A 57671-nucleotide genomic window follows, 5' to 3' on the forward strand; every position below is an offset into this window, starting at 1 on the left:
TCCTCCTGAAGTAACGTCATTTTGCCCGACCTGACGTTACAACAGGTTACACCACATACACAAAAGCCCCCCGCACAAGCGGGGGGCTTTTGAATTTGAAGGGTATTTTCAGCTAACGATTGATTTCATAATAGTCGATCAGCAGGGTATCGATATCATAAACATTCACAATCAATCTATTATCCACTCGCGAGAGTTTGCAGAAATGATATTTTTCCAGGAATAGTTCGCCGCAGGGGTGGGTCCGGGCCTGATCGCGAAGAGGGGCTCCTCCCCCGCCCGCAACAATGTAATATATCCCGCCGCAGAAAGAACGCTCGTAATCATGATCATGACCGGTGAAGGCGATATCGACACCATATTGCTCAAATAATGGAACCAGAATTTGCCGCAGACCCATTTCGTCCTCGGCATGAGAGCCGGTGCTGTAGGGCGGGTGATGGAAAACCGCCACCGTAAAGAGAATGGAATCGGCGATGGCGGCCAGATCCGACAGGAGCCATTGGTATTGATCGGAGCCTGCGGAAATACCGACGCAGGTATTTAGAATAATAAAATGAATGCGGTTTCTGTCAACCGAGTACCATTCTTCATTATTGGGCAGATCAAAATTCGCAAAATACAGCGGTGACTGGTATTCATGGTTTCCGAGGGCAGGGAAAAATTCCGCCGTGGCGAGCATCTCGGCGACTATATTATTGAAAATGTCCCAGTCACTTTGGAGATTGCCGTTACCGACCAGATCACCGACATGAAAAACGGCGGCCGGTCGGACGTCAATAATAAGATTTACGATGGCCTGGTGGGCCTCGTGACCGGTTCGGGTATCGCCGTAAACGACAAGACTGGGGATCATATCGACGGAAACAAGCTGAGTGTCGGTCTTTAAGCCATCGGAGAAAATTAGCGTAAAAGAAGTGTCCGCGAGACCATCATCGGGGGTTCCATAAATACTATCGCCGGAGGATGTCAGCCATTGGGGATAGTTCAGATACGTTATAAGCGTATCGGGGCCGTCGGTATCAGCAAAATCAGCTCGATAGCTGAAATAAATGCCGCCGGAAGCTTCGGTTTGAATGGCCGACAGAATTTCGGGAGGATCATTCTGCGGTGATTCGACTGATTTCTCCTTGCCGCAAGTGCAAATCAATAATAGAATGGCCCCAAATAATATTGCGGATGACTTCACGAATAGAGATTTTGATGAGAACATCGGCTTTTCCCCTATTAAGTTTGGCGTGACATTATAATTTATTAATCGGCCGGGACAACAGCAACCATAAAGCATGCAAAAGACTGAGTAAATGAAAAAAACCTGAATTGCTTCAGGTTTTAATTTATGGAGGGGGGAGGATTCGAACCTCCGAAGGCTTCGCCGACAGATTTACAGTCTGTTCCCTTTGGCCGCTCGGGAACCCCTCCAAATATATTTTTCTTATCGGCCGCCTCTCTAATCCCTTCAGCTTAATAAAGCCGGCGAAGGGACTCGAACCCCCGACAGGCTGATTACAAATCAGCTACTCTACCAACTGAGTTACGCCGGCGCCGATAAATAGAAAGCTATTATATATATTTTTACGAATATGTCAAGCCAAATAATCAGCCCTATTTTAATCGGCGGAATGATAGTGCATCGGCCCGGCTATATTTTTCTTTTCCACTTGGTTCCGGCCGGAGTATCCTCGAGGATGATGCCTTGCTGCAGGAGATCATCCCTGATTTTATCGGCGGCGGCAAAATCGCGCCGTTTTTTGGCCTCTACCCTCTTCTGGATGAGAGCTTCTATCTCGTCGTCGATGCCTTCTTCGGCGCGAGGCAGGAAATCGAGAACGGTATCAATCTTTTTCAGGACCTTGAGCGCCCTATCGCGTTCGTCGGCCGAGAGTTTATTTTCGGCCTTAAGACGGTTGATATCCCGGATGAAATCGAAGACTTCAGCCAGTGCCGCCGAGATATTGAGGTCATCATCGAGCGATGATTCGAAACCGGACAGCAGTTTGTCAATGTACGTGTCGGCTTCACCGGAGGATTTTCCGCCGGGGTAATCGGCCAGATTATTGTGGAAGTCGGTATATCGCTCGAGGGCATTGGCGGCCGCTTCGATGCGTTCGAAAGTAAAATTAAGCTGCTGGCGGTAATGAGTGGACAGCAGCGCATACCTGACGGCGATAGCCGAATAGCCGCGTTCCATGACCTGGCGAAGGGTATAGAAATTATTCAGCGATTTGGCCATTTTGCGGCCATCAACAACCAGGTGCTCACTGTGAAGCCACAGGATTGCGAACGGTTTTCCGGTGGCGCCTTCGGATTGGGCGATTTCGTTTTCATGGTGCGGGAAGATATTATCGACCCCGCCGGTATGTATATCGAAGGTTTCGCCGAGGTATTTCATCGACATGACGGAGCATTCCAGATGCCATCCGGGACGGCCCTTTCCCAATTCGGTCTCCCAATAGACATCGCCATCGTTTTCATCCCAGGCTTTCCAGAGGGCGAAATCGGAAACCGATTCTTTTTCATATTCGTCCGAGGCGACCCGCGCGCCGGGTTTCAATCCTTCAAGGTCAATATGAGATAATTTTCCGTAGCCGTTGAATTTAGCGATGGAAAAATAGAAATTACCCTCAACTTCGTAGGCGAGGCCCTTTTGCATCAGGGTCCCGACCATCGCAACCATCTCGGGAACATGAGTGGTGGCTTCGGGATAATGCTCGGCGCGTTCGATGCGAAGGGTATCGATATCTTCGAAGAAGGCCTTTTTGTATTTGGACGTGTATTCATCAAGGGAAATACCCAGTTCGCGCGATTTCCTTATGGTTTTATCATCGATATCGGTCAGGTTCATCACCTGAGTGACTTTGTATCCTTTGTACTTGAGATATCGGCGCAGGAGATCTTCGAACATGTAAGTCCTGAAGTTGCCGATATGGGCGTAGTCGTGGACGGTCGGGCCGCAGGTGTACATCCGGACATGATTATCTTCGAGGGGTGAGAATTCTTCCTGTTTGCGAGTCATTGTATTTGTCAGTCGGAGCGACATATCGATTTCCTCATGCAGCGGTCAATGAGTCCACTGTCTTTTTATTCAATTTTTTAATAACGGCCACGGCCAGTTTCACAATGTTGTCATAATCTTTACGATAGATGATGCTGTTGTGCGAGTGGATGTATCTGGTTTCGATTCCGACAAAGACGGTCGGGACGCCGGAACGACTGACATGGATGGCGGCACCGTCGGTGGTTCCCCTTAACAAAGATGTCAGGTGGTAGGGAATTTTGTTTTCCTCGGCGGTTTTCATGAATAACTCGCGGAGTCTCTGATTGGGGATCATGCCGCCGTCATAGACCAGAATGGCGGCCCCTGCCCCCAATTTTTCCGATACTTTGCTGCCATCGGGAGGAATATCGCGGGCGACGGTAACGTCGAGAATGACGGCCACATCAGGATCGACCGTGTGGGCGACAGTCTTGGCGCCGCGAAGGCCGACCTCTTCCTGAACCGTTCCGGCGCCATAGATAGTATTGGGATGGGCGGTTTTCTGGAAATGGCGAAGAATATCGATGACCATGGCGCAGGCGACGCGGTTATCCAGGGCCTTGCCGAGATACATCTGGTTATGATTCATGACGGTAAATTTGGAATCGGGGATAATCGGATCACCAACTTTGACGCCCAGTTTTTTCTTGATGTCATATTTTTCCATGGTTCCGACATCGATGAACATCTCATCGATGTCGAGGACCTTTTCGCGGTCCTTCGCCTTCAGCAGATGGGGCGGTGTCGAGCCGACGACGCCGAGGACGGGACCCTTGGAAGTCATGATCCAGACGCGCTGGGCGAGGGCGACATGTCCCCACCAGCCGCCCAAAGGGAGAAACTTGATGAAGCCGTCGCTGGTGATTTCCCTGACCATAAAACCGATTTCATCGAGGTGTCCGGCCACGACCACCCGGGGTGAATCGGAGGTACCCTTTTTGCGGCCGATAATGGAACCCAGCTTGTCAAAGCTGATGTCGGCCAGGCCCTTCATATAGCGGGCCATCACTTCTCTGGCGGCTCCTTCATGACCGGAGATGCCAAAGGCATTGGTTATATCCTGCAATAGAATTTCGGTCTGATCCATGATCACTCCTTTTTATTCGAAAATTTGCCAAAAATGGAATATACGATTATCTAATGAAATCGTCAAACTAATCCGCGATATAATCAAGAAGTTTTGTCAATGATTCTACGACAATCTGCCCCGGTTTCATCGGGTCGGGGTATTCTCTTCCGGCACGATATTTTATGATCGTGTGCATCCCGGCGCCGGCGGGCCCTTCGCAATCCTCCAGATATCGGTCACCAACGAAAAGCGTCCTGGCAGGCTCGGTTTCCAGAAGATCGAGCGCCTTTTTGTAAATTGCCGAATGCGGTTTGCGATATCCAAAGGAGACCGAAAAAATGGTAAAGTCAAAAAATGACAGCAGGCCGAAACGCTGCAGTTCGCCGATATGATATTCCTCCGGGAAATAAGTGTTGGAGACGAGGCCGATTCGCTTGCCCCTTGATTTAAGAGATTTCAGCACAGACGGGGCATCGGCGAAAATGGACAATTGCCGGGAGACCGGAGTATAATAAGCTTCAAAAAACCGGTCGGGCAATGGGCCATTATTTTTAATTTCGAATGACCCCAGAAGATCCTTGACGGCGTCGATAATGCGCCATTCTTCAAGCGACTCAGCGGAGCGTTCGCGATATCGGCCCCATATCTCAACATACCTGGCCCAGAAGTGGTCGATGGGAGGCAGTTTATACCCATCTTTTTTCAGGAATTCATATCCGGCATTGACGCAATTTACATCGAGAACACTCCAGGGAATGGTCTCATATTCGAGAAGTGTCGAGCCAAGATCAAAAAGGATTCCATCGATACTGTATTTGGTCATAATTCTCTATCTATTCAGCGCAGTTTTGCAAATCAAATCGACAAGTTTCTCAAAATCCATTCCGGCTTCTCTCGCGGCCATCGGCGCGAGCGATAATTCGGTCATGCCCGGTAATGTATTAACTTCCAGAAAATATGCTTTGTTCCCCTTATCGAGGATAAAATCAACACGAGCCAGGCCGGAGCAGCCGACTATTTCATAAACTCGGGCAGCCGTTTCCTGAATTTGATCCCGGATATTATCGGGAATTGGCGCCGGGCAGACATATTGCGATTTCCCTTTGGTATATTTGCACTGATAGTCATACAATTCGTTGGTCGGAATGATTTCCACCAGAGGAAACGGCCGGCCGTTCAGGACGGAGGCGGTGATTTCGCGGCCTGAAATATATTGTTCGGCAAGAACCTGCCCGGTGACTTTCCGGGCCGTCTCAACGGCGGCCGCCAATTGGTCGAAACTTCTAACCAGTGTCAAGCCGACGGTCGATCCTGAGTTATTCGGTTTTACGATCAGGGGAAATGCGAAATGAGCTTGAATCCGATTAAGGAGGCTCTCAACGTCGCCAAAGTCATTGCCCTTGAAGAGCAGCCAATCGGGTGTCAGGATGCCTTCATGGCTCACCAGGCGCTTGGTAAAGGCCTTGTGCATGGCCACAGCCGAGGCCAGGACACCGGAACCGGTATATTTCATGCCGGCCAGTTCCAGAAGGGCCTGAATGGTGCCGTCTTCACCACGTCCGCCATGCAGGGCGAGAAAGACGATATCGGAATTTTTATAGTCGGGCGATTGTATCGACTCGGACAGGGCCAGATTATCTTTTTGTTTCAGGGCAATTTTGGACAGGGAAGCGGTATCTTCGGCCAAAAGATATTTTCCTTCAGCATCGAGCAATGATATACCCGAGGCCGAATCGATGACAGCAACATTATGGCCGAGCTTTTTGATTGCCTCGGTAACGGCCCGAGCCGAAGCAAGTGAGACATCACGTTCCTCGGAGAGCCCCCCGGCGAGCACCAGAATTTTAAGTCTTTTTTCCATTGTTTCTTATTTTCTTAATTTTCAGGATAATAAATACTAATATCGCGGTAATTATTATCGGCCAGGCGATTTTTTCATAGAGGTGATAATAATGCGCGATGGTGTCGAAGTTGACAACAAATATATAACTGCTGAACAGCAGTAAGCCATTGAATATCCAGAATGAGATTGAGGAAAAGGCGAAGGTCTTTGTCGGGCTGTATTGTCCGATGCCGCAGACAAGAGCAATAGCGGCCCGGGCGCCGACAATAAAACGGCTGAAAATCAGCAGAATGGCTCCCTTTCGGGCGAACCAGATTTCCAGACGATTGATATCTTCGACAGAGAAATATTTATAATTTTTCCTGATGAAATAATTCCGGCCCAGCGACGTTCCCAGTGAGTAGACAACCATGGTGGAGCCGATTCCGCCCAGATAAACGACTCCGAAGACGAGAAAAATATTCAGCCATCCGGCCGCGGCCAGGGCGCCTCCGGCAATGGTAAAAAAATCGCCGGGAAAGGGCGGGAAAATATTCTCGATAAAAGATGCTCCCACCAGGGCCAGATAAATCCAGAACGGCCCGTAAGCGAACAGCTTCTGGAGAAAATCATTTATCAGGTTGAACGACTGTTCCATGATCCTTATACAATAAAGATGTGGCGATAACCGCAATCCCCTCTTCCCGTCCGACAAAACCCATCTGTTCGTTGGTCGTGGCCTTGACGGCGATATCATCGATCGTAACTACCAGGATGCGGCTGATTTTCGATTTCATGGCGTCAAGATGAGGCGCGAGTTTCGGTTTCTCGGCGATTATGACGGCATCGACATTCCCCACCTGAAAACCCTTTTGCACAATCATCTTGAAGACTTCCGACAATAATTTGGTCGATTGCATATCTTTGAACTGCATGTCGGTATCGGGGAAATGCCCTCCGATATCGCCCAAGCCGGCCGCTCCCAGAATCGAGTCGGCGATGGCGTGAAGAAGAACGTCGGCATCGCTGTGGCCGTCGAGGCCGTATTCATGGGCAATGATGACGCCGCCCAGGACCAGAGGGCGCCCTGTCACAAAACGGTGTGAATCATAACCGATCCCAATTCGAATATCAGGCTTCACGGTTATTCTCCTCTATTATCATTTTGGCCAATTGCATATCTTCTTCGGTGGTCACTTTAAGATTTCTTTTTTCGGGAATAACGGTCCTGACTTTGAAACCAAGCGCTTCCACCAGGGCGGAATCATCGGTCACTTCCCTGCCCGATATATATTTTTCATGGGCCGATTTAATAAGATCATATTGGAAGACCTGAGGCGTCTCGGCGCGGTATAATTTGCTTCGGTCAAGCGACGAAATAACATAGTCGGCTTCGACTCTTTTGACCGTGTCGGCAATGGGGCGGGCCAGGATCGCCGCCCGCTCTTTGTGGGCGACGGCGATAACACGGTCAATATCGGCGGCATCAACAAGCGGCCGCGCGCCGTCATGGATGGCCACAAAGCCGGTCGAAATCGGCAGCGCCTTGAGGCCGTTAAGAACCGATTCCCGGCGCGTTTCTCCCCCCTTGATAATACGTTTCAATTTGGCGAAGGAAGATTGCTTCACGACTTTATCGCCGGCATACAGCATAAAATCCTCGGCGATGACAAGGACAATTTCATCAACCAGCCGGGCCTTTTCAAATTGCATGGCGGTCCAGGCAAGAAGCGGCCGGTCGAGAATAATTCGGAATTGTTTCGGTATGTCGCCGCCGAAACGGACACCCCGTCCGGCCGCAACGATTAATGCCACCGTATTCATATCGGTTTAATATATCGGGTGTATTTTGGAATTGAAAGATTAAATTTTTTATAAATCAGCGGTCACAAAATCAGCATACAATCGCCGTAGCTGTAAAAACGATATTCCTCTTTGACGGCGATATTGTAGGCTTCGAGGATTTTCTCCCTGGTGGCAAAGGCCGAGACAAGTATCATCAGCGATGATTTGGGGAGGTGGAAATTGGTTATGAGGTGGTCCACCAGCTTGAAATCGTGGCCGGGTTTGATGTACAAATCGACGTATCCGGCATAAGGCTGGACCTTTCCTTTGACAAGAGCGGCCGATTCCAGGGTTCTGACCGAGGTGGTGCCGACGGCGAATATTTTGCCGCCGTTTTCCCTTATCTTATTTATGCGATCGGCGGCATCGCGGGAGATTTCGGCAAATTCAGCATCGACCGAATGTTCATTGATATCATTCACTTTGACGGTTCTAAAAGTTCCGTAGCCGACATGCAGGGTTATCGGGATGATTTCGACGCCCTTATTTTTTATTCGAGTGATGGTTCGGTTGGTAAAATGCAGCCCGGCGGTCGGGGCGGCCACCGCTTTGGTTTTCCCGGGATCGGCAAATAAGGTCTGATAGCGGCTTTCATCTTTCTTTTCATCGGGACGATGAATATAGATCGGGAGCGGAATATGACCGAATTTATCTATCAGCCGGTCGGCTTCGGACTTACTCTTAAATTTGATTATTGATTTTCCGGTCGGCAGTTTACTGACTACTTCAAAGGAGGATTCATCGTCGAGAAACAGGGACTCGCCTTCTTTGACACGTTTTGTGGGGTGGGTCAGCACCTGCCAGCAATCCTGGCCCTCATGCTGAATTTCTTCAAGCAGGAAGATTTCTATTTTTCCGCCGGAAGCGCGTCGGGAGAAAAGTCTGGCTTTGAGGACCTTCGTATCATTGACAATAAGCCCGTCGCCCTTCTTCATGAAATTGGCGATATCAGGGAATTTGCCATGGCTGATTTGGCCGTCGGCGCGGTCCAGTATCATCAGGCGCGAGAGGTCGCGTTGTCTGGCCGGGTGGTAGGCAATTCGGCCCTCAGGCAGGTAGTAGTCAAATAGCGATAGGTCCATTACGTCTCATTTTTGTCCATCAAGTCGGAGTAAAATGCTGGTTTATTCCGATTTGTCAAGGTAATTTATTGTATGGTAGTAAAATATGAACCAAATACCGTGTCGGGTCCGTTCGGCAGCGGCCATTGGGGCGTGAAAATTAAGAGGCAAAGCCAAACGGCCGCTATCAGGCGGGAGTATTTCAACTCAATCCGGCAATCTTCATGAAGGTCTCCGCCTTCATATACTCATCTATCAGACGGGTTTTCAGCCGTTCGATATAATCGTCATCGACCCTAAAGAATTTGATCGTTTCAGGATCAAGCCTGGTGTTGGAGAGCCCTCCGGCATCGACTGGTAATCCGTTGTGGGCGACATAATTAGCCAAATTTATCAGGTGAGCAAGGTCGTCGCTCTGATTCTCCATGGCCGGGCTGTGATGATAACCGATGGCGTCGGCAAGCCGGTCGGGCAGTTTCCAGGTTACGGCCAACTGACGCCCAAGCTGGGCATGGTTGAATCCCATGGTAATAATCTCGGCCTCCATCTGGGAAACGTTTTCATGCGTCTGCAGATATTCCATGACCTGTTCATGCTCACTCGGCATAAAGCAGCAAATTATCATTTTACCGATATCATGAATCAACCCGGTGGAAAAAGCCGGGTCGGGATTAAACATTTTTCCGCTATGGAAATCTTTGGCGATGACACGGGCGGAGAGGGCGGTCGAGAGAGAATGCCGCCAGAATTTTTCATGATATTCTTTGTTTTCCTTGTTGGCCTTGAACATGCTCAGCACCGAGGCGGACAGGACAAGATTTTTGACCGCTTCAAGTCCGATAATCATGACGGCATGATTTACCGAATCGATTTCGCGCGACAGGCCATAGAATGCGGAATTGGTCAATTTAAGGACTTTTACCGACATGGCCGGGTCTTCGGAAAGAATCGCGGCGACATCAGCCACTGAGGTTTCAGGATTGTTCAGGACTTTCTGAATCCGCTCGAAGACTATGGGCGGAGTGGGAAGATTTCTGATATTGCTGATGACCTGTTTTAGTCTATTTTCGAGCGACGATGTAGCTGATGTTGTCGTCATATTTCACCTCATGCCTTAAATTGAGTCACATCTGTTTATATATCACATCCCCGAAGGACGGGCGAAATGCCTAATTTTTGCCGTCGACAAATTGGGGGGCCGGTTCACTGTCCCGCAGGTATTTCAGGATTTGCTGACTATTTTTGAGTTCCTTCAGTTCCGTTTTGAGACGAGAATGCCGTCCCCGAAGATATTCTTCGTTTTCCTTGACCAGGCCGATACTTTTCTTGACCATGGTAATAATGCTGTTGACCAGTTTCTTGACCTCGGGTGCGGCCGATGCAATATGGAACATTTTCGGATTTTTTTCTTTCAGGGCGGCGATTTTCTTTTCGGATTGCTGAATGCGCTGATGACACCGTTCGATTTCGGTATAGAGGTCCAGCAGTTTTTCGTCCCGTTCGAATTTGACCATATCTTTTTGTTTATCAATAAGGATATAGAGGGACTGATAGAAAGAATATTCCTCCTTCAGGACAAAAATGAGCTCTCGCTCCAATTGCGTGATTTGATTAAATTCCATATTTGTCGCCTCATCAAATCGAAAATGATACACCGCGGACGGGCTTTTCCTGATGCGGTTCATTCTCAGTTTTAGCCGTTGTGTGTTTAATTTGCCCGGCCAGTTGATCCCACCCCTCGCGGACATTGCTCAGGACGGTGATGGAATCGTCAATCAATGAAAGATCCTTGGTGGCCTGGACGATATTAAGTTTTTCGATGACATATGCGTAAAGTTGAGAAAGTCTTCTTGCAATGTCCTGTCCCTTGTCTTCATCGAGAGTCGTGTACAGATGCACGACAAATTTCTTCGCTTTCTCGATCGAATCATAACCCTCTTTTGTCTGCCCCTTTTGATAGGCTCCGGCGGCCTGTTTGAGGCTGGCGATGGCGCCGTCATAGACCTTAACGACCAGCTCCACCGATGTGCGGCCGAGGGTGTCAACGGCCTCGTACTTTTTTACATTATTATTCATCATGACTTTTTCAGTATTTGACTCCAATTTTGATTTATGCTGGTCAATTGCGATTCCAGGTAGGAACCTTCCGATTGATACTGCGACAGGAGGGATTCCATCTGCAGGAACTGGTTGTATAAATCCTCCCGCCGGGTTGCCAGGCGTTCTTCATAGTCGGCGATTTGATTACTGATACCTTCAATCTGCTTATTGAGTGATGAGGTGCGCCGGGCGATGGACCCATCAATGGTTTTGGTTATATTGTCCAGCGTACTGGTCAACCGGCTGCCGAGTCCGCGTGAAATCGAGATGGTTTCCGTGAGGGCTCCATTAAGGAGCTGATTTTCGGAGATCATGATTTTCAGCTTGATACCATCGGTGGTGGCGTTGTCTTCATCACCGGTCAGGAATTGTCCTTTTCCGGTGGCGCTTTCACCGTTGATGGTACCTTCGACATCACTGCCGGCGTGCACCACGCCTCCCGCAAGGCCGAGGACATTGTAGGCATTAGTGGATGATGTGGTTTCCATGCGCACCTGTGATTTCGAGCCATAGGTCGCGCCGGTTATTTTAAGGTATCCGGAGCCGGAGAGTGGAACCCACTCCACGACGACATCCTGGTTATTCAATTTCGGATCGTTATCGATTTTGGATTGTATTTCGCGCGCCAGAGCGCCGCCGGAGGTGTAGGTGCCCTCGGTGAGCACCAGATCCTCGGATACAAGTCCATCCACTTTTAGCTTCAGGGTATTATTACTGCTGTCAATCGTTATCGGCGATACGGCGGGGTCATTTATCAGAGTTCCCTGGAAATATCCTTTGGAGGCGGCTTTGGTGATCCTGACCTCATAATCTTTTCCGGGGATGGAGTTGTCGGAGGCCGAGACAAATTCCACATACTGCGAGGATGATGATGCGGAATTGACAAAAAGATTGGCAAAGCTATCGAAGTCATTCCGGATGGCATCGACCAGTTTGGCGGAGTTGACCATTTTTAGCTGGCCGTCCGCCCCCGTTCGAATACCGATGGCCGACAGGGAGTTGATTCCATTACCGAGTTCCGTTATAACGCGTGTCGCCGATGATCTCAGGGTTGACTGCATGACTTGAAGAGAATAATCGGCAAAAAGGACGCCGGATTCTTTGGTGTCGGTATTATATGAAAACTGATCGTCGACAAAGCTCATGACGGCATTGTATTTCGTCACGAAATCGTTGACCATGGTCCTGATGGCTTCGGTATCGATACTGGTATTGATAATAATCGACTCACCCGGTTCGGTCGTTTTTTTGACATCGAGGGAAACGCCGGGGATGATTTCTTCAAAGTGATTGGTCGCGGAATTGACGATAATCGGCGATCCGCCGTTGGTGCCGTCTCCCCCGACCGCCAGCCGGGCATCGGAGGCATTCTGCAGAAGGGGCGCAAAGCCGGCCACCTGGAAGGAGTCACCGGCGGTCAACTGGCCGGATGAAAATGACAGCTTAAGGCCGTCGGCTCCGGCGCCGGTCAGTTCCACCTCGCTGTCGGCCTGGGTCACCAGAATCGTTCCCGAATTGGTGCCATCGGACCAATTAAGGGCAATTATATCCGAGCCGATGGTCTGCGTTCCGTTGCCCCCAACCGTAAAGGTATATAATTTATTTTGACTGCCGCTATATGAGGCGGTCGAGCCGAGCGATATGCCGGTGGTTGTTCCGGATGACAGTTTTATCATTTCGGGATTATCGAAGGAGCTGTTTTCAAAATCGAGCATTTCGCCGCCGGTGAGATCAATGTCCAGCTTGATAGTATTGGCGGCACCGGTTTTGGAGGCGGTTATGAGCAGCCGATATGGATTCGAGGAAGTGCCGTCATTAATGATCGACGCGGAAACGCCGGCGCGGGCACCATTGATCGCATTCTTGATGCTGATGAGGCTGTTGTTTTCGGAATCGACATTGATGGTGGTGGTGCCGCCCTGACCGACGGAAATTTTAATTGTCCCGGCACCGAAAATCCCGGTGGTGGAATCGCTCACGCCGCGCGAAGCGACCTGATGATTGCGAGCCAGCGAAAGAACGCTGACATTGTATGATCCCGAGGAGACGCGACCGCTGGCGGTGGCCGAAAGGACGGACTCATCGGAAATATTTATGTCGGCCTTATTATAGGATGACTCTTTTTTCATCAGACTGACCTGGCTCTGGAGGGCGATAAATTTGGCCAGGACGGCCTGGTAGGCGGCAACCTGCTGCGTCTTATATTTCTTATCCTGCTCCAGCAAAGTAACAGGATACCTCTCGTATGACATGATGGTGTCGACAATAGAGGAAATATCGAGATTTGATGCCAGCCCTTCGATTGATTGTGTGCCCGGCATATCTTCTCCTATAAGTTTGTTGCATCCATTTATAATGCAGTAACGGTATCCTTAGGGGTTGAAAAGTCGTATTTCACCCCATATCCATAACGAACTCTATCCTGTATATTTTATCGGATTTTTGGCAGATTTATTCAGTTGGAATCGGGACAACTTTTTGAGTCACATTGAGGAACAGGCAAAAAAAAGCCGGCGGGTGGCCCCGCCGGCTCGTAAGAAAGAAATTACTGGAAGAGAGACAGAACCACCTGCGGGACCTGATTGGCCTGAGCCAGCATTGCGGTGCCGGCCTGGAGCAGGATCTGGTTCTTGACAAAGTTAGACATCTCAGCAGCCATATCGGTGTCACGAATGGTCGATTCGGACGACTGCAGGTTCTGCGAGGCGATACGAAGGTTTCTCAGGCTGGATTCCAGAGTGTTTTTCTGGAAGCTACCGAGCGTGCCGCGAATCGTGGAAACCTGGTCAATCGAAGAGTCGATAACGGACTGGGCATCCTGGGCGCCCTGGACCGTTGTAACATCGATGCCGGCCAGCGAGGTGAACATATTACCGGCAATATTCCGGCCCATGGAAGAAGCAGCCATACCTGGCAGACTGATTTTGGCAATCTGTCCGACATTGGCACCGATCTGGAAGACCAGCGACTGGTCGGTATTGCTGATGGTTTCACTTCCGCCGTTGGAGGTCAGATCGATGTTGACCTTCAGCGATTCGGTCCGGTCAGCGTTATAAACGATGGTGTCGATTCCGGCGGTAACCGTGGTGGCGGGACCGGCGTTAAGTCTGGCGTCAAACCTGGCCGCGGTCGCATCAAGCAGCATGGAACCGAGGTTGATTCCCTGGTTGGCGGTGGCAACGGTAATACCGATAGTGCCGCGACCGGAAACACCTTCAGCCTTGTTGGCAAGGACGAAAGTCTGGGTCGAATTGTAATTGACGGCACTGATGGTATTGGTATAGTTGTCAAAGCTGACCAGAGCGTCGGTACCCTGAACAGCCACGGCGTCGGTTGACATACCGAGAGCAGCGCGGGCGGCGCCGACATCATCGGTGGAGGTGGCCAGCAACTGGATGGAGTAATCGGAGCCTTCATCCATCAGGGTGAACTTAATCTGATTGTCATTGACCTTGGCGACTGAAATATTATTGACGCCGGTGGCGGCAGTGCCGAAATCGGCGGCAAGGTCGGTCTCCAACTGGGCAATCAGGGTATCGATGGAGGTGTAGGTTCCTGCCGTGATGGTGGTCGTCGCGGAAATCGCGGAAGCCGCTTTGGCGACATCAATATCAAAACGAAGTTCGTTGGCGGAAGCGCCACGGGCACTGGCGTCGGCAAATGAGAACCACCCGGTGGTGGCGTCGGTGCTGAAACCTTCAATCGCGGCCGAATAGTTCGCGCCGGAGTTGACGGAGCGGAAGACGAGTTCATTGCCGGCTGAAATAACGGCCTCAGCGCGTCCAGCCAGGGCGGCATTGTTATTGATGGCATTATTCCAGGCAGAAGCCACCTGAGCGGTGGTCATAGTGTCGGTTACATCCACACTCATGGTCTGCCAGCCGGCGACCGACTGACCGTTTTCCTGATAGTTCAGCTTGACGGTATAGGTACCGGCATTGCTGGCGGTCGCGGGGGCGCCGATGGCGGCGGCCGAGGTCAACTGGGCCGAAGTGGCGGCCGCGGCAAATTCGAGACCATTGCCCCAGGCATCAAGAATATGGACATTGTTCGAGGTTTTCGCCGCGCCGGCGGAAGCCTGAATGACGTCGATATTATGAATGCCTTCGGTCAGGCTGTACGGGGTAACCGTACTGTCGAGAGAGACACCAAACGATGTGATGTTCAGGGACGCGGTCGCATCAGCCGTCTTGGTGGCGGTGATGGAATGCGTTCCGGTGGATAATCCGCTTTCGATCAGCATGATTCCAGCGCTGTTGGAACTGGTGATGGTGGCAACATTGGCCTTGGTGCCATCAAGCAGTTTCTTGGTTCCAAACTGGGTATTGGCAGCAATTCTATCAATTGTCTGAATGGCGTTGTTGATTTCTGCCTGGTCGGCTTCGAGCTGAGCGGTATCGTTGAAGCCTTCATTAGCGGCGTGAATGGCCAATTCTCTCATCGAAACCAGCAGACTGTTGATTTCATTGAGAGCGCCTTCAGCCGTCTGAATCATATTGACCGAACCTTCGGAGTTCTCAATAGCCTGATTCAGACCGGCGATCTGAGCCCGAAACTGTTCGGATATGACCAAACCAGCCGGGTCATCAGCAGCACGGTTAATCCGATAACCCGACGAGAGCTTTTCCATCGATTTGGTCAGATTCATCGTCGTGTTAGTCAGATTCCGGTGCGAGTCAATCGCAGCAATGTTGTTGTTAATACGAAGTGACATCCGTCATTTCCTCCTTGAATATTGTTTGGGATTTCCTTACCCCTAACAAAGCTCTCAGCCCATTAACGGGCGTACATCCGATGTCACTTTATTCCTATTAAAAAACTGAGGTAATTGGAATTCTTGTTCTTATACACCTCCCCTTTAGTTAAATATTTAATTTAACGGTTAAGTATTTCATCTTCTTTATTGATAATATAAATCGGCAAAAAGCTTTAAAACTTTATAACTTAATGGCTCCGGCCGGAGATTAATTATCCTTGGATTTCAACAACTTAGGCAGTGGTTTTAGGGGCTTCTATCTCCGCTAAACGGCTTTTGGCGGGCTGAAAATCGGGATTAATTTTCAGAATCTGCAGATAACCGATGGCCGCCGAATCAGCATATCCCAGATTATAGTAACATTCCGAGATATTAAACAGCGCCTCAACGTGGCTTGGATTTGAGGTCAGGAATCGCTCAAAATGCGGCAGGGCTTCAACATAACGTTCGAGCCGGCGATAAACAGTGCCGACCGCAAGGCTGATGACGATGTCATCAGGGGCTATCGCTATATATTTTTCAAGAAGCGGCAGAGCTTCGTTCAGCTTATTCAATCGAAGCCGGGTCAGGCCAAGATTTCGCCAGGCCGCGGCCAGTCCCTCGTTCAATCCCAGGGCGCGGGCATATAATTCCTCGGCTTTTTCATAGTCACCAAGTTTAAAATAGCATCCGGCCAGATCATTGTAAGCTTCTGAATCATGAGGAGATAACTCAACACATTTGTCAAAGGCGTCGATGGCGCCGGAGAAATCACCCTGTTCATAGCAGGCTTTTGCCAGAATATTGTAGCCGGTCGCATAATCGGGTTTGGCCTGGACCAGGGCAGCCAGAAGCCGAACCGCCTTGTCATATTTTTTTCGTGCCAGCCAGAATAATCCGCCGGCTTCATATATTTCGGGCCGACCATCGGTTAATTCGACGGCTCTATCGAGGAAACTACCGGCCTTTGCTTCATTGCCGAGCAGAGCATAATATCTGGCCTTATGTAAGTTGGCCAAATCCGAGGATGGATTCAGGGCCAGTTCTTTCTCGATATATTCCCACGCCTTGTCGGCTTCTTCACGATCAAGATATATATCGGCCAGCTTGAGATTTATATCCTGGCAGGGTTCCTGTTCCCTGAGAGCTTTTTTGTAATAATTTTCGGCCCGGGTCGTATTGCCCTGTATTTGGTGTATCAAACCCAGCGAATAGTAGGCACGATGGCGCATGAATCCGAAGAGGAGAATTATGCTTAATTCTTCCCTGCCGGCATCATATTTTTTCTGCTCATCAAGATATCGAAGGAAATATTGCTCCGCCTTATCATAGTCATGCATTCTCCCGCAGGCCTCCCCGATAGTGTACAGGGCGTCAAGATAGTCCGGTTTGGTATCGAGCGCCTGCCGGCACTTTGCGGCAGCCTCTTCGAACCGGCCGCAGGCGATTAAGGTTGTCGCCTGTTGATGCAGCCCCTGCAGATAGAGCGGCAGGGTGGCGCGGTTTCGGGGGTCACTGAGTTCGACCACGCGGGCGGCATGTTTCAGGATAAGGCCGGCCAGTTCTTTGTCGGGCTTTTTGGTGACGCCTCGAAGCAACTGGGCATAATTGAAATGGACAAAGGGGTCATCGGGCTTGAGCATGAGCTGTTTTTCCAGCAATTCACGGGAGCGGGCGACCTTTTTCATTTTTTGATCATGGGGCAGGTTGTATCCATAGTGTTTGATTTTCACGCCAACCCTCAAAATGGGTTCATTGTCGGGAAATTGCAGTTGATTGTGCACTATCCCCTCATAACGGAACCGGGCTTCCCGGCGGAAAAGACGCGGGGACGGCAAAAATGAAGTGCACTCCCCTGTTTTCTTATCGGTATTCAAAACGGATATCGAAATAATTCGAAAATCATCGCGATTGATTGCCTGACGCAACACAGGCAGATCATCTTCAATAAATTCTTCATCGGCATCAATAATAAATATCCAATCGCATGTCGCTTTTGAAATAGAGTAATTGCGATGCCTGGAGAAATCCTTGCTCCACTTCTGCGGGAAGACTTTGGCTCCATAAGAACGGGCAATTTCGACGGTCCGGTCGGTCGATCCGGTATCGACGATAATTATTTCATCCACCCAGTTTCGGATCGATTCCAGGCAGGCGGGCAGGAATTCCTCTTCGTTTTTGACCATCATACAGGCCGATACGGTTGCTTTATATTTCATGGTTTTTTTGAGGATACGCAGTTCCTGGACTTGAGTACATTTTTCGAGACCGTTATCGACGACGGATTCGGCCTTTTCATACTCCTTGAGGCGCTGGCAGAGGGCGGCCAGATTTATATATGGATGATGATAGGTTTCATTGTGTTCGATTGCTTTTTGGAACGATTCGGCGGCCCGGTCGGTCTCCCCGGCCGCCTGCCATGCCAGGCCGAGATAATTGAACAGCAGGTGCAGGTATCCTTCACTCAGGAGCCCGGTATCACCAGGGCGCTTTGATCTGGCGGTAAACAATTCCAGGAATTTTTCGCCATGTTTCAGGCATTTATCATAGTCTTTATAGTTAGCATAAATATAGGAAAGTGCAAAATGAAAGTCACAATCATTGGCATCGATTTCAAGCCCCTTACAGGCGGCATCTTCAGCTTCGGGTAATCGGCCGCTGTTGGCCCGGGCGAAGGCCGTCAAACGCAGAAATTTCAGGCGTTCGGTTTCATTTTTTATGCCCGGAGACAGGTTTTCCAGCAGATCGATGCATTGTTTGAATTTTTTGTCATGATACAGCTTTTCGGCTTTGATCAATGACGCTCCAATGGTATTATCGGAGCTTTCGCTCGTGCTGTTTTTGGGATTCTTGCCGAACTTTGATACAGCGGTTCGCGTGCGGGAGGTTTTCCCCCGGCTTTTTTTATTCTTCTTGCCCGGCATTTTAATCAAACGGTTGCGGGTGCCTGATACTGTTTTTCTTCAACGACTTTGTCAGTGTCCTGCATGACAAAGTATTTTACTTCATAGCCGGAATTGACCAGCACCAATTGCTTGGCCAGCCGCGTTTCGGTGTTAATCAGAATCGGGCCCTGCAGGTTGATTGACATATCCCGGGGATCGGTCGGAATGGTGACAATGGTGTAAGTCTCGACGGACTTCACATCCTTGATGTGCAATTCCTCGATTTCCTTGGGATTCACCTCTATCCTGTATCCCGGGCAGAAGAGCAGCGGATTCACAACCGGAAAGGCCGCGCCGGGGTCATCGACGGACTGGTACCACAGGAAGGGTTCGCAGTCCTCGCGCTCGATCAGGCAATATCGTTTCAGGTTTTCAAAGCCGAGAATCGGTTTTGACATGGTAATGATTTTGTCATTCGGAATTTCCAGTTCTCCGAATCTTAGTGTCATGACTTTCATTTATACTTCCCCTGTAAAAAGACTATCCTCTATTTCAAGAAGTTAAGCAATGACGGTTGTATGATTTTGGAGGCTGCAATCAACGCCGCCTGATAGCTGTTTTCCTGCATTGCCAGATCAGTAACCAATTTTGTCAAATCGGCATCTTCGACATCACTGAGCATTTTGGTAAAATTGTATTGTAAATCACTCAGCCGCGAGTCGGTCGTTTCCATGCGAATCACTTTTGAGCCGACCGCGCCACGGTGGTTGAGGACATTTTGCAAACCTTTATCGAGATTTCCGATAATCTGTCCGATGACTTCGCGATCATCATTCTTGAGGGCATCGACCAGGATCATCAACGATCCGATCATATCGGTTGAACCGAAAATGCCCAAATTATGAGCGGTACGGCCGTCATCGACTTCCTCGATTTTCATTGATGCAGTCGTGGACGTCGACACGATTTGAAGGCCGGTTTGTGAACTGTTTATCGTGGCATTAATATCAAGGCCGCTGTTATTGAAGGCATCCATCAGATCGCCGACGGTCGAGTAGGCGGTATTGCCCAAGTCAAGAAAGACCAAGCGATTTCCCTGGGAAATTTTGACCTGCCCCAGTTCGAGACCGAGTCCGTTTTTCAGAAGCGTCAGAGGGGTAGTCTCGGTTATGATCGGTGTCAGGCCGTCACCTACTTTGGTCAGGGAAAAATCGCCCAGGAGGCCGAGATCGGCCGCAGTGGTAAGACCGGCGGCGGCTTCGCTGACGGTAAAATCCATGCGCGGATTAAGATCACCGCCTGGAAGAGTCGGATCTATTTCGCCAAGTATGCGGAGGTCGGCAGCAGTCGAGCCGGTCGCGGAAGCCTCATCAATGATGAGTCCGAGCGGAACGCCGTTGGTGTCGGTGATATCTATGCCATTGCCGGCGGCATTGATAGCGGCCGTCACATTGTTAATCCCGGCAGCGGCAAGGGTTGTGTTGATAGCATTTATAACATCGCCGATATCATTAGCGGCGGTCAAATCGACATCGACATTAATGGAATCATCGGCGTTATGAATCGTTATTTTGCCGTCAGTCAGATCGACGCCCCGGCCGTCATTGAGATTCGAGAGCAGGGTGGCTCCGGTAATCAAGCCGGTATCGACAGCATTCCAGCGAAGATTGTTGCCTTCCTGACCGAAATCGACCGTCAGGTTGGTTATGCCGGCGGCGGCCAACTGATTGTTGATCAAAGTCAGGGCATCATCCACCGTGACGGCACCGGTTATGTCAATCGTGACATTGAGGCCGGTGTTATTGTCGGTTACTTGAAATGTGCCGGCCGAAAGATCGACTCCGGCGCCGAGGTTGAGATCGGCAAGCAGCGTGTTGCCGTCGATGCCTGCCTTAAAGTCGGCATTTTGGCCGAGCGGGGCAAGTTGACCGAGGAGGATGTCGGAACCGATGAGGTTAATACCGACCTTGCTCCCGGCTTCGATTTCGACGGCAATATTGCCTTTGTCTCCCTGAAATATGACACCGGCGGCCGCGGCGCGAAACGCCTTGACGCCGGTCCGATATCCCGAGAAAATATAACGGCTGTCAACCTGGCTGTTGGCCAGCTCGATAATCTGTTCAAAGAGCGACTGGGCCTCATTAGAGGCCGAATCCCGGGCATTGGCATCGAAGGTGTCATTTGACAGCGAAACCGCCAGTTCCCGGGCCGACGACAAGATATCGCTCATATTTCCGAGGATATTATCATAGGAAGCCAGGAGATTGGAGGCACTGCTAATATTCTTCTTGTACTGTCCGATTTCGGAAAGAACATTTCGGTACCGCAGATCCTTCTGGGTTCCGATCGGGTCATCGGACGGCTTGTTGATGCGCCGGCCGGATGACATATTCTCTTCCAGGTTCATGAACCTTGCCAGTGACCGGTTAAGGTTGGAAAGGACCTGGTCCGAGATCATGTTATTGGTTACTCTCATAACATCCTAATCTTCGTAATAGACAAACTCCCTGTCGCTGCCATGCGGCGGATTTTTTATTTTGGCTCCGTTTTGCGGTGATGCTTTGATCTTGTCAGAATTGTTTTTCCTCATTAATTCGCCATACCGGGCGACAGGATCCTTAATATTCTTATCGGATTTCTTCTTGCTCCAGAACATCGAGGTTACTCCGAGTTGTCATGTTTAGCAGCATCACCGCTGCGGTTGGGTTTGCTGTTTGTTTTTTTGTAACTTATGTCGGCCGATTTTTTCTTCTTGGAGTCATCTCCGACAATTTTTCCTTTAAGCATTTTCATAACGCTGGCGAGGTCCTGTTTTACCGATTTGGCGGCTTTTCGATTTTCCTGTTGAATCTTCACATATATTTCCTCGCGATGGACGACTACTTTTGACGGTGCTTCGATACCGATTCTGACCTGGCGCCCGAAGACGCCCAGAACCGTAATTTTTATATCATCGCCGATAGTAATCGACTCACCCAACTTCCTTGTCAGTATTAACACGATACCCTCCGTGGCCTAAGGCTGTCAGTTTATCAGGCTTCTGTTATCTACCAACAATTCCCATTTCCTTAATAACCGTACTCAGCGCCTCATCCATGACGGTAATAACCCGTGCGGCGGCATCATACGCCTGTTGGTATTTGATCATCTGCGTCATTTCCTCATCGAGCGATACGCCCTGAACCGCCTGGCGAGAATTATCCAGTTGACTCACCAGCAGTTGATAATTTTCCATGGTATTTCTGGCCGTCCCGGCTTCTATTCCAATTTGCCCCATCAAACCGCTGTAGAACTCACTCATGGTGGCGGTTCCACGAGACATCAGAGCGGAAGTCCGCAGGTCCGCAATGGCCAGAGCATTTCTATTATCACCTACCTCTCCCGACAACGAGGCCGCAATACGATTGACGTTGTTCTCTATTTCATCGGACAGCTTGAAATTGCCGGCCGAAGTGTAATTCACATTGAAGAAATTTATGCCGGTGGAGCCATCGAGCCCGTAACCGGTCTGATGCAGGGAGTTGACGTTATTAATCAGCTCCGCCGCTATATCATCGAGAGCCTCAAGATATTTCGGAATGGCTTTATCGCGCGTATCGAGCAAGCCCTTAAGTTGGCCGCCGAGAACTTTGACGTCCTTTTCGCTGCCCTGCCAGACAACATTGTTGACCGAAATGGCCCCGGCTCCCGATTTATAGGTGCCGATCTTAAATGACGAGGTCCCCTCGACAATAGCCAGCGACCCGATATATACCGTAGCCGTTCCATTTTTCTGCTCGGCGACATTGACATTGACTAATTCCGACAATTGATCGATCAGGTAATCGCGTTTATCGCGCAGATCATTGGCATTTTCGCCGCCCAGTTCCGTGCGGGCTATTTGCATATTCAGGGAAGCCAATTCACCGGTGTACTGATTCACCTGCTGGGTGACCAAAGCAATGTCTTCGTCGACCGATTTGCGCAAATCGGTCATTTGATTATAGAGCCGATGAAAGCTGCCGGTCATCAGATTGGTTTGTTCCTTGAGGGCCGACCTGGCGGCGAGAGATTCGGGGTTGTTGGCCATATCCGACCAGGCGTTCCAGAACTGATCCATCTGATCGCTTAATGATGCGGCGTTCGGTTCGGCGAACAGGGCCTCGATCTGGGTCAGAGATTTTTCCATGGAGGTCCACTGGCCCAGGGCAACGTTTTCCTGCCGATACTGCTGGCCGAGAAAGAGATCACGGACATGATAAATATCGGTGGCGGTGACGCCGGTTCCGACCGGCCCGACCGAATGCTCGTAAGGCATGGTGGTGGTCGTATGGACCCTTTGCCGGGTATATCCGGGGGTGTTGGCATTGGCAACATTGTGACCGATGGTATTCAGCCACAATTGATGAGTGGAGAGGGCGCGTTTGCCGAGTTCCAATCCGTCAAACAATCCAGACATCAGGCCCTCCTGTCCAGGGCGATATTGGTCCGGACATTATCGATCCTGCCTTCGCCGCTATAATTATTACCGGGCACTTTAATCCGCCCCAACAGTTCCATTGTTTTAACAATATTCTCCCGCGAACGATTGATGAGCATCTCATTTTGAGATCTCGTCTTCAGAATCTTATCGTTCAGGTCAAGTATTGTCTCCCTTATTAATTCCAGCATATTGGCCTGCCCGGGTGAAACCGAATCAATCAGTTTCGATATGGTCAAATCATCGACCATGTTTTCTTCCGATGTCAGGCGACTGATAATGGCTTCTCTCTTCCGGGCACAGGTTCCTGTTTCCATCAGCTTTTCCCTCTGGCGCTCGGTTATGCGATTAAGCATGGCGATGTCGTTTTTCACCAGCGCCTGCTGCTGCATTTCGAGCAATTCCAGGAACGTTTCAAAAAGAGATGCCTCCTTTTCCAAGGTCTCTATCAGTTCCCTGACCAGTTCAGAATTTGAACTATTTTCATTATTTTCTTTCGGCATAATTATTTTTCTCTTTAATCCCCCGGTTTACTCGTAAAAAATTTGCTTACTCCCGAGCGTATCAATGACTGACTTGACATATTCCCGGGTTTCATGATAAGGCGGGATGCCGCCGTACTTTTCAACCCTTGAAGGTCCGGCATTATAGGCCGCCAGGGCTTTCTCGATATCTCCAAAACGGTCGATTAGTTTTCTAAGATATTTCGTGCCGCCCTCGATATTCTCCTTCGGATCAAAAACATCATTAACACCCATATCGGCGGCGGTGGTATCGGTCAATTGCATCAGGCCCTTGGCTCCGGCCGGTGAAACGGCTGTGGCGTCGCCGCCCGATTCGACCATGACGACCGACTTTACCAGATCCGGATTGAGTTTGTATTTACGCGAGACTCTATCGATTATCGAATCATAGCCGGTTTTGACCGGGCTCTTGCTGGTATGATCCGATGGTGTCACTTTGACCGGCTTGGCCGTATTCGTCTCTTCCTGTTTCACCTTTATATATCGGGGCGGCGTTATCATCGGAGAATCGGCCGCTTTTACCTCGCCGTTGCCATCGAATTGTTTTTCAAGAATTTTTTCCATGGAGCGGTAAATGGCCCCGGCGATGCCCCGATTGGAACTACCGGCCATTTTATTGGCCAATTCCTGATCGAACATCTGGGTGTACATATCCTTTCCAAGTCCCCCGCCGAAGCCCATCCCGTCTTCCTCATCCGTTTTTGGGATGGCATCGCGCATGGCCTTGAGAACCTGATAGAAAAAGAGCGACTCCATATCTTTGGCCGCCTTGAACAACCGTTTCTTTTCGGTCTCAAGAGTCGGCTTTGATTCCAAGGGCTGAGCTTTGGGAGCGGGTCTTTCGACGCCGAATGTTGTCGCTTTAATATCCATAATCTTAAATTATTACCAGCTCGGCTCTCAATGCGCCGGCTTGTTTCAGGGCCTCGAAAATGGCAATAATATCCCGGGGGGCGGCCCCGATCGAATTCAGCGCCGCGGCCACATCGGAAAGCGAAACTGTTTCCTGGAAATGAATGACCCGGGCCTTTTCATTATCGACGTTTAACTGGTATTCGGAGGTCACGACCGTTTCGCCCTGGGAAAAGGGCTGCGGCTGCGAAATAACCGGATACGACTTGATATTCACATTAATATTGCCGTGGGCGATGGCAACCGGCGCAATGGAGACATTGCTTCCGGCCACAATGGTCCCGGTCCGTTCATTTATGACCACTCTCGCCGCCTGATCGGGCGTGACCTGCATCTGACCGATATCGGCGATGAACTCTCCCCGTTCGTTGGGATACGACAGCGAATCGGGAACGACCACGCGAACGGTCGAGGCATCCTCGGTAAAAGCGGTCAATCCATACTTGATATTTATCTTCTTAGTAATGGAGGCGGCGGTGGTATAATCGGGGGAGCGCAGCATGATCAGGATATCCTTGCTGTCGCCGGTCGGCGGCAGCTCCCGCGCCACCTTGGCCCCGTTGGGAACCCGGCCCACGAGGGTATAGTTATTGACGATTTTGTTGCCCTCATCGACCTGGACGTTGAATCCTCCGATAGATACCGGGCCCTGGGCAAGGGCGTACATGTCGCCGATAACGGTGGACAGGGGCGTCATAAGCAGGGTTCCTCCCTGCAGCGATGAGGCATCGCCGATGGAAGAAACGGTCACATCAATGCGGTCATCAAGTCGGTTATTCGATGATATCCTGGCGGTGACCACCACCGCCGCGGCATTTTTAGTCTTCAGTTGTTCGGCATCGATAGTCATGCCCATTCGCTCCATCATATTAGCGAGAGATTGTCGTGTAAACGGCACCCCCTTGCTGTCGCCGGTTCCATCAAGACCGATAACCAGGCCATAACCGATCAAATCGGTTTCGCTTTCGGTGTTCATGCGGGCGATATCTTTGATGCGCGCCGAGGCTTCGGCCGGCGGCGCATAGAACTGCAGGAGCAATGTCAGCAGCCAGACCAGCAGGGTCGGAAATGATAACCAGTTACTGAATAATGTTTTCATCATTCCTCCCCTAAAACAGCCAGTTGACAAAACGGGTGATGATGCCCGGACGGCTGGCCGTATTGGCGGCCCCTTTGCCGGTGTATGTAATTTCGGCATCGGAAATCTTATAGGACTCGACGGTATTATCCGCCGCTATATCGCGCTGCCGGACGACACCGGTCAGTGTCATGGTTTCTTTGTCTTTCGAAATATTAATGGCGCGGCTGCCTTTGATAATCAGGTCGCCGTTGGCCCTGACATCCACGACCGTGACCGACATCCGGGCGCGGAGATTCTGATTGCGAAGATTTTCGCCGCGGCCGTTAAAGCTGCTTTTGTTCTGGGTATCGGCGCCGAAGAGCGGTATGAAGTCAAGCGAGCCGATGCCCGGACCGCCGCTGACCGAATTCTCCCCGGCTTTTTCCGTTTTGGTCTCGGACTTGGTCGAGGCCATCGAGTTCTCAAAAATCAGGACCGTTAAAATGTCACCGACCTTGTTGGCTTTGATATCGGTGAACAATGACTGCGACTGCCCGAAGTCACCCGACATGACACGGAGTGTAAACGGCAACAGCAGCAGAATCAATGTCAGGAATAAGATTCTTTTTAAGCTCATGGTATGCACCTCAATGTGTACTGACCTGCACCGTTTTACGATCAATGATGGTGCAGGGAATTACCTTCCTGGATTGGCTGTTCCTGACCCTGATCAGATCCCCGACATAGCCTGTTTCCATGGCGATGCCGGCCGCGGAGATTTCCATAGACTCGGTTTTGTACAAGATGGAAATCTGTTTGCCGGACATTATGGTGGGAATCCGTTCAATGAGGCCGGATGTGATAATTTGATCTTTTCCAATATTTTTTCTCGCCCAGCTTCCGGAAAGTTCTTCCGGAGAGGTCAGGGCTTTTTCGGTCAAATAGGTCGTTTCCACCCGTTTGAGAGTGTACTTCTCGGGCGTAAGGATATCCTGCCTTCTGATGCGGTCGGTCGTTACCAGGGCGTATTCAAACCGGCTGATCCGGGTACTGATCTGCTTCCGGCTGACAAGCTCCCCGCCCTTGAACAAGGCGACCTGAAACGGCACAAGGCCGCGCGGTTCGGCGTCGGTCATCGGCCTGACATAAAGGCTGTCATATGAATCGAAAGCGGCCTCGATGTTATTTTTGCGGAACTCAATTTCCACCCCGGTCGTGTCGAGATCGTAACAGGCCAATATCTTCGCAGTGATCGCCCGGTTCAGGCCGTCATCGGCCATAAGCGAGCCGCACATAAGAAATACCGCGATGAATATTGCCAGTATGTTCAGCCGGATGTTTATCATTCGCTGCCCTATCGTTTCAGATTATTGGAAATCTGAAGCATGTCCTCGCTTGTCTGGATGACTTTCGAATTCAATTCGTAGGCGCGCTGAGCGACGATCATATTGACCATCTCGTCAACGACCCTGACATTTGAAATTTCGAGATATCCCTGGTCGAGTTTGCCGAGGCCTTCCTGCGTCGGTGTTCCCAGAATCGGGGCGCCCGAGGCGGAGGTTTGATTATACAGGTTGTGTCCGACGGCGGAAAGTCCGGCCGGATTGATGAACCTTGCCAGTTCGAACTGGCCGATTGACTGCGGCTCCTCGCCACCCACCAGAAGAACCGAAACATCGCCGTCAATCGAAACCGAGAGCGACGAAGCATCTTCCGGTATGGTCACATTGGGATAGAGATAGAATCCATCGGAATTGACAATCTGGCCGTCGGCGGAGATTTTGAAAGCGCCGTCACGGGTGTATGAGACGGTGCCGTCCGGCATCTGAATTTGAAAGAAGCCCTGTCCTGAAATGGCAAGATCGAGGGCGTTGCCGGTGTTTTGAAAATCGCCGACCGAGAATTCCCTGACGGTGGCCACCGGCCTGGTGCCGTAGCCGACGTCAAGATTAACCGGGACACTGGTACCGACAGCGGTAGCGGTGCCGGCTTCACGAAAGTTTTGATACAGCACATCCTGGAACTCGACCCGGCTCCGCTTGAAACCGGTGGTGTTAACGTTGGACAAATTGTTGGCGATATTGTCCACATTAAGCTGCTGGGCCGACATTCCCGAGACTGCGGATCGCATTGCTTTTAACATGGCTTATACTCCATTACCTGGTTTTCTATCTGACCCGTCCGACATTATTGAGCAGTTTCTCCAATGAATCATCCTGGGCCTGAATGGCTTTGGCATCGGCCTCGAAGTTGCGATAGGAAATGATCATATCGACCATTTCTTTAACAACATTGACATTGGAGGCTTCGAGATAGCCCTGTCGGACGGCATATTTTACCGCTTGTATTATTTCCTGATTATCCGGAACGCGAAAATCGCCGTCTCCGGTTTTCTGAAGTTTAGTCTTATCCGGCACATCGACGACCTGGATATTGGCGACATCGGAGCCATTGACCTGCACCTGACCCGATTCGGAAACCGACACTTCCCCGCCGGAGACATTGATCGGCCCGCCGTCGCTCAAAAGCCGTTTGCCTTCGGAATCGACCAGAAAGCCCTCGGTACTGACCGTGAGATTTCCGGCGCGCGACAGCACATTTTCGCCGTCGGCGTTCTGGAAAACGAAAAAGCCGGTGCCTTCCAGCGCCAGATCGAGCGGATTTCCGGTCCGGTCAAGACTGCCCTGCTCGAACCGGGTATAGACCTGGTCGATCATCGGGGTCTGCCAGTCTGTCTGGCGCGGAATGGTTTTAATCTGCGCCCGCGACAGTTCCTTGGTGAAAACCATGTCGCGCTTGAAGCCGGGTGATGAGGCGTTGGCCAGGTTATTGGCGATGGTATCCTGCTGCTTGATGCGCGGGATCATCGCCGATGCTGAACGATATAATCCTTTAATCATAGTTATAGCACTCCGATGTTTTTCTAAGCAAGGGTTGTGCCTAAATTGTACAGAAGGGAAATTGTGCTGCTATGTCCTTATATGACAACAATATATAACTGCGGTCAAAATTTCTGACCAGGCGGCGATGGGGGTATTTGCGGAAAATATTTCCGGATATCCCGGGTAGCGGGTTCCGTGCTCATTAATATGACATGACTTGTTTCGGCCACCCCTGCTTCAAAAGCGAAAAATGCTGTGTGATTTCGCACCCTGACCTGCAAGTGGTTTCACAATAACCCGCCGGGTCTATTTTTCGCTTGCGGAAAAAAGGCGAAAGGAGTATATTATTAATAAGTTAGTCGTTGTTACTTATTGGGTTACTGCACGCTGGGTGAATTTTTGAATCAGGCAGGAAAAAAATAAAGCTTTCGCATCGCTTTTGCTGTTTATGACGATGCACCAAAGGAAGTTTATTATGAAAGTTGCGAAAATCGCTTTATTAATGTTGTTTGTACCGGTTATTGCACTTGGTATGACTGATCCCGGTGTTCCCGATACTTTGCGTATCGGTTCGGCCTCATGCTTGCCCGGCCGCAGTTGCACCGTGCCGATATATCTCACCAATGATGAATATTTGTTTGGCCTGGAAATTGTCCTTGGCTATCAGCCGGAGAACCTTATCATAGATTCCTTCTCTCTTCAGGGCGGGCTGCTTGAAAGTTTCGAATCACCTTTTGTATCCGAGTTTGTCGACTCCGCCAACCTGATGAATTTTGCTTTCATACCTGATGTTGTTTCGGACTCCATTCCTCCCGGCGAAAATCTTCTCGGTAACCTGCATTTTACAGCCATGCCGGCTGCGGGCGGTTTGACCGTACCAATAGAAAATGCGGTGTGGCCAAAGGTGATCGGGGGAGATAAAATAACCATGCTATTATTATCCCCATCGGAATTTATTACTCCTAATTTTATTCCGGGTGAAGTGACTATTCCGGTTGCGCCGCCGAGCCCGGACTCGATCTGGGTGGATAAAGTAGTTGGCATTCCGGGACAAAGTGTGGCAGTAAATGTCAATGCTTATAATGTAGAAAATATTTCTTCGATCAATCTGGCGCTCCAAGTATCATCGACCGATCTGATCTACAGCTCAACCTCCTTCACGGGCACGCGCGGTGATATCGCATACACCAAGCAGGCGGCCATTAACGGACAACAATTACTGATCAGTCTGATTTTTGATGAATCCACGCCATTGCCCCCGGGAAGCGGTTCTCTGGCAAGAATTCTCTTCAATATCGACCCGAGTGCGGATGAAGGTATCGTAACGATTGATTCCGCCACCTACCTGGATGTTCAATCGACAGAGTTTATTTTAACCGAAAACGATGGCAATGCATCCTTTACCCCGTACTTTACTGCCGGCCAGGTGGAGATAAAATGGCCGACCGACCTGGAGGATATACAAACCGAGGTCCTGCCGACCAGTTTCGCCCTGGGACAGAATGTCCCCAATCCCTTTAACCCGGCCACGCGTATATCTTTTGACCTGCCCCGGGCATCTGAAGTGCAATTGGATGTGTTTAATATATTAGGACAAAAAGTGAGGACGCTGGTGGATGATTATCTGCCGGCCGGAACGCACGAGGTAATCTTTGACGGAAGAGGTGACCAATATCAAATTCTGGCGTCGGGTGTTTATTTTTACCGGTTGGAAGCCGGTGAATTTCGCCAGAGCCTAAAGATGACCTTAATGAAATAAGGTCAAGTACGATGTTACATCGTATCATCCGGAGGCTCCCGATAATTTTCGGGAGCTTCTTTTTTTATGTAATAAAGTCTGGGAAGCAATCTCGTCCTGCTCCTTTTGCGTGGCCAATCCCACTTCCCTGCGATATATATCGAATTTGCGTTCTTTCAATTTTTCGTAGATCTTTTTTTCTTTGGTGGCTTCGACCAGTTCGAGACGTCTTTTTTCCTGATCTTTAAGATATGCCTTCAGCAGTTCCTTCCCCCCCATTTCTTTTTTCTTCAAGAGGACATAATAGCGCGAGTAAACGGAAAGATTTGCGATATTCACGGCGCCGTTTAATTTATGACGCTGCGAACTTTGAATATCGCGACGGGTATTATCCAGTCCGCGGAGTTCGGATTCTTTCTCGATAACTTTTTGAGCGGCGCGTCCAAGCGTCTTCTGCTTTTCTTTTTCGATATGCGCCTTAAGCTGAAGCAGCCGCTCCAGTCGAAACCGAAACTTTTTCATGGGAACCTGTTTCGCTGCCGTCGGAATCCATTATGGCCGACAGTTCGGCCAGCGCATCTTCGAAGCGGCATCGGGCATGAATTTCCTGACGGAAGCATTGATTAATGGCATCAATTTTGGAGATAGCATAGTCAATTTTGGCCGATTTGCCTTTGGCATAAGCGCCGATATTGATCAGGTCCTCGGCTTCGCGGTAGGTGGCTATTGCCTGGCGGACCTTTCCCGCCAGTTCAAGATGTTTTTTGTCGCAGACATCGACCATCAGGCGGCTGATGGAATCGAGAATATCGATGGCCGGATATTGGTTCAATGAAGCCAGTTTTCTTGAAAGAGAGATATGCCCGTCGAGAATAGACCGGACGGCATCCGATATCGGCTCATTGAAATCATCACCATCGACGAGAACGGTATATAAACCGGTGATGGATCCCTTTTCATTGGTCCCCGCCCGCTCCAGCAGGCGCGGCATAATGGCGAAAACCGACGGGGTGTAACCCTTGGTAGCGGGGGGTTCGCCGACGGCCAGGCCGATTTCGCGCTGGGCAATGGCGATACGCGTCAGGGAGTCCATCAACAACATGACATTCTTCCCCTGGTCGCGAAAATGTTCGGCAATAGCCGTAGCGACGAAGGCGCCCTTGATTCTTATCAGTGACGGCTGGTCCGAAGTAACGGCCACCACAATGGAATTTTTTAATCCTTCCGGACCAAGATCTTTTTCGATAAATTCGCGCACCTCTCTCCCCCGTTCGCCGACCAGTGCAATAACATTGACATCGGCGGTTGATCCGCGACTGATCATGCCCAGCAGGACCGATTTGCCGACGCCCGATCCGGCGAAAATACCCATACGCTGACCCTGTCCGCAGGTAGCCATGAGATCGATTCCTTTTATGCCGGTAAGCATCGGCTGTGAGATTCGACGGCGTTTGAGAGCATGAATGGGGGCGGTATCGATGGCCCGATATTTGGTGCACAACAACGGCCCTTTGCCGTCGATAGGCTGACCCAGGCCGTTCAGGATGCGCCCTATCAGATGCTCGCCGACGGGAACCCTGAGCCGCTCGCCGGTGGATATGACGATCGAACCGGGAGTTATTCCCGAGACCGATCCAAAAGGCATCAGGAGGATACGATTATCACGAAAGCCGACGACTTCGGCCTTGATTTTTTCTCCGCTCTCGGGATTCTCGATGTAGCAGAGATCGCCGATCGAAAGCGCCGGCCCGATTGATTCGATTATAAGACCGATTATCTGGGCCACGCGACCGGAATGTTTGATGGTGCCGGCCTGATCGATACGGTCGGCATAGAGATCATACGGTATCTTTTTCACGAATGAACCCCTAAAGTTCCGATCTCTTCGGTGATGATGTCAAGCTGCGATTCGACACGGGCATCGATATCGCCGGTAGGAGTTTCGATAAAGCAGCCGCCATACCTGACACGCGAATCGGGTTCGATGGTAATTTCCTTGATGGCGGTGGACTCACCCATAAAACGCTCTATTTGCTGTTCTATCATGGGCAAATGCTCGGGCCGGACCTTGATTTTAATTTTTGATTTGTCGACCAGTTTTTCAATGGTGCCCGATATAATTCCGGCAGTGACATCGGGATCGATACGGGCGGCATCAAAAGTGACTTTGCGGGCGATTTTCAGGACCAGCTCAAGAATTTTCCGGTGGGCCTCTTCATAAAGCACTTCCCGCTGAGAGACGGCATCCTTTATCAGTCCGGCAAAATTATCGATGACTTTTTTGGCTTCCTGGTGGCCGATAGCCAGACCCTTTTCATGCCCGTCGTTGAAACCCTGGTTATATGCCTGTTGCCTTTCCGTGACCAGTTGTTTGTCTATCTTAAGCAGTTCCTGAATAGGAATCATTTTCTTGCCTTCGACCGTGGTGACGACATTGATGCCCAGATAGACGGTGGCCAGTTTTTTTTCGGCGGCCCGGTCGGCCTCGATATCGGCGCGATACTCGCCGATGACCACTTTTTCATCGCCGACAGAGGCATGGTACAGCCTAGACAATAACATCCTCCTTGCCGCCGCGGCCGGAGATGATCACCTGTCCCTCTTCCTCGAGATGGCGGATCGCCTCGACAATGCGCTGCTGCGCCGCCTCGACGTCCGAAAGCCTCATCGGCCCCATGAACTCCATCTCTTCCTTGATCATGACAGCGACACGTTCTGAGACGTTGGAATATATCTTGGAGCGAACCTCTTCCGAAGCGGCCTTGAGAGCAATCGAGAGATCCTTGGTTTCGACCTCCTTCAGCAGCCGCTGAATCGAGCGGTCGTCGAGAAGCACCAGGTCATCGAAAACAAACATCATATTTTTTATTTCACTGGCCAGATCGGAGTCATCGGCTTCAATGGACTGAAGAATATTTTTCTCAGCCGAGCTTTCGATCAGGTTAAGGATCTCGGCCATGGTTTTGGCGCCGCCGGAGACGGACAGGTCGCCGGAGTGGGAGGTATCGAAGTGTCCTTCTAGGGTCGATTCAATTTCCTTGAGAACTTCCGGTGATATTTTTTCCATCGTGGCAATCCGCAGGGCAACTTCGGACTGGAGCTCGGGCGGAAGTTCTGATAGAACGCCGGCCGCCTGATGGGATGTCAACTGGGACAATATCAGGGCAATGGTCTGCGGATGTTCGTTCTGAAGGAAGCTGACCAATTGACGGGCATCGATGTTTTTCAACAAATTGAATCCGGAAGTCCGGAAGGATGATTCGAGCCGGGCCAGAATTTCCTGGGCCTTTTTGGCGCCGACCGCTTTCTCGAGAATTTCCTTGGCAAAATCAATGCCGCCCTGTGAAATGTACTGGCGGGCCATGAAAATCTGGTAACATTCATCAATGACCTTCTCCTCGATATCGGAGGGAACATCACCGAGATTGGCGATTTCGATCGTGACTTTTTCGACTTCCGAGTCCGAGAGTCCGCGCAATACCAGGGCCGCGACTTCGGTCCCGAAAGCGACCAGGGCGATGGCGGCTTTTTGCAATGAATTTAGTTCTTCGTATTTCACGGTTACACCTCGTCAATCATCATGGTCTTAATGACTTTGGCCAGTTCCTCGGGGCGATCCTTGACGACAGTATGCATCTGGTCTATAAGCTTGGGTTTTCGCTTTTCAGGCTCTACGATAGGAACCACGCGCTCCGAGGTTTCGCCGGCGCTGCTCCCGGAGACGGTCCGGGCGCCGGAGGCGATCGGGACAATTTGGCCCAATGATGTAAAAAACTTTTTGGCTTTTTTTCGTAAGTACAGAAAAGCCAGTATCACCAGGACGACAATCCCGAGTTTCCGGGCGATATCGTAATAAAATTCCTGCTGATAGATCTGATCGAGCTTATCCTGCTCGAATTGCATCGAGGTATTATCGAAGGCGATATTCATGACTTCGATCTGGTCATTGCGTTCGGAATCAAATCCGACGGCATTCTTGACGATCGAAGCGATGCGGTCGATGTCTTCCTGGGGGCGGGGCTGATAAACCAGCTCAGTGGTTCCGGTTCCGCCGGCGCCTTCAGCGGGCGTATAAACGCCGTCGATCAGCAGCGCCACCGATAATCTTGTGATATTACCGACCGAGTTGATAATATGCTCGACCGTCTTGTTTATTTCGTAATTCGTAATCGAAGTTTCGATACGACTGTCATCGGTGCTTTCATTGACTTCTTCGGTTTTGTCGGCAACCGTTTTGGTTTCTTCGGTTTTTTCCTCGCTGCGGACGACGGTTGAATTGGGGTCGTACAGTTCCGAGGTTGTTTCAACCTGTTTGAAATCGAGTTCGGCGGTCACGCGGACGATTGATTTTCCGTTGCCGATGACGCCGTCGAGCATCGACTGCGCCTTTTTTTCGAGATAGTTTTCGACATTCTTGCGGACTTCCAGTTGCGAAGTGGACAATCCTGCAAGCGGCTCGGAATCGTTCATATTGGTCAGCAGGTTGCCGTTGTAATCGACGATGGAGATGTTTTCCGATTTCAATCCTTCGACCGAGGCGGCCACCAGATGGGTGATACCGGCCAGTTGCGATTTGCTCAGGCCGGCGGGGGTTTTCAGTTTCAGGACAATCGAGGCGGTGGCTTCCTTCTGATCCCGGGCAAAAAGGCGATCCTTGGGCATTACGATATGCACCCGGGCGGCCTGGACATCGGATAACTGCATGATCGTCCGCATTAATTCGCCCTCGAGGGCACGGCGGAAGTTGAGATTCTGCAGAAATTCGGTCATGCCGAGATTGGATTGATCGAAGATCGAATAACCGATATTGCCGGATCGCGGCAGTCCCTGTGAAGCCAGGGAGATTCTTACTTTGTACACATCACCCGATGGGACCGAAACGGTCTTGCCGCCGTCCGCGAGCTGGTATGGAATATTCTGTTCGGTCAGATATTCGGTGATTTCACCTGCTTCGGACGGTTCCAGGCCGGAGTATAGAGTGGCATAGCTGATGCTGCTGACCCATCCGGTCATAACAACAGCGCCAACAATTATTCCGGCGGTGATACCAATAAGCATAATCGCCTGACTGGGCGACATAGCTCGTACAAAATTGGAGATATTCGTAAACAGATGTTTGAAATATTCCATTGCAAATCCTATTTAGTTGTTTTGCCAAATCCTATGGCATCGCCGACAATCCTACATCGGCATTTGCATTATCGTTTTATATGCATCAACCAGTTTATTGCGAATCTCGAGCAGCAGATCCATGGCAATTCCGGCTTCTTCGGCCGCAATCATCACCTGATGCAAGTCGGCGGCATCGCCGCTGGCCAGTAGCTCCTGGGCCTTGGCGGAGTCGAATTGCAGATCATTGACCGAGTTCAGAAAATTATTGAACAGGTCGGTAAAATTGGCCTTATCGGCCCCGTCAAGCTGCTGGCTTTTCTGCAGTTGATTGGCGAGACCGGGAACGACCCGATTGATCTGTCCAACGTTGGCGCTCATAATTTTACATCCACCAGACTTCCTGCCCGGACGGTTTCATTGGCGCCGTTTTTGGCGTAGGTACGCCCGGCTCCGGCATATTTTTCGAAGGCCAGTTCGACCGCTTTCTTTTCCTCGGTCGAGAGCATGTCAACAAAGGTGCCGGGTTTAAGGCGGACGGCCAGTTTCGAGCCGACGCGGTCGGTCCGGTCGGTGATATTGACGCGCTCGCTTTGGTTGACCTGCGGTTTGTTATCGGCATCCGGGCGTTTTTCGACCTGGGGCCGTTCCATCGCCTGGCGATAACTGTCGATTCCAATGGGATTGATTTTCATGTTTTATTTCTCCATATCCTATATATCAAGAGCGTTTTTAGCCATTTCCTTGGCGGCCGAGATGGCCATCGTGTTGGCCTCATAGGCCCGCGTGGCGGCCATCATATCGACCATTTCATTGACTATTTCGATGTCCGGCATCCGGACGAAACCTTCCTCGTTGGCGTCGGGATGGCTGGGATCATATATGAGGCGATAATCTGAAGCCGGATCCTGGATCACTTCGCCGTCAACCCGGGAGACTTCGGTCTCCTTTATCGATGGTTTCAATCTTCCGCCGATATGATTGGCATGGGTCCGGGCCAGTTTGGCCCCGGCATGAACCATATGAGTCTTAAACGGGACATTTTCCGGATTTTCCGATACGACCACTCTCTGACGGCGGTAGGGGCCGCCACTTTTAGTTTCGGTCGTTTCGGCATTGGCGATGTTTTTCGCGACCACATCCATCTTCCGGCGCTGAAGAGTCAGGCCGGTGGCCGAGGTTTCGATGGCTGTAAAGATTCCGGACATAATATTATACCTTTATGCTATTTGCTTTTTATGGCGTTACTCAATCCCGCAAATTTCTTGGCCATAAGTTTGGCTCCGACCGTGAAAGTGATCTGGTTCATGGCCAGATTGGCCACTTCCTTATCGACATCAACGTTATTGACGCCATTGGATTCGGCGCTTTTGTCGACGATTATTTCAGGCTCGGAATCGCGGGTTCTTCCGACCGGTATATGGGCCGGATGGGTTAATTTGGCCTGGATATGATTATCACCACCGATGGCCTTTTTTAATTCGGCGTGAAAATCAATATCCTTGCTCTGGTATTTGGGTGTCGAGACATTGGAAAGATTTCCGGCGATAAGTTTTTGTCTTAAAGAGGATAGATTAAGAAACTGCTTATACAGCGGAATCCCGCTTTTGTCAATCACCGCTTTTTGTATAATATTCGACATAGCATTACCCGCTTTGACGTTAAGCAAGGCCAATGCCAAAAAAGAAATATCACTCTATCTGATTTATTTATAATGACTTACAGTTCGGCCGGGATTCCTGACAGAAGCCCGGCCGGGAAAAAATGTCCCTTGTCTTAGAGAAGACTTTTCCAGAAGTGCATTTATGGATTGTAAAACTCGGAGTTAGGTTCGGCATGTGTCATTTCCATGGTCAGGATGACAATATCGACACGCCGGTTTTGGGCTCTGTTTTCAATTGAGTTATTGGGGCGCATCGGGCGGTATTCGCCGTAACCAAGAGCCGAAATCTCGCTGGGACCGACGACATTATTTTCAATGAAATATCTGACCACCTCGGTGGCGCGGGCCGACGATAATTCCCAGTTCGAGGGATATTTTACGGTATTGATGGGAATATTGTCGGTATGGCCCTCGACCCGGATATGATTATCTATGCCATGCAAATATTGGGATACGGTTTCAAGCACCGATTTTGCCTTTGGTTCGAGTTCGGATAAGCCCTGCTTGAACAGCGCCGATTCGACGATATGTATGACCAGACCGCGCTCGCTCATTTCGGTACTGACCGGCTTGTCCTCGCCCGGTTTGTTGAGATTCTCCTCGATCATCTTGCCGATCGACATCAGATGTCCCACTTCCATCACGCCCTTGCCGTCGGTGAGACCGATATCGGTGCCGCGCTTGATGGCCATGCTGCCACCCTTCAAGGCGCCGGAGAGGGCGCGCGACATTTTGCCGAATTTTTTGGCATCCACCTGGGACATCGAATACATGACAATAAAGAAGGCCAGAAGCAGCGTTATCAGGTCGGCATAGGTCAGAAGCCAGCGCTCCAGGTTTTCATGGTCATCGTTTCTTTTACGTCGAGCCATCATTGCTTACTCGAAATCACGCATGTGTGGAGATATGAACGAAAGTAATTTTGTCTTAACAACCCGGGGATTATCACCCGACTGAATGGATATGACTCCCTCGGTGATTAGATCGAGATTGGCCAGTTCCTCCTCGTGCCGCAGCTTTAGTTTGTCGCTGAGCGGAAGATAACAAAGATTGGCCAGGGCGACTCCCCATAGAGTGGCAATAAAGGCTCCGGCAATGGCGGTGGCCATTCGTTCGGCATCGCTGGTGCTGCCCAGTGTATGAATAAGGCCGAGCACCGTACCGATAATACCCAGCGTCGGCGAGAAACCACCCATTTTTTGAAAAAAGAGTATTCCCTTTTTGTGGCGGTCCTCGATATAGGCGATTTCAGTTTCCAATATGCCCTTCAAAACGGAACCCTCGGTACCGTCTATCAGGAGCTGAACCGCTTTTTTGAAAAAGGGATCACGGATTCTATGCATATCATTTTCGAGCCCAAGGATTCCCTCTTTACGGGCCTTCTCCGACAGCCTGACGATGGTGTCAATCGTCAGCAGTGGGTTAGGGCTCTGGCCGGTAAAGGCCAGGCGAAGATAGGTGGGGACGCTGGTCAGCGTTTTCAGCGAGGTAGTTACGACCGAAGCGCCGAGAGTACCGCCGATAACGATCAGCATTGCCGGCGGCTGGACAATAGCGCTGAGATGCCCGCCTTCCATAATGAATGAAACGAGGATCGCACCGACGCCCAGAATCAATCCGCCAATTGTAGTTATATCCATAAAATACCTATTTTTCAGCCAATACGGGCAGAACCCGGCTGCCCCAAAATATTGACAATCAATAGGAATATCGGCATTTACGCCGGTTTTTGAAGTGATGAAAGCAGGAATTGGTGAAATTTAGCTAAATCGACGGCGAATCAGTCCTCGGTTTCGATATTATATTCAGTCAATTTATTCCTGATGGTTCGAGTGGTTATATTCAAGGTTTCTGCAGCCTTGGTCTTATTGCCGCTGAATTTCTCAAGAGTCTTGAGAATCAGGAATTTCTCGCCTTCGGCCAGTGTCATTCCGACCCCCACGCCGGGGACCTCATCGGCCAGTTTGCCGAGGGCCAGATCGTGCGGGAAGTCATTAGCCGTCAAAATCTTCGAAGATGCCGTCACGACCGCCCGTTCAATATAGTTTTCCAGTTCGCGGACGTTTCCGGGCCAATGGTATTTCATCAGCAGCCGCATGACCGATTCATCGACCCCTTCGACATTTTTCCTATTTTCGACATTGTATTTATCGATAAAATGATTCATCAGGAGTGGAATATCCTCCAGCCTTTCGCGCAACGGCACGATATGAATCGGGATGACATTCAGGCGATAGAACAGGTCATCACGGAATTTCCCTTCTTTGATAAACTCCTTCAGATTGCGGTTGGAAGTGGCAATAATGCGGACATCGACAGAAAAGGGTATTCCGGAACCGATTCTCTCGATCACCTTTTCCTGCAGGACCCGCAACAACTTAGCCTGAAGACCAAGCGGCATTTCGGAGATTTCATCAAGCAGTAAAGTGCCGCCATCGGCCATCTCGAAGCGCCCCTTATGCTGGCGGACGGCCCCGGTAAAGGCGCCCTTTTCGTAACCGAAAAGTTCGGCTTCAACCAGATTCTCCGGCAGGGCGGCGCAGTTGAGCGAGACGAAGGGCTTTTCGCAGCGGTCGGAAGCATAGTGCATGGCGCGGGCGACCAGTTCCTTACCGGTTCCGGATTCACCGGTAATCAGGGCGGTCGAACGGGCGCTGGCGGTGGATTCAATCAGGTCATAAACCAGCTTCATTTTGGCCGATTTGCCGACGATGTTCTGGTAGCGGGCGGCCAGATCCAAGCGCAACTGGGAATTCTCTTTTTTGAGCGTAATTAACTCGACCGCTTTGGCCACGACTAATTCAAGGGCATCCGGGGAGGCCGGTTTAAGCAAATAATCATAGGCCCCCAGTCTCATGGCTTTTACGGCATTTTCGATGGTACCATAGGCGGTAATCATGATGACAATCATTTCGGGATGGAGTTGTCTGGCTTTTTGCAGTAACTGGATGCCATCCATATTTTTCATGCGAATATCGGAAAGCATGAGGTCATACGATTTATTGTTCAAGCGCACCAGCGCATCCTCGGCCGAAAAAACCGATTCGACTTCATAACCGGCCCGTGTCAGGACCTCGACAAAAAAATCATTGGCCAGTTTTTCATCGTCGACTACCAGAATATTAATCTTCATAATTTGTCTCCACGGCTAACCCTTTCGTGCGGGCAGCACAATTGAGAATTTGGTCCCTTTGCCCAACTGTGTTTCGGCGGCGACATCACCGCCGTGAGCCTTGATAATTTTCCAGGCTATGGATAAGCCCAGCCCGATGCCGTTTTCTTTATTGGAATAGAAAGGTGAAAATAATTTTCTGAGATCGCTTTCTTTGATACCGGAGCCGTTGTCTTCGATGATAATTTTGGCCAGGGTTTCAGTTCCCGACAACTGCAGCTTGTCCCCATATTCTCTCTGGGCCTCGGCCAAAGGCAGCGGGTGGGCCGTTACTTTGACGAGACCGTCATCCCCGCAGGCCTCGAGTCCGTTTTTCACAAAATTAAATATGACCTGCCGGAACAACTGGCTGTCCAGATCTACGGAGACCGAGTCCTCCGGCTGCAGGCAGCGGTCAATCCTGTCGGCGGCATCCTGCAAACCATTCATCTCCACGAATTCATCAAGCAAATCGTTCAGATAGCCGTTAAGATCGACATTGCTTTTCTCCAGCTTTTCGCGCCGGGCAAAATCGAGCAGGGTTTGAATGGTATTGTTGATACTGCTGACACCTTCGACAATCTTGTCGGCCATTCTTTTTTTATCGGGATCGCCTTCCAGGTCGCGCGATAGCAGCGAGGCAAAGCCGCCGATTCCGGAGAGAGGGTTGCGGACCTCATGGGCGATCGACGCGGCCATCTCCCCCAGCGACGCCAGGACCTTCATTTGTGATATCTGTTCTTCCATTCTTTTGAGTTTGGATACGTCCTGGAATAATTCGACGGCGCCGATAATCTCGCCGCCACGGTTTTTCAGGAGCGAGGTCGATACCGAAAGGGTCAGGTATGTCTCATGTCTGGTCCTGATTTTTATCTCTTCATTATCCACATTGACGCCGCGCCGCATGGCCTCGAGAGCGGAACAATGCGAATCCTCGACGGTCCGAATGACATCGCCATAATCCAGATCTCCGGAATGAAAGGACGCCTCGCTGACGCCCAGTATTTTACGGGCGGCGGGGTTCATGTGCGATATTTTTCCGGAGGTGTCAAGGGCGATGACTCCCGATGACAGTGAGTTAAGGATGCTGTTGAGAAATTCGGTGACGGCCCGGTTTTCCTTCATCAGGGATTGCAGTGTTTTGTTGACCGCCTGGAGCTCTTCGCTCTGGCGCGTATAGGTTTCCCTGAGCGACAGGTACTGCCGCTGAATTTTATTTATGATTTTGCTGAATGAAGAGTATGAATCGGCGAACCGGCCGATATCATCCTGAATATCAACATCGATTGTTTCTTTTTCATCCATTTCCATAAATCCTGTATATGCCCATGTATATTAAACAGACCGGGGCGCCATTTCAACAAAAAACTGATTACTTTTGCCCCCTTCGGCAGGCTGATTTTGCCTCTTACCCATGCGTTATTTTACCTGTAATATATCAGGAACGACAGCAGGGGGCAAGGTGAAGATATCTGTTATTATAATTAAAGAACGGTCTGAGAATCGTCGATATTTGTCGTTTTCCCATCCGCGATGGGATCATGGGAAATACCGATTTATAAAAGAACCGGGTATGCTTATATTTCCAGATGCCCTGTCCGAATTTCCTCGGTTTGTCTGGACTCGATTATTAATTCATCCAATATTTTGAACAGCTTGTTAATATTGAATGGTTTAATGATGTAATCATTGACCTTCAGGCGGAGGGCCTCGATGGCGGTCTCGGTGCTCGGGAAGGCCGTCATGATGACGACCGGCAGCGACGGCTTGAAATTCCGAATCCTTTTGACAAAGTCGATGCCGTCGATTTCAGGCATCTTCAAATCAACCAGGGCGATGTCGAAATTCCGATTTCTCAGAGTTTCGAGGGCACGTTCCGGGGATTCATGAACGGAAACGAGCCACCCTTTTTCTGAAAAGAAATCATACAAAAGATCTCTTATGAGCAATTCGTCATCGACGACGAGAATGCTGTTTTTGCTCAATTTTTCGTCTCCTTACATTGGCTTTGATAGGAAATCCTCAACTGGCTTCCACCGGCTGATATGATTTAAGCGCTTCTTCTTCGGAGGTGAAAATCTCAAAAATATGGGACAATTGGGTAATATCGAAGATTTCCTGTACATAATCTTCAAGATTGGACAGGGTCAATCGTCCGCGATAAATTCTGATTTCCTTCATGATCGAAACCAAAGCGCCCAATCCGGAGCTGTTGACAAACTCGACTTCGGAAAGGTTGAGATGCACCGATGTTTTGCCGGACTCCAGGATCTTTTTGACCTCTTCCTTAAGTCTTCCGCCGGTGCCAAGATCGAGACGACCGGACAATGAAATTATTGCCACATTGCCTTCGTCTTTTCTGCTGAACTCCATTACTGCCTCCAGGTTGCGTTTATTATCTTTGACGTTTTTATACTTATTTCTCTCGAAAGTCATTGAAATCCGCAGACCTCCGGTCCCGTTATCTCTGGTCATTTTAAAGTCGTCGGCGATTGATTCCATCAAATCCACTCCCCGGCCGCCTTCCTGCATTAAATCCGAGGGTTTTCTTTTATTTATGGATTTCACATTACCGTCGCCTTCATCAGTAATATCGGCAGATACAACGGCATCATTAATACCAATGGTTATTTCAATGGATTTGCTTTTATCGAAATTGTTGCCATGCGTGAGGGCATTGGTAAACCCCTCGGACACAGTAAGAAGAACGTTGCCGCGGAGCTTGCCGGAAATATTGTTTTCCATCAGCAGCGTTTTGATGTCTTCATACATGCGGCCTTCCGATTCAATAACCGAAGCATACTTAAATGATTTGATTATCATAGATCCCCCTTTAGGAACTTGATATTCAGTAAAGTAAAATCATCAAAAGGTTCATCACCGGTGCCCTCGGCAAAGCGATCGACCCAGTCGCGGACCATTTTACAGAAGTCCGCCGCCGGCAGATCGCCTTCCTTGATAAATGCGTTTTTAAGGCGCTCGACACCGAATTGACCTTTATGAATATTTTCCGCTTCGGTTACTCCATCGGTAAAGGCAAGAAGTCTGTCACCGCGCGAAATGTTAATTCCGCCTTCCTTGAATTTTGCTTCCGCGAATTGCCCGACAAATGTTCCACCCGGATGCAGCAGCCTGATTTCCTGCTTTTGCGAATCCCAGTAAAAAGGCGGAAGGTGTCCGGCATTGCAATATGAGGCCTTACTTCCCTTCATGTCCACGCGGGCGATAAATAGAGTCACGAACATATGGTGGCTCTTGATGACGCCGTTACACAGGACATTGTTAAGATTGGTCATCAGCTTTGACGGGCTTATATCCGGCGAATTCATTAACTCCGAGCGAATGACCGCGGCCGAAGCCGCCATGAGCATAGCTGCCGGAACCCCTTTGCTGGAAACGTCTCCGATGACAACGACAAAATCCTGCTCGCCGACACGGATGATATCATAGAAATCGCCGCCGACAGATCGGGCCGGACGATACATGGTGCCGATGTCGACGCCCTTCATATCCGAGCGCAGGTCGGGCAGAATGGTTTCCTGGATCTGTCGGGCAATGGTCAGTTCCTGATCGATTTTTTGTTTCAAAAGCGATTCTTTGAGAAGAAGCGCGTTGTCGATAGCCACCGCCGCGAAATTGATGAGCATGGCCAGATGCCGTTTGTCTTCATCCAGAAACCCTTCGTCGGTCGTCTTATTGATGATTATAATTATGCCATGGCACTTGGCCCGCGATTTTATGGGGAGTGCCAAAACACTTTTGACATGGGGGCCGAATTCCAGTTTACGATTATACTCCCGGATGAGAACCGGCTGCTGTTTGCTGTAGCAAAAGGTGGCGATATCGGTGCCATCATCGCAGAAAATATTTCTGGCGACAATGTCATCGACCCCCCAGATCACTTTGGAGACAAGTTCGCCGCCCTCATTTAATTGCAGCAGCCCGACTTCACCATCGACCATTCTTATCGACATTTCCATAACCACGGAAAGAATGGTCTCCAATTCCAGTAAAGATGTAATCAGAGCCCCCATAGTTGCCAGGTCGTGAAGATTCAGCCTGGTTTTTTCAAGTCTATCTTCCAGTTCGAAGATTCTTGACTCGGTTGAAATGTCTTGTGCCATAGGGGATTAATCGGCATAATGATCGCTTAATTAACCATTATTTTGGGCAAATGGAAAAGTCAAGGCCCGCCATAGAAATATGCAAGTATTTGCATCATTTATTGCAGCATATTGCAAATCATTACGATTATGATTACAAATAATCTACTTAAAGACCTGCTTTCACTGCTTTCTCGGCATCGACAAAATATTTTTTTAGGGGTTGGCAGGAATCATTTTAAATCATTGTATCCAATGGCGAAAATAATTGCCTTTTCCGTATGCCGTAAGTGGTTGGTTAGATGATGATTACAAGCGCAAATCGAGATTGCGACGGACATTATTATTGGCTTCTGATTTCGGAATCTTTATTCAGGGGTAAGTGGCTATTATTAAATATATTGCGGCATAATATTCGGCATAGAACATGCATACTTATTTGATGAATAACAATACCTAAGAAAGGAAATGCCTATGAAAAAAATCTGGATTCTTATTTTCTCCATCCTTCTGCTGGCCTTTGGCTCATCGCAGGCGGTCCCGAATCTCCAGCTTTTCATAGCCGGGGGCACTTATGACGCGGCTACCGAAAGCTGGGTGTCAACCGACGGCACTTTCGACATTTACGTGATCGGGGCCAATGAAGCCCTTTCCAACGTAAAGGTGAGCATGGCGCTGGATTTTGCCCAGAATGATGATCCTAATAGTATGGCCTCGGTAAACGTTAACGGTACCACATACGATGAATGGATTTACGGTTATGCTCCGATCATGACGGCCCCGGCTTTTGATCCGGGCGATGATCTGGCGAAGCATGGTATTTTTCCAGCCTGGTTTACAGAATTCGATGCCGGCAATTTTGGCATGGTCGGCGGTGTCGGCGATGTTCAGCCGAAGCCTGCTTACTGGGATCCGTCAACCCAAGGTTACCTGGCCAATTCCAAGGCGATGGGAGAATATAAGGTCTTCACAATTACTGCCACCGGTACGGCATTTCTGCATTTCGATGCCTATACTCTTAATCCTGACGGCAGCATCCAGTATTTCGCACCTTTCTCGCATGATGCTACTGGAACGCCTCCTCCCGGAATTCCCGAGCCTGCCAGCCTGGTTCTTTTCACTCTTGGAAGCATGGGCCTGGGCATTTACAGAAGGTATCGAAAATAGTCGGATAATTCGATTTCGCAAGGCATTTAATAAAACGGGGGGCACCAGCCTCCCGTTTTTACTTTGAACTGTATAATAATTGCACAGAGTGGCACTATTCTCATATCATGGATTGATTTAATCCACTCATAGGAACTAAACCCCAAACCTCTTGTTCAAGAGTACACACTTTTGAGAGGATTACATGATATGAAGATAACACTTTCAGTGTTGCTGGTTATTCTTATACTGGCACCGATTTCATTCGCCCAGATGTCGGCCGTCGATCACAAGGCGTCTCCGCCATCGACACCGAACACCGCCAAGAACAACGCCAATCAACCTTCGAACCTGATCGGGGATTACACCGCGAACAGTGAGAATGTCGGTTGCACGATTACTGATCCGGCGAAAAATAATGGCACAGGGAACGGAACCCCGGCGATTCCAGAGCCGGCCACATTGATTCTGCTGGGCGCCGGAATAGCGGCGATCGGTATAAGACGAAGATTCAAAAAGTAAAATTATGTCTCTTTGGAAAGACGCGGCTTTGACAGGGTCGCGTTTTTTTATTTTCTTTTCTTGAAGACAAAGCGGACCGGGATGCCCTCAAAATCATAGCGCGCCCGGAACTGATTCTCGATAAAACGAAGGTAGCTTTTCTGCAGAAGATCGGGATAATTGCAGAAAAACATGAAAGTCGGAGGGCGGACACCGCTCTGGGTCACATAAAAGAGCTTTATATATTTTCCCTGCACGGCCGCCGGAGGTTGTTTTTGAGTAAGTTCCTCCAGAAAATTATTGAGTTCAGGGGTGGCAATTTCGATGTGCCAGTTTTCGTAGACATGATCGACCAGCGAGATAGTCTTAAGGACCCGCTGGCCGGTCAGGGCCGAGATATATATAATAGGCAGATATGAAATGGTTTTGGCGAATTCACGGATTTGCGTGGTAAAAATATCGGCGGTGCGTTCATCCTTTTCGATCAGATCCCACTTGTTGACCACCATGACAATGGCCCTCCGGGCCTCGACAGCATCCTCGATAACTTTGAGGTCCTGAACGGTCAGCCCCTGTGAGGCATCGACCAGGACCATTGCCACATGGCAGCTCTCGATGGCTTTCAGGGTGCGCAGGGTGGTGAAATACTCGATATCTTCCTTGACCTTGGCTTTCTTCCTCAGACCGGCGGTGTCGATCAGGACATACTTCTTCCCGTCCAGCTCGAACGGGGTATCGACGGCATCGCGGGTGGTCCCGGGAATGGGCGAGACAATAACCCGCTCCTCGCCGATCAGGCGATTAATAAGCATCGACTTGCCGACATTGGGCTTGCCGATAACCGCAATTCGAACCGCCTCGGACTCATCCTTTTCGTTTTCGACCGATGGGAGCATTTCGACAATAAGATCAAGTGTCTCGCCGATATTCCGCCCGACCGTGGCCGAGATGGCCATCGGTTCGCCCAAACCCAGTCTCAGGAATTGGAAACGCTCGTACTCCTGGATGTCGTTATCGGCCTTATTGGCCACCAGAAGGACTTTCTTGCCCGATTTTTGAAGTTTGGCGGCGATACGCTCATCGACTTCATCGGGGCCGGTTCGGCTGTCAACGATAAAGACAATCAGATCGGCCTGATCGATGGCGGTTTCGGACTGCTCGAGAACCAGCCGGCTGATGCCGGTTTTGGTGTTGGGAATCATGCCGCCGGTGTCGATCAGGTAAAATTCGCGCCCGGCCCAGTCGCACAGGGAGTAGTTCCGGTCGCGGGTGACGCCGGGGGTATCATCGACAATGGCCAGCCGTTTGCGCAGAAAGCGATTGAACAGCGACGATTTCCCGACATTGGGCCGTCCGATTAATGCCACCAATGGAATACTCACGCCAGCACCTCTTTTAATGTGTCGATCATACTGTAATCCCCAACCTCAATCCTGATGCCCGCTTCCTTCCGGAACTGTTCGAGCGAGATATTATCCAGAAAAAGCATGTCGTTATTTAAGCAGTTCGGGGGCAATAAAGCAATATCATATTTGCCCGCTGTCCTTTTAACCTGTGCCAGGATATCTTTCCCGGTCAACAGCCCGCTGACTGTAACACTCTTTCCCCAGAAATGGTTCTCGACCGGGAATAAATCTATGATAAAACCTTCTTTTTTCAAAGGGGTTATTATGCTGTTATTAAAAGCCGAATAGGCCGAGACGCCGGTCATGACAGCGACTTTCTTTTTTCGGGTTAGATTCTTTATATTTCTTTTTCGCCGGTTGAAATCGGTGATAAAAAGGCGCATCATCCCGATCCCGTTTTCGAATTGCTCCATGGTTTCGTAATCAGCCAGCCGCGGCAAGGCGTGCCCGGCCAAAATATAGAATTCGTCGGCGGCGAAGACAAACCGTGTTCCTTCCCGTTTCAGAAATTCTTTCTGTTTGGAATGAATGGAATCGATCATGTCATCGGCTTTGATTTTGTCGAAAGGCGTTAATTGCGGAAGTTTTTCGCGGTAGCGGGTCAGGCCGACCGGCACGACACCGAGAGTCTGCACCGAAGGGTAAAGCGAAAAAAGATCGCTGATGGTTTTATCGAGATGGGCGCCATCATTGATGCCGGGGCAGACGACAACCTGCGTATGAAACATAATGCCATGCTCGGCCAGATGACGCAGTTGGGGCATGATCGGAGGAAGGTTCTTGTTGTTGAAGAGATGCCGCCTTAATTCGTCTTCGGTGGCATGCACCGAGACATAGAGCGGCGACAGCCGTTGCTCGACGATGCGCCGGATGTCGTTATCATCGATATTGGAAAATGAGACAAAGTTGCCGTGCGTGAACGAGAGCCGGAAATCATCATCTTTGACATAGAGCGAGCGGCGCATCCCCTTGGGCTGCTGGTGCACGAAACAGAAGATGCATTTGTTCTTACAGCGGCAGATTTTGTCATTCTCGAAAGTCAGACCCGGGTCGGGCGGACATTCGAGTTCAAAACGGTGGATCAGGCCGCCGGTATCCTCGATTTCAAGCAACAAGGATTCCTCGGCCGACTTGAACATGAAGTCGAGATTATCCTTTACCTCTTCCCCGTTGACTTTAAGCAGGTTATATCCGGGCCGGACATAGCGGAACAGCGGGGAGTTTTTATCAACCACAGCGATTTTCATGGGAAGTAATATATTGATTCGGGCGGCAAATCCAAGGGAAAAGGTGTGGGTACATGTGTATGGCACGCATCGGATTAATTAGGCGATTTCAGCGCTATATTGAAGATACGGAAAATCGCCTTAATGTGTTATTATTCAATGAATTTCGAGTTTGTGCCAGGCCTGGTATTAAATTACCCAGTCAAATATTCTTGACTTATTCTTAGAACATTTGATATATTTTCTGGATTAATAAAGTAAAACTGTTGGCGTAATCCAATCGGATAAGTCAAATAATATCAGGAGATTGAGTAATGAATATTCCATCATTCAATTTTTCTCTTCAGGACTTTCTGGCATATTTTGTTCCCGGAACATTGGCGCTATTGGCAATAGTCATAATCTTGCTGCCGACTCCATTGTTTGATATAATTTCTAATTTAAATCCAGGCATTGGGACTCTTTTGATCGCCGCAATTTTAGCATATCTTCTTGGAGTTGTTTTGTCCAGTTGCACATTTAATTATGAGAGGAATATTTATGAAAAGAAGGGGGAACAGGATCCGAGGGAATGCTTTATTTTTGAGAAGGAAAACTACGAAACTAATGAAAATTTCAAAGCCGCGGTATTATCAGCCTTCTATAAATTAATGCCTTTGCCAGACCAAGCCTCAGTCAATATTGGCAAAAATTCAAATCGTGAATGGTCTACTTTGCATTTTTATATGTCTCGATCAATTGTAATGAGAATGGCTCCGGAATGTGCCGCGGCCGCGGAGCGCCAGAATTCGCTAAGGCAACTTCGAAGGAATTGTCTATGGCCTTTTCGAATATTGGGATTTGCAGGAACATATTGGGGAATTCTATTGATCTTATTCTCATGGGACTATTCTCGCTGGATTTATTATATTTTTCCTGTAGACAGGGACCTTTCAGGATTTCCCATACATGGAGCATTATTGGCAATTTCAGCAGTAATACTAATCAGGTTATTAATAAAACTACATATTAGAAAAGGGATGATTCGTAATCGTCGAAGAGAAGCAAGAGAAATATATACCGGTCTTATTCTGCTGGCACAATCTTATAATAGAGACAACGATAAGTCAGCAACGGCCGGCGATAGAAATATTTCTATCAATAAAGAGGCCAACGATACTGGTTTAACGTCAGACAATGATAATGTTTGATACCAGAAGGCCTAAACAAAATTGTTACAAAGATATATTCTTATTTATATAATATAATTACTATGGTCTATATATGCATAAGCGACTACAAATTGTCGTAAATGATTTAAGGCGTTTATTTAGGAACCAGATTAATATACCGCAAATCCGGGAAAGACCCTGCAAAGCTAAACTAATTGCAATGGATGAGCATATACATTATGAGGTTGTATCATTTTTTCATAGTATTAATATGCTGCAATTAATAAACGATAGATTTGCAGCCGATAGTGTTGAAACAAGGGAAACAGTGCAAAATGTTTTAATAGAGGCAATAGGAACTCATATCAGAAATCTATTTCATTTTTTCTACGGCAAGCCTAAATACAATGAAGATATTATTGCAGAAGACTTTTTTCAAGATGTGAAAATTTGGCGTAAATCCACTGTCCGGCATCGAAACATGTCTGAAATCAAACGAATCAATAAGCGCATAAGCAAAGAAATTGTGCATTTATCTTTAGGCGGATTAGATGTAAAGAATAAAAATTGGAATAAGGATTGGGAAGTTGCCTATAATTGTTTTAAGTATACTTTTATTGAATTTCTCCGGCTTGCTCCGCAAGAACTGCTTGGTGCGAGATTAACGGGCGAAAAAAATAATTTTAAAAACAGCGGATTGATATAGTCCGATTTAAGATCACACCATTACTTGCGGCCCGGGTGCCCCACAGCTTGCTGTGGGATCGCATGTCCTGGCAATCAATCTTGTTTTCATTGCTTTAATTACAAAAATAATATTCCTCGAATCCGATTTATAACCCGTTTTAAATCCAACCCAAAGTCCGCCAAGGCGGATGGGGCACCCAATCTTTATTGCCCATTTGTTATCTTGGGCTGATATGAAGATTATTCGGGGATATTCGAGGCCAATAAAAAAAGCGGGCGATGGGGGTCGAACCCACGACGTCAAGCTTGGGAAGCTTGCATTCTACCGCTGAATTACGCCCGCTTATATGCTTGTGTTGTCTTCTAAACTTATCTCGAAAGTCCCGTCAAGTCAAGTCTTTTGTCCGCGGTCAAACCACGGCCCCGATAATACAGCCGACCGACATCAGCAGGCCGACCAGAAAATGAATCTGAATGGTTCCGGCCTGGGCCGGAATGAATTCTTTGAGATTTTGATATTCCCGGGCAAAAATGCGCACGGTTTTAAGGGCAATCGGCAATGACAACAAAGCTGCCAGCGCATAAGGGGTCAATCCGGCAAAGATAACCAGCAACACGACCCCGGCATAGTTGCCGAAAATGAGAAAATAATACCCGGCGCGTGCGCGGCTTTTACCGAACGTAACGACCAGATGATTTTTGCCGACCGATTTGTCGGCCTCATAATCGGGAAACTCGTTAACATAAAGAATGGCGGTAATCAAGAACCCGATCGGGAACGAGGCCCAGAAAGAGAGCCAGCTGAAAGAGCCGGTTTGGACAAAATATGAGCCCATGATGGGCAGGATGCCAAAACAGGCCAGAATGGACAATTCCCCGACCCGGTTATATGAAAAGGCAAATCGGGTGGCGGTGTAGAAAAACCCTCCGATAAAGCCGAGCGCGGCCAGAATCAGCACCCAGTAGCCGGGCGTATGGAAAAAGAGATAGATCCCGGCGGCAAGGGCTATGCCCCAGCAGATAAAGGCGGCGGTCAGGACGGCGCCCGGTGTCAGGATATGATCCTGAATCATCCTTGACCCGCCCGAAAACGGCGTGAAATGCGGGTTGACGTCATCATCGGTGGTTTTGTGGTCATAGTAGTCGTTGGCCATGTTGGCGGCGGCATGAGCCGCCACAACGCCGATCAGCGTAACGAAGAACAGAAGCCAGTGAAAGCGGCCGGTTTCATAATAGGCCAAAGTCGAGCCGAACAGCACCGGGATGATGGTTCCGGTAAAAAACGGCGCCCGGGCGGCCTTTATCCAAAGTATAAAAGAATTCATAAATAAAAATCCTGCGTTTTGTAATTAATATCCTTGTGACCGCCGGAATATAAAGCCAGGCGAGGTCTCAAATCAACCTATTTTTCATCTTTTCTAAGGCCGGTGTAGCGCACCAGGATAATAGTGATTTCATATAGAAAATACATCGGGCCGGCCAATAATAATTGCGAGAAAACATCGGGGGTCGGTGTCAGAATAGCGGCCGCTACCAGGATCAGGACCAGCGCATACGGGCGGCCCTTGCGGAGAGTGCGCGCCGAGATAATGCCGATTTTGCCGAGGAAATAGCCGATGACGGGAAGTTCGAAGGTCAGGCCGAAGGCCAGAAGCATCATCCCGGCGAAAGAAACATAGCTGTTGACAGTGATAATAGGCGTCATGACATCCTGGCCATAGCCGACCAAAAACTTGATGGCATAGGGCAGGACAACATAAAAACAAAAGGCCGCGCCGCCGAGAAACAAAATAGAAGCGAAAAAGACAAAGGGAATGACGGCTGATTTTTCTTTGCTATAAAGGCCCGGCGCCACGAAACGCCAGATTTGATATAGAATGACCGGGGCGGCCCCGATGATGCCGGTATAGAACGATATTTTCAAATAGGCATAAAAAGAGCCGGTGATTTCGGTAAAATGGAGTTTGATATCACCCAGTGGGAAAACAATAAACTTAAAAATATGCTCGGCAAAAACGAAAGAGACGCCGGCGACGACGGCGACGGCCAGAATTGATTTGATTATGCGCCAGCGAAGCTCTTCGACATGATCCAGAAACGGCATGTCGCTTCGGCCGAATCTCTTTTTGGTTTCAGGGTCCGTGGTTTCAGTCATAGTAAAAGTGAATTAGTAACGCAAGTCGCTATAAGTCAACTTATTTTTCAACCAACAGGTAATGAAAGGATTACAGGCTCAGCCGAGGAGTTTTTTTAGTTCTTCGAAAAACTCGGTTTTGTCCTGGAATTTGCGATAGACAGAGGCGAAACGGACATAGGCGATATCATCGATCTCGCGGAGTTTCTCCATGACCAGTTCGCCGATATATTTGCTGGTGACTTCGCTCTTGGAGCGCTCCTGCAGACGGGCCTCGATTTCATCGACGATAGCTTCAATCTTCTTGACCGAGACCGGCCGCTTGTTGCAGGCCAGCTTAATGCCGCGGTGAAGTTTTTCATGGTCAAAAGGCTCTCGTCGGCCGTCGGATTTCAGGACGGTCAGGGTGACATTTTCGATATATTCGTAGGTAGTAAAACGCTCCTTGCATTTGAGACATTCGCGGCGTCGCCGCACGGCACGACCGTCCTGGGCCGAGCGGGAGTCGACGACTTTGTCCTCCTCATGTCCGCAGAAGGGGCATTTCACAGCGGCAGACCCTCGACTTTGATATCTTTGTTGTTGACGATAAGCGTCTTGATGGACACTCCGGCTTCCTCGAGCATTTCTTTCGAGAGATCATCGGGGTACCCCTCCCCTATGAAAATTTCCCTGATGCCGGCATTGATGAGAATCTTGGCGCAGAGAATACAGGGAAAGGTGGTGGAATATAATATTCCGCCGGCGACTGAGACGCCCGAAGTGGCGGCCTGGATGATGGCATTCTGCTCGGCATGGATGGCCCGGCAGAGTTCATGACGCTGACCTGATGGAATGCCCATCTGTTCGCGCATGCAGCCGATATCAAGGCAGTGCCGAAGGCCGGACGGGGAGCCATTGTAGCCGGTGGCGAGAACCTTTTTGTCTTTGACAATGACGGCTCCAACCTGGCGGCGAAGGCAGGTGGAGCGGGTGGCGGCCAGCTGGGCGATTCGCATGAAGTATTCGTGCCATGACGGCCGATTGTGATTGTTGTTTATATTCATTGAGGCAATCTAATAAGCTGTTCAAACCGGCGCAATTAAAATTTTGGCGGCGGATTTGTAGTCGATATCGAAGTATTCGGCGGCGGAGCCCTGATTGACGGCTATTTCGAGATAACCGAAGGAATTAATATAGCAGACGGGTTGTCCGATTTTGACCGAGCCGAAAGTGGTTCGGACATATCCAATATTGTGATCGTTCAGGTGGACATTTATCCTGCCGGCGGGCAGATCGGGCGATTTCAGCGAGGTCACGAGATTGCCGAAGCGGTCGATATAGATAATTCGCCCAAGAGCCATATCGGTTTTCCTGGCCTTCAGGGGTTTGGGCCGGACAATAGATTCAAGTTCGGGGCCGAACCGATCGGGCTGGACACCCAAGGACAGATAGGCGGCAATGGGGGCGAAAATATCCCGGCCGTGAAAAGTCGGTGACACATCTTTCAGGAAATATTTTTTCTTCGTTAGCGAAATGATTCTACGGATCTGCTTTGGGCCCAGGAACGAAAACAGGCCGTTATCGGGGCCGACAAAAAAGTGATCCTCGGTTTCGACGACGAGGGACTTGCGCCTGGAGCCGACACCGGGATCGATAATACCGAGATGGATAGTGCCGGGCGGGAAATTGTGGTATGAGGTCTCGAGCAGGTAGCTTCCCGCTTCGATATTAAAGGGCGGGGCATTACTGGAAATGTCGATTATACGGGCACACGGGTTCAGGTATAATATTATCCCCTTGATGATTCCGGCATAGTTGTCGATCAGGCCGAAATCAGTCGTCAATGTGATGGTCGGGCAATTAGTATTTACAATTGCCAAAAGCTGAACCCCACTTCAGGATCCGGTTTTCTGAACAGTTTTTCCTCGAAGACCTTGATATATAATTCGATAGTAACTGAAACGGTGGCCTCATAGAGATGTCCGGTATAGGCGCACAGGGATCGCTCCGAGACGGTCGCATGAAGATGCACAAACGGCTCGCCGGTGGTTTCGACCCAGGATATATTTCCGGTCAGGTTACCGACTTCGAGGTTATCTTTAAACGTTTTCTTGAAATATTCTTTTTGTTCTATGTCGAATATCCCCAGGGTGGCATCGGTAATGGCCCCGATGCCGTTGATTATTCCGGATGGGATATTTTGCTGTCTGACGAATTCAGCCAGTGAAGCGACCACTTTATCGCCCTTTTCGAGGCGAACCAGGAAGCCGTCTTTCACTTTGCGGAATTTCACTCGCTGGTCTCCTTATCGAGCCAGTCGAGATAATCGGGGTTGCCCTCGGCCACAGTCAGGGCGAGAACCTCAGGAATTTCATAGGAATGAGCCTCGCGGATAAATTTAATCAGCCGTTCGACTTTTTTGGTGGTGGTTTTGGCGATGAGCAGGCTTTCGATATCTTTTTTCTGTCCACCTTTCCAGTTATAAATGGACTTGACGGTATCGACAATATTTACGCAGGCGGCCAGTTTGCTTTCGACCATTTTCTGGGCCAAATCCTCGGCTTTGTCCGGGGGAACGGTAATCATAACGACTCTAAAAGCAGACATACAGCGACCTCTCTTTATGTTTTAATCTTTCTTTTCAGTTTTCTTTCAAGCGACTCCACTTTACCGGTCAGGCGTTTTTTGGCGCCCTTGCGGTCATCCATGGTCATGACCATATAGACCCTATTATTATTTCGGCGCATTTGCAGGCGACATTTATTAATAAGTTTCATTATTGCCTCCCACTCCCCTTCCACGACGGTGGACATGGCGGAGGTTTTATAGGAAAGGCCCGATTTATCGATAATATTTATGATTTTGGCAACTTCGGCGGAAGCCGACTCCTTTTTCCCGACTGGGAACATGGAAAACTGGATTAGCATAAATTACCTCATAAGGATTTTCGCATTTATATGCATTTTAGTCAAGACAAAACTTTTCCATAATAATCATGTCGATATCGCAGATATAACGAGGCTTGGCGGTTTTTTATTGGAAACGATTGAGTCCAAATCACAATGAAATATTCACTCCTTCTTTATATATGCTCTGGCCATTTGATCGAATGATATCTCCTCGTAATAATCTGAAATGAATTTTTCAATTGGCTCCGGGATAACCTCGGAGAAAGTCAGTATTAATTCAGGTTTATTCTGGCTCATGATCTCAACTGACATGGCGACCATTGCATCGTTAATTTCGCGTTTATAATACCAACCGATGGGCGATGGATTTCTTCGATTTGTCAAAAAATAGACTCCCGGAAAATCAGGATAGACAAAGATATTCTCGCCTTTTATGCTATGTGACTCAATGAATTGAACCATGCTATCGACATATTGAACGTTTCCTTCGGTCGATTTTATGCCGCCCAGTTTCTTGCAATTAAAATGACTGCTAAGGTATTTCGGACCGCGATCTTTATAAACAAATTGATGTTTATGATATATGCTTAACAATGTTATAATAAGAAATATCACATATACTGTTGTACGACCGAATTTGAGGATAGTGACATTACGAAAAATCAGGTAAGAAACAGGCAAGGCAAACCCCGCGCCTACGTTGGCAAAAAACAAACCGCCATAATTAAATCCGGCAAGATATTGAATAACTATGGCATAAATAATTAACGGCGTAAAGGCAGTAAACGAGGTACAATTAGCATAATATTTGTTCGCAGCAGAATTGCTGTAGTATAATGTTGCTGCAGCATATGTCAGGAATATTATAAAAAATATAAAATTCCTCGTATTGTCAATAACTGCCAATCCATATATGCCGAATAGAATTAAGACTATGGCATATAAGAGCCACTTTTTCGAATTGGAATTGTTAAGAAGTACAACCGCCACTATCATTGGAAAGGCAGCTTTAAGGGCAATTACGTTATCCTGGAATATTGAGAAATAGAGGCTGTAACCGCTGCACACCCGAGGAAGAACAAGGACATTGTTATAAAACGCCATAAGTGAATCTGTGAAGAATAAATAACCGGCGAACAATACAACCGGAATAAACAAACCCGCCATGACCTTTAGCATTTCCCAAAAACCCGGAAGAACAATGTCTTTGCGCAGTAATTTTATAATAATTATTATTAATAATATCAAAGGAATCAGCAGAAAATAATTCTGTTTTGCCATACCAGCCAGAAATCCGAAAAGACCTGCCACATAGTACTTCTTTATGTCAAAAAAGAGGACAGACAGAATCGCAAAAAACAGGCCATCATAGCTGTACCAAGGGAAATCCAGAAGCATGGTCATTACATTGTAGGATAGAAATAGCAACAATAACAACTCTATCCCTCGGCAAAATCTCTTATATAAAAATGATGTCAATATAACCATCAGAGAAGATTGAATGACCAGAAATATTCTGGCGCCAAGCAGAGTATAACCGTCCTTAAAAATACTCATTAGAAAGGCCTGGATATATAATGATAAGGGAGTTCTTAGAAAATAGAAATCTACATATGGTTTTTCTCCGTCCAAAATCCTTTCGGCCATTGATTGAAGATAACCCTCATCCATCACAAGGCTATATCCATAACCGACATATAGAATATTATAACCAATGACATAGGCCAAAAATACCAGATATGGCCAAATTGATGCAAAAAAGGCCATTTCGAATCGAAATGACCCTTTTAAGTCTGTAGCCCACATATAATCAGCAACACCTTCAGATTATTTCTTTCTCTCCGAATAAAGCGGGAATTTATCACAAAGCGACTTCACTTCCAGCCTGATTTTTTCCAGGGCGGCATCATCATTCATATTGATAATGGCGCGATCGATGAAATCGGCGATGGTTTTCATCTCGTTGATACCCATACCGCGGGTGGTCAAAGCCGGAGTGCCGATACGGATACCGGAGGTCACAAACGGCTTGCGGGTGTCGAAAGGCACCGTGTTCTTATTGACGGTGATACCGGCTTTATCGAGAGTGTTTTCAACCTTTTTGCCGGAATATTCGCGGTCAAGGAACGACATCAGGAAAAGATGCGTATCGGTGCCGCCGGAGACGATGTGATAGCCGCGGCCTTTCAGCTCTTCGGCCATGGTTCGGGCGTTATCGAGAATCCGCTTCTGGTAGCTTTTGAATTCGTCGGTCATGGCTTCTTTGAGCGCAACCGCTTTGGCGGCGATAATATGCATCAGCGGGCCGCCCTGAATGCCGGGCATAACGGTGCGGTCGAGATCGGCGGCATATTTTTCTTTGCACATAACCATC

59 protein-coding genes and 3 tRNA genes (1 of these 62 running past the window's edge) are annotated in these 57671 nt (G+C 49.2%); 5 read left to right on the forward strand and 57 right to left on the reverse strand.

Annotated elements, in window-relative coordinates:
- Positions 1-112 precede the first annotated feature (112 nt).
- The 28 genes from CVT49_02535 to flgF all read right to left on the reverse strand — a co-directional run bounded on the left by CVT49_02535 (position 113) and on the right by flgF (position 28409).
- Positions 113-1288 (reverse strand): hypothetical protein, encoded by a 1176-nt coding sequence (locus tag CVT49_02535; GenBank protein PKK84473.1) that lies wholly within the window; start codon positions 1286-1288, stop codon positions 113-115.
- A gap of 52 nt (positions 1289-1340) precedes the next feature.
- A tRNA-Tyr gene (locus tag CVT49_02540) sits at positions 1341-1422 on the reverse strand.
- Between the two features lie 49 nt (positions 1423-1471).
- Positions 1472-1544: transfer RNA gene (locus tag CVT49_02545), tRNA-Thr, on the reverse strand.
- Between the two features lie 98 nt (positions 1545-1642).
- Positions 1643-3040 carry a cysteine--tRNA ligase gene (locus CVT49_02550; protein PKK84474.1) on the reverse strand — a complete coding sequence of 466 codons (1398 nt, stop codon included), beginning with the start codon at positions 3038-3040 and terminating at the stop codon, positions 1643-1645.
- 10 nt (positions 3041-3050) lie between these two features.
- Positions 3051-4124: a peptidase M28 gene (locus tag CVT49_02555; GenBank protein PKK84475.1), complete on the reverse strand. Its 1074-nt coding sequence runs from the start codon at positions 4122-4124 to the stop codon at positions 3051-3053.
- Between the two features lie 67 nt (positions 4125-4191).
- Positions 4192-4929, reverse strand: coding sequence for a hypothetical protein (locus tag CVT49_02560; protein PKK84476.1), 738 nt, complete (start codon positions 4927-4929; stop codon positions 4192-4194).
- 6 nt (positions 4930-4935) lie between these two features.
- Positions 4936-5967, reverse strand: coding sequence for a D-alanine--D-alanine ligase (locus CVT49_02565; protein ID PKK84477.1), 1032 nt, complete (start codon positions 5965-5967; stop codon positions 4936-4938).
- The gene (locus CVT49_02570; protein ID PKK84478.1) at positions 5951-6685 is read right to left on the reverse strand and encodes a hypothetical protein; all 735 of its coding nucleotides are present in this window, start codon (positions 6683-6685) and stop codon (positions 5951-5953) included. The genes CVT49_02565 and CVT49_02570 overlap by 17 nt, the downstream gene beginning before the upstream one ends.
- Complete coding sequence (locus CVT49_02575) at positions 6558-7058, reverse strand: 2-C-methyl-D-erythritol 2,4-cyclodiphosphate synthase (GenBank protein ID PKK84609.1); 501 nt, start codon at positions 7056-7058, stop codon at positions 6558-6560. Before CVT49_02575 ends, CVT49_02570 begins: the two co-directional genes overlap by 128 nt.
- Before the next feature lies 1 nt (position 7059).
- Positions 7060-7752: a 2-C-methyl-D-erythritol 4-phosphate cytidylyltransferase gene (gene ispD, locus CVT49_02580; protein PKK84479.1), complete on the reverse strand. Its 693-nt coding sequence runs from the start codon at positions 7750-7752 to the stop codon at positions 7060-7062.
- Positions 7753-7814: 62 nt separating this feature from the next.
- Positions 7815-8855, reverse strand: a complete 1041-nt coding sequence (locus tag CVT49_02585) for a tRNA preQ1(34) S-adenosylmethionine ribosyltransferase-isomerase QueA (protein PKK84480.1) — start codon at positions 8853-8855, stop codon at positions 7815-7817.
- A 181-nt stretch (positions 8856-9036) separates the two neighbouring features.
- The gene (locus tag CVT49_02590) at positions 9037-9933 is read right to left on the reverse strand and encodes a hypothetical protein (protein ID PKK84481.1); all 897 of its coding nucleotides are present in this window, start codon (positions 9931-9933) and stop codon (positions 9037-9039) included.
- Between the two features lie 70 nt (positions 9934-10003).
- Complete coding sequence (locus tag CVT49_02595; protein PKK84482.1) at positions 10004-10456, reverse strand: hypothetical protein; 453 nt, start codon at positions 10454-10456, stop codon at positions 10004-10006.
- Positions 10457-10469: 13 nt separating this feature from the next.
- A complete protein-coding gene (locus CVT49_02600; protein PKK84483.1) occupies positions 10470-10913 on the reverse strand; it encodes a hypothetical protein in 444 nt (147 codons plus the stop codon).
- The gene (locus CVT49_02605; protein ID PKK84484.1) at positions 10910-13255 is read right to left on the reverse strand and encodes a hypothetical protein; all 2346 of its coding nucleotides are present in this window, start codon (positions 13253-13255) and stop codon (positions 10910-10912) included. The genes CVT49_02600 and CVT49_02605 overlap by 4 nt, the downstream gene beginning before the upstream one ends.
- A 224-nt stretch (positions 13256-13479) precedes the next feature.
- The gene (locus CVT49_02610) at positions 13480-15648 is read right to left on the reverse strand and encodes a hypothetical protein (GenBank protein PKK84485.1); all 2169 of its coding nucleotides are present in this window, start codon (positions 15646-15648) and stop codon (positions 13480-13482) included.
- Positions 15649-15923: 275 nt separating this feature from the next.
- Positions 15924-18602 (reverse strand): hypothetical protein, encoded by a 2679-nt coding sequence (locus tag CVT49_02615; protein PKK84486.1) that lies wholly within the window; start codon positions 18600-18602, stop codon positions 15924-15926.
- Entirely contained in the window at positions 18599-19072 is a 474-nt protein-coding gene (locus tag CVT49_02620; protein ID PKK84487.1) for a flagellar assembly protein FliW, read from the reverse strand. The genes CVT49_02615 and CVT49_02620 overlap by 4 nt, the downstream gene beginning before the upstream one ends.
- A 29-nt stretch (positions 19073-19101) precedes the next feature.
- Complete coding sequence (gene flgL, locus CVT49_02625; GenBank protein PKK84488.1) at positions 19102-21030, reverse strand: flagellar hook-associated protein 3; 1929 nt, start codon at positions 21028-21030, stop codon at positions 19102-19104.
- A gap of 185 nt (positions 21031-21215) precedes the next feature.
- Positions 21216-21554 (reverse strand): carbon storage regulator, encoded by a 339-nt coding sequence (csrA, locus tag CVT49_02630; protein PKK84489.1) that lies wholly within the window; start codon positions 21552-21554, stop codon positions 21216-21218.
- Between the two features lie 43 nt (positions 21555-21597).
- A complete protein-coding gene (locus CVT49_02635) occupies positions 21598-22992 on the reverse strand; it encodes a flagellar hook-associated protein FlgK (protein ID PKK84490.1) in 1395 nt (464 codons plus the stop codon).
- The gene (locus CVT49_02640) at positions 22992-23516 is read right to left on the reverse strand and encodes a hypothetical protein (GenBank protein ID PKK84491.1); all 525 of its coding nucleotides are present in this window, start codon (positions 23514-23516) and stop codon (positions 22992-22994) included. Before CVT49_02640 ends, CVT49_02635 begins: the two co-directional genes overlap by 1 nt.
- A 27-nt stretch (positions 23517-23543) precedes the next feature.
- Positions 23544-24188, reverse strand: coding sequence for a lytic transglycosylase (locus CVT49_02645; protein ID PKK84610.1), 645 nt, complete (start codon positions 24186-24188; stop codon positions 23544-23546).
- A 226-nt stretch (positions 24189-24414) separates the two neighbouring features.
- The gene (flgI, locus tag CVT49_02650; GenBank protein PKK84492.1) at positions 24415-25548 is read right to left on the reverse strand and encodes a flagellar biosynthesis protein FlgA; all 1134 of its coding nucleotides are present in this window, start codon (positions 25546-25548) and stop codon (positions 24415-24417) included.
- 10 nt (positions 25549-25558) lie between these two features.
- Positions 25559-26146, reverse strand: a complete 588-nt coding sequence (locus tag CVT49_02655) for a hypothetical protein (protein ID PKK84493.1) — start codon at positions 26144-26146, stop codon at positions 25559-25561.
- Between the two features lie 10 nt (positions 26147-26156).
- Complete coding sequence (gene flgA, locus CVT49_02660; protein ID PKK84494.1) at positions 26157-26855, reverse strand: flagella basal body P-ring formation protein FlgA; 699 nt, start codon at positions 26853-26855, stop codon at positions 26157-26159.
- Between the two features lie 8 nt (positions 26856-26863).
- Positions 26864-27652 carry a flagellar basal-body rod protein FlgG gene (gene flgG / locus CVT49_02665; GenBank protein PKK84495.1) on the reverse strand — a complete coding sequence of 263 codons (789 nt, stop codon included), beginning with the start codon at positions 27650-27652 and terminating at the stop codon, positions 26864-26866.
- A gap of 25 nt (positions 27653-27677) precedes the next feature.
- On the reverse strand, positions 27678-28409 hold the full coding sequence (flgF, locus tag CVT49_02670; protein ID PKK84496.1) for a flagellar basal-body rod protein FlgF: 732 nt from the start codon (positions 28407-28409) through the stop codon (positions 27678-27680).
- A 430-nt stretch (positions 28410-28839) separates the two neighbouring features.
- Here flgF and CVT49_02675 point away from each other — a divergent pair, with 430 nt between their 5' ends.
- Positions 28840-30150 (forward strand): hypothetical protein, encoded by a 1311-nt coding sequence (locus tag CVT49_02675; protein PKK84497.1) that lies wholly within the window; start codon positions 28840-28842, stop codon positions 30148-30150.
- Between the two features lie 24 nt (positions 30151-30174).
- Here CVT49_02675 and fliJ read toward each other — a convergent pair whose 3' ends face one another.
- The 16 genes from fliJ to CVT49_02755 form a co-directional block, all read right to left on the reverse strand.
- Positions 30175-30651, reverse strand: a complete 477-nt coding sequence (gene fliJ, locus CVT49_02680; GenBank protein ID PKK84498.1) for a flagellar export protein FliJ — start codon at positions 30649-30651, stop codon at positions 30175-30177.
- Positions 30608-31987 carry a flagellar protein export ATPase FliI gene (gene fliI / locus CVT49_02685; protein PKK84499.1) on the reverse strand — a complete coding sequence of 460 codons (1380 nt, stop codon included), beginning with the start codon at positions 31985-31987 and terminating at the stop codon, positions 30608-30610. Before fliI ends, fliJ begins: the two co-directional genes overlap by 44 nt.
- Positions 31984-32691 (reverse strand): hypothetical protein, encoded by a 708-nt coding sequence (locus tag CVT49_02690; protein PKK84500.1) that lies wholly within the window; start codon positions 32689-32691, stop codon positions 31984-31986. The genes fliI and CVT49_02690 overlap by 4 nt, the downstream gene beginning before the upstream one ends.
- Positions 32678-33688 carry a flagellar motor switch protein FliG gene (gene fliG, locus CVT49_02695; protein PKK84501.1) on the reverse strand — a complete coding sequence of 337 codons (1011 nt, stop codon included), beginning with the start codon at positions 33686-33688 and terminating at the stop codon, positions 32678-32680. Before fliG ends, CVT49_02690 begins: the two co-directional genes overlap by 14 nt.
- 2 nt (positions 33689-33690) lie before the next feature.
- A complete protein-coding gene (gene fliF / locus CVT49_02700) occupies positions 33691-35259 on the reverse strand; it encodes a flagellar M-ring protein FliF (protein ID PKK84502.1) in 1569 nt (522 codons plus the stop codon).
- Between the two features lie 51 nt (positions 35260-35310).
- Positions 35311-35619: a flagellar hook-basal body complex protein FliE gene (locus CVT49_02705; GenBank protein PKK84503.1), complete on the reverse strand. Its 309-nt coding sequence runs from the start codon at positions 35617-35619 to the stop codon at positions 35311-35313.
- Positions 35616-35933 (reverse strand): hypothetical protein, encoded by a 318-nt coding sequence (locus tag CVT49_02710; GenBank protein ID PKK84504.1) that lies wholly within the window; start codon positions 35931-35933, stop codon positions 35616-35618. Before CVT49_02710 ends, CVT49_02705 begins: the two co-directional genes overlap by 4 nt.
- Positions 35934-35951: 18 nt before the next feature.
- Positions 35952-36446, reverse strand: a complete 495-nt coding sequence (gene flgC, locus CVT49_02715) for a flagellar basal body rod protein FlgC (GenBank protein PKK84505.1) — start codon at positions 36444-36446, stop codon at positions 35952-35954.
- 17 nt (positions 36447-36463) lie between these two features.
- Positions 36464-36880 carry a flagellar basal body rod protein FlgB gene (flgB, locus tag CVT49_02720; GenBank protein ID PKK84506.1) on the reverse strand — a complete coding sequence of 139 codons (417 nt, stop codon included), beginning with the start codon at positions 36878-36880 and terminating at the stop codon, positions 36464-36466.
- Positions 36881-37041: 161 nt separating this feature from the next.
- Positions 37042-37776: a hypothetical protein gene (locus CVT49_02725; protein PKK84507.1), complete on the reverse strand. Its 735-nt coding sequence runs from the start codon at positions 37774-37776 to the stop codon at positions 37042-37044.
- A 3-nt stretch (positions 37777-37779) separates the two neighbouring features.
- The gene (locus CVT49_02730; protein ID PKK84508.1) at positions 37780-38541 is read right to left on the reverse strand and encodes a motility protein A; all 762 of its coding nucleotides are present in this window, start codon (positions 38539-38541) and stop codon (positions 37780-37782) included.
- A 140-nt stretch (positions 38542-38681) separates the two neighbouring features.
- Positions 38682-40037 carry a hypothetical protein gene (locus tag CVT49_02735; protein PKK84509.1) on the reverse strand — a complete coding sequence of 452 codons (1356 nt, stop codon included), beginning with the start codon at positions 40035-40037 and terminating at the stop codon, positions 38682-38684.
- 12 nt (positions 40038-40049) lie between these two features.
- On the reverse strand, positions 40050-41363 hold the full coding sequence (locus tag CVT49_02740; GenBank protein ID PKK84510.1) for a hypothetical protein: 1314 nt from the start codon (positions 41361-41363) through the stop codon (positions 40050-40052).
- Positions 41364-41629: 266 nt separating this feature from the next.
- Positions 41630-42037 carry a hypothetical protein gene (locus CVT49_02745; protein ID PKK84511.1) on the reverse strand — a complete coding sequence of 136 codons (408 nt, stop codon included), beginning with the start codon at positions 42035-42037 and terminating at the stop codon, positions 41630-41632.
- Between the two features lie 37 nt (positions 42038-42074).
- On the reverse strand, positions 42075-42875 hold the full coding sequence (locus tag CVT49_02750; GenBank protein ID PKK84512.1) for a hypothetical protein: 801 nt from the start codon (positions 42873-42875) through the stop codon (positions 42075-42077).
- On the reverse strand, positions 42872-44176 hold the full coding sequence (locus CVT49_02755) for a hypothetical protein (protein ID PKK84513.1): 1305 nt from the start codon (positions 44174-44176) through the stop codon (positions 42872-42874). The genes CVT49_02750 and CVT49_02755 overlap by 4 nt, the downstream gene beginning before the upstream one ends.
- Before the next feature lie 453 nt (positions 44177-44629).
- On the opposite strand from CVT49_02755, the gene CVT49_02760 reads away from it, so the two are divergent.
- Entirely contained in the window at positions 44630-45322 is a 693-nt protein-coding gene (locus CVT49_02760) for a hypothetical protein (protein ID PKK84514.1), read from the forward strand.
- A gap of 189 nt (positions 45323-45511) precedes the next feature.
- On the forward strand, positions 45512-45823 hold the full coding sequence (locus CVT49_02765) for a hypothetical protein (protein ID PKK84515.1): 312 nt from the start codon (positions 45512-45514) through the stop codon (positions 45821-45823).
- 47 nt (positions 45824-45870) lie between these two features.
- Here CVT49_02765 and der read toward each other — a convergent pair whose 3' ends face one another.
- Both der and CVT49_02775 read right to left on the reverse strand, forming a co-directional pair.
- Positions 45871-47184: a ribosome biogenesis GTPase Der gene (der, locus tag CVT49_02770; protein PKK84516.1), complete on the reverse strand. Its 1314-nt coding sequence runs from the start codon at positions 47182-47184 to the stop codon at positions 45871-45873.
- Positions 47181-48455, reverse strand: a complete 1275-nt coding sequence (locus CVT49_02775; GenBank protein ID PKK84517.1) for a hypothetical protein — start codon at positions 48453-48455, stop codon at positions 47181-47183. Before CVT49_02775 ends, der begins: the two co-directional genes overlap by 4 nt.
- A 293-nt stretch (positions 48456-48748) precedes the next feature.
- Here CVT49_02775 and CVT49_02780 point away from each other — a divergent pair, with 293 nt between their 5' ends.
- Both CVT49_02780 and CVT49_02785 read left to right on the forward strand, forming a co-directional pair.
- A complete protein-coding gene (locus tag CVT49_02780; protein ID PKK84518.1) occupies positions 48749-49624 on the forward strand; it encodes a hypothetical protein in 876 nt (291 codons plus the stop codon).
- Between the two features lie 181 nt (positions 49625-49805).
- Positions 49806-50291 (forward strand): hypothetical protein, encoded by a 486-nt coding sequence (locus CVT49_02785; protein PKK84519.1) that lies wholly within the window; start codon positions 49806-49808, stop codon positions 50289-50291.
- 252 nt (positions 50292-50543) lie between these two features.
- On the opposite strand, the gene CVT49_02790 is transcribed toward CVT49_02785, so the two are convergent.
- From CVT49_02790 to CVT49_02840, 11 genes are all read right to left on the reverse strand, one after another.
- A tRNA-Gly gene (locus tag CVT49_02790) sits at positions 50544-50615 on the reverse strand.
- Between the two features lie 67 nt (positions 50616-50682).
- Complete coding sequence (menA, locus tag CVT49_02795) at positions 50683-51597, reverse strand: 1,4-dihydroxy-2-naphthoate octaprenyltransferase (GenBank protein PKK84520.1); 915 nt, start codon at positions 51595-51597, stop codon at positions 50683-50685.
- Positions 51598-51674: 77 nt separating this feature from the next.
- On the reverse strand, positions 51675-52427 hold the full coding sequence (gene tatC, locus CVT49_02800; protein PKK84521.1) for a twin-arginine translocase subunit TatC: 753 nt from the start codon (positions 52425-52427) through the stop codon (positions 51675-51677).
- Positions 52428-52505: 78 nt separating this feature from the next.
- Entirely contained in the window at positions 52506-52955 is a 450-nt protein-coding gene (locus CVT49_02805; protein ID PKK84522.1) for a transcriptional regulator NrdR, read from the reverse strand.
- Positions 52952-53452, reverse strand: coding sequence for a cytidine deaminase (locus CVT49_02810; protein PKK84523.1), 501 nt, complete (start codon positions 53450-53452; stop codon positions 52952-52954). The genes CVT49_02805 and CVT49_02810 overlap by 4 nt, the downstream gene beginning before the upstream one ends.
- A gap of 21 nt (positions 53453-53473) precedes the next feature.
- Positions 53474-54268, reverse strand: a complete 795-nt coding sequence (locus CVT49_02815; GenBank protein ID PKK84524.1) for a hypothetical protein — start codon at positions 54266-54268, stop codon at positions 53474-53476.
- Positions 54256-54681, reverse strand: coding sequence for a DNA-binding protein (locus CVT49_02820; protein PKK84525.1), 426 nt, complete (start codon positions 54679-54681; stop codon positions 54256-54258). Before CVT49_02820 ends, CVT49_02815 begins: the two co-directional genes overlap by 13 nt.
- Positions 54678-54995 carry a cytochrome C biogenesis protein CcdA gene (locus CVT49_02825; GenBank protein PKK84526.1) on the reverse strand — a complete coding sequence of 106 codons (318 nt, stop codon included), beginning with the start codon at positions 54993-54995 and terminating at the stop codon, positions 54678-54680. The genes CVT49_02820 and CVT49_02825 overlap by 4 nt, the downstream gene beginning before the upstream one ends.
- Before the next feature lie 14 nt (positions 54996-55009).
- Positions 55010-55315: a hypothetical protein gene (locus tag CVT49_02830; protein ID PKK84527.1), complete on the reverse strand. Its 306-nt coding sequence runs from the start codon at positions 55313-55315 to the stop codon at positions 55010-55012.
- Positions 55316-55459: 144 nt separating this feature from the next.
- Entirely contained in the window at positions 55460-57064 is a 1605-nt protein-coding gene (locus CVT49_02835; GenBank protein PKK84528.1) for a hypothetical protein, read from the reverse strand.
- Positions 57065-57124: 60 nt separating this feature from the next.
- Positions 57125-57671, reverse strand: the end of a protein-coding gene (locus tag CVT49_02840; GenBank protein ID PKK84529.1) for a serine hydroxymethyltransferase. It continues 701 nt past the right edge of the window; the window shows 547 of its 1248 coding nt (coding positions 702-1248); the start codon falls outside the window, past its right edge; its stop codon occupies positions 57125-57127.

Source organism: candidate division Zixibacteria bacterium HGW-Zixibacteria-1, assembly GCA_002838945.1.
GTDB lineage: Bacteria > Zixibacteria > MSB-5A5 > GN15 > PGXB01 > PGXB01.

What these genes read in the sequence shown, in the direction of transcription:
- CVT49_02535 (PKK84473.1), bottom strand. Translation starts at nt 1,288, where the DNA reads ATGCTTTATGGTTGCTGTTGTCCCGGCCGATTAATAAATTATAATGTC.
- CVT49_02550 (PKK84474.1), bottom strand. Translation starts at nt 3,040, where the DNA reads ATGTCGCTCCGACTGACAAATACAATGACTCGCAAACAGGAAGAATTC.
- CVT49_02555 (PKK84475.1), bottom strand. Translation starts at nt 4,124, where the DNA reads ATGGATCAGACCGAAATTCTATTGCAGGATATAACCAATGCCTTTGGC.
- CVT49_02560 (PKK84476.1), bottom strand. Translation starts at nt 4,929, where the DNA reads ATGACCAAATACAGTATCGATGGAATCCTTTTTGATCTTGGCTCGACA.
- CVT49_02565 (PKK84477.1), bottom strand. Translation starts at nt 5,967, where the DNA reads ATGGAAAAAAGACTTAAAATTCTGGTGCTCGCCGGGGGGCTCTCCGAG.
- CVT49_02570 (PKK84478.1), bottom strand. Translation starts at nt 6,685, where the DNA reads ATGATATCGCCGTCAAGGCCACGACCAACGAACAGATGGGTTTTGTCG.
- ispD (PKK84479.1), bottom strand. Translation starts at nt 7,752, where the DNA reads ATGAATACGGTGGCATTAATCGTTGCGGCCGGACGGGGTGTCCGTTTC.
- CVT49_02585 (PKK84480.1), bottom strand. Translation starts at nt 8,855, where the DNA reads ATGGACCTATCGCTATTTGACTACTACCTGCCTGAGGGCCGAATTGCC.
- CVT49_02590 (PKK84481.1), bottom strand. Translation starts at nt 9,933, where the DNA reads ATGACGACAACATCAGCTACATCGTCGCTCGAAAATAGACTAAAACAG.
- CVT49_02595 (PKK84482.1), bottom strand. Translation starts at nt 10,456, where the DNA reads ATGGAATTTAATCAAATCACGCAATTGGAGCGAGAGCTCATTTTTGTC.
- CVT49_02600 (PKK84483.1), bottom strand. Translation starts at nt 10,913, where the DNA reads ATGATGAATAATAATGTAAAAAAGTACGAGGCCGTTGACACCCTCGGC.
- CVT49_02605 (PKK84484.1), bottom strand. Translation starts at nt 13,255, where the DNA reads ATGCCGGGCACACAATCAATCGAAGGGCTGGCATCAAATCTCGATATT.
- CVT49_02610 (PKK84485.1), bottom strand. Translation starts at nt 15,648, where the DNA reads ATGTCACTTCGTATTAACAACAACATTGCTGCGATTGACTCGCACCGG.
- CVT49_02620 (PKK84487.1), bottom strand. Translation starts at nt 19,072, where the DNA reads ATGAAAGTCATGACACTAAGATTCGGAGAACTGGAAATTCCGAATGAC.
- flgL (PKK84488.1), bottom strand. Translation starts at nt 21,030, where the DNA reads ATGAGAGTAACCAATAACATGATCTCGGACCAGGTCCTTTCCAACCTT.
- CVT49_02635 (PKK84490.1), bottom strand. Translation starts at nt 22,992, where the DNA reads ATGTCTGGATTGTTTGACGGATTGGAACTCGGCAAACGCGCCCTCTCC.
- CVT49_02640 (PKK84491.1), bottom strand. Translation starts at nt 23,516, where the DNA reads ATGCCGAAAGAAAATAATGAAAATAGTTCAAATTCTGAACTGGTCAGG.
- CVT49_02645 (PKK84610.1), bottom strand. Translation starts at nt 24,188, where the DNA reads ATGTACACCCAGATGTTCGATCAGGAATTGGCCAATAAAATGGCCGGT.
- flgI (PKK84492.1), bottom strand. Translation starts at nt 25,548, where the DNA reads ATGAAAACATTATTCAGTAACTGGTTATCATTTCCGACCCTGCTGGTC.
- CVT49_02655 (PKK84493.1), bottom strand. Translation starts at nt 26,146, where the DNA reads ATGAGCTTAAAAAGAATCTTATTCCTGACATTGATTCTGCTGCTGTTG.
- flgA (PKK84494.1), bottom strand. Translation starts at nt 26,855, where the DNA reads ATGATAAACATCCGGCTGAACATACTGGCAATATTCATCGCGGTATTT.
- flgG (PKK84495.1), bottom strand. Translation starts at nt 27,652, where the DNA reads ATGTTAAAAGCAATGCGATCCGCAGTCTCGGGAATGTCGGCCCAGCAG.
- flgF (PKK84496.1), bottom strand. Translation starts at nt 28,409, where the DNA reads ATGATTAAAGGATTATATCGTTCAGCATCGGCGATGATCCCGCGCATC.
- CVT49_02675 (PKK84497.1), top strand. Translation starts at nt 28,840, where the DNA reads ATGACGATGCACCAAAGGAAGTTTATTATGAAAGTTGCGAAAATCGCT.
- fliJ (PKK84498.1), bottom strand. Translation starts at nt 30,651, where the DNA reads ATGAAAAAGTTTCGGTTTCGACTGGAGCGGCTGCTTCAGCTTAAGGCG.
- CVT49_02690 (PKK84500.1), bottom strand. Translation starts at nt 32,691, where the DNA reads ATGTTATTGTCTAGGCTGTACCATGCCTCTGTCGGCGATGAAAAAGTG.
- fliF (PKK84502.1), bottom strand. Translation starts at nt 35,259, where the DNA reads ATGGAATATTTCAAACATCTGTTTACGAATATCTCCAATTTTGTACGA.
- CVT49_02705 (PKK84503.1), bottom strand. Translation starts at nt 35,619, where the DNA reads ATGAGCGCCAACGTTGGACAGATCAATCGGGTCGTTCCCGGTCTCGCC.
- CVT49_02710 (PKK84504.1), bottom strand. Translation starts at nt 35,933, where the DNA reads ATGAAAATCAATCCCATTGGAATCGACAGTTATCGCCAGGCGATGGAA.
- flgC (PKK84505.1), bottom strand. Translation starts at nt 36,446, where the DNA reads ATGTCCGGAATCTTTACAGCCATCGAAACCTCGGCCACCGGCCTGACT.
- flgB (PKK84506.1), bottom strand. Translation starts at nt 36,880, where the DNA reads ATGTCGAATATTATACAAAAAGCGGTGATTGACAAAAGCGGGATTCCG.
- CVT49_02725 (PKK84507.1), bottom strand. Translation starts at nt 37,776, where the DNA reads ATGATGGCTCGACGTAAAAGAAACGATGACCATGAAAACCTGGAGCGC.
- CVT49_02730 (PKK84508.1), bottom strand. Translation starts at nt 38,541, where the DNA reads ATGGATATAACTACAATTGGCGGATTGATTCTGGGCGTCGGTGCGATC.
- CVT49_02740 (PKK84510.1), bottom strand. Translation starts at nt 41,363, where the DNA reads ATGGAAATGGATGAAAAAGAAACAATCGATGTTGATATTCAGGATGAT.
- CVT49_02750 (PKK84512.1), bottom strand. Translation starts at nt 42,875, where the DNA reads ATGATAATCAAATCATTTAAGTATGCTTCGGTTATTGAATCGGAAGGC.
- CVT49_02755 (PKK84513.1), bottom strand. Translation starts at nt 44,176, where the DNA reads ATGGCACAAGACATTTCAACCGAGTCAAGAATCTTCGAACTGGAAGAT.
- CVT49_02760 (PKK84514.1), top strand. Translation starts at nt 44,630, where the DNA reads ATGAAAAAAATCTGGATTCTTATTTTCTCCATCCTTCTGCTGGCCTTT.
- CVT49_02765 (PKK84515.1), top strand. Translation starts at nt 45,512, where the DNA reads ATGAAGATAACACTTTCAGTGTTGCTGGTTATTCTTATACTGGCACCG.
- CVT49_02775 (PKK84517.1), bottom strand. Translation starts at nt 48,455, where the DNA reads ATGAAAATCGCTGTGGTTGATAAAAACTCCCCGCTGTTCCGCTATGTC.
- CVT49_02780 (PKK84518.1), top strand. Translation starts at nt 48,749, where the DNA reads ATGAATATTCCATCATTCAATTTTTCTCTTCAGGACTTTCTGGCATAT.
- CVT49_02785 (PKK84519.1), top strand. Translation starts at nt 49,806, where the DNA reads ATGGATGAGCATATACATTATGAGGTTGTATCATTTTTTCATAGTATT.
- menA (PKK84520.1), bottom strand. Translation starts at nt 51,597, where the DNA reads ATGAATTCTTTTATACTTTGGATAAAGGCCGCCCGGGCGCCGTTTTTT.
- tatC (PKK84521.1), bottom strand. Translation starts at nt 52,427, where the DNA reads ATGACTGAAACCACGGACCCTGAAACCAAAAAGAGATTCGGCCGAAGC.
- CVT49_02810 (PKK84523.1), bottom strand. Translation starts at nt 53,452, where the DNA reads ATGAATATAAACAACAATCACAATCGGCCGTCATGGCACGAATACTTC.
- CVT49_02825 (PKK84526.1), bottom strand. Translation starts at nt 54,995, where the DNA reads ATGTCTGCTTTTAGAGTCGTTATGATTACCGTTCCCCCGGACAAAGCC.
- CVT49_02830 (PKK84527.1), bottom strand. Translation starts at nt 55,315, where the DNA reads ATGCTAATCCAGTTTTCCATGTTCCCAGTCGGGAAAAAGGAGTCGGCT.
- CVT49_02835 (PKK84528.1), bottom strand. Translation starts at nt 57,064, where the DNA reads ATGGCCTTTTTTGCATCAATTTGGCCATATCTGGTATTTTTGGCCTAT.